Genomic DNA, 57,671 nt, shown 5'->3' with positions numbered 1-57,671 from the left:
GACGTCGGGGCACACGCCCCCGTAAGGATTAGGAGGATATCGGGGCGCTGACGGTTCCCTTCAAGAGCGGGTAAAAAACCGCACGCTACGCATCGCGCCTTTTCAGCAGCACGTATCCGCCGATCACCGCGACGACGACCCACAGCACCATGATGCCCAGCCCTCCCCAGGGCCCGTACGGTACGTCGTCGTCGAGCGGGGTGACCACCTGCATGATCTTGCTGCCGGCCTGGTCGGGGAGGAACTGCCCGATCTTCTTGGTGGCGGAGACGTTGCCGAGGACGGCGGAGATCAGGAAGAAGAACGGCATCAGGATGCCGAGGGAGAGCATCGGGCTGCGGAGCATCGTCGCGACGCCCATCGAGAAGACGGCGATGAGGGTCATGTAGAGGCCGCCGCCGATGACCGCGCGCAGGACACCCGGGTCGCCGATCGCCGCCTTGTGCGAACCGAGCATCGCCTGGCCGAGGAAGAACGCGACGAAACTGGTCACGATGCCCACGAGGAAGGCGAGTACGGTCGCCACCGCCATCTTGCCGAACAGGAACGTGCCGCGCTGCGGGACGGCGGACAGGGAGGTGCGGATCATGCCGGTGCTGTACTCGTTGGACACCACCAGCACACCGAACACGATCATCGCCAGCTGGCCGAGGCTCATCCCGGCGAAACTGATGTAGGTCGGGTCGAAGGAGAGCCGGTCCTTCGCGCTCATGTTGTCGAACTCGTTCTTGGACAGCAGCGAGATCAGCACACCGAGCACGACGGTCACCACGGCGGCGAGGCTCAGCGTCCACAGCGTGGACGCCACCGACCGGATCTTGGTCCACTCGGACCTCAGCACCTGGGTCGCGGCCATGGAGTCAGCCCTTCTTCCAGTCGTCGCCCCACTGGGGGCCCGGCGCCGGCGGTCCCGGCTGCTCGCCGGGGAGGGGCGGTGGCGCGGCGCCCAGCGGGGTGTCGGTGTGCGCGTGGTACTCCACCGACTCCGCCGTGAGCTGCATGAAGGCCTCCTCCAGCGAGGCCTGCTGGGGGCTCAGTTCATGCAGCACGATCCGGTGCTGTGCGGCCAGCTCGCCGATGTCCTCGGGCCGGTGCCCGTCCACCTCCAGCGTCCCGACGCCGTTCTCCACGACGATGATCCCGGCCCGGTGCAGCACGTCGAGCAGCAGCTCGCGCTGGGGCGACCGGATGCGTACGTACGACCGGGAGTTCTCCCGGATGAAGTCGGCCATGGACGTGTCGGCGAGCAGCCTGCCCTGGCCGATCACGACGAGATGGTCGGCGGTCAGCGCCATCTCGCTCATCAGGTGCGAGGAGACGAAGACGGTACGGCCCTGGGCGGCGAGGGACTTCATCAGGTTCCGGATCCAGTGGATGCCCTCGGGGTCGAGCCCGTTGACCGGCTCGTCGAACATCAGGATCCGGGGGTCGCCGAGCAGCGCGCCCGCGATACCGAGCCGCTGGCCCATGCCGAGCGAGAAGCCCTTGGCCTTCTTCTTCGCCACCGCGGTGAGCCCGACGGTGTCGAGGACCTCGTGCACCCGGCTGCGCGGGATGCCGTTGCTCTGCGCGAGGCACAGCAGGTGGTTGAAGGCGCTGCGGCCGCCGTGCATGGCCTTGGCGTCGAGGAGGGCGCCGATGTACGTCAGCGGGTCCTTGAGCCGGTCGTAGTGCTGCCCGTCGATCCGGACGTCCCCCGCGGTCGGCCGGTCGAGCCCGAGCATCATCCGCATCGTCGTGGACTTCCCGGCCCCGTTCGGCCCGAGAAACCCGGTGACGATCCCGGGCCGCACTGCGAACGTCAGCTGATTCACAGCCATCTTCTCGCCGTACCGCTTGGTCAGCCCCGCAACCTCGATCATGCGCCCACGCTAAAACGCGACAAAGCCCCCTGCCACTGGAGGCAGGGGGCTCGGATGGCGCCCCCGAAGAGGCGCGGGGCTGTATGGATGTGCGGCTCCGCCGCGTGGGCGCGACCAGCCACAGCCCTTTTCAGGGGCGCGGGGAACTGCGCGACCAGCCGTGGCCGGCCCGCAGATCCCCACAGCCTCAACCCGACCCGTGCCGGGCCGGCGCCGAGCGGGCCGGCGTCTAGCGGGACTGCTGAGCCGGCACCCCGCGGGTGATCGGCTCGTCCTCGGCGGGCGAACCCGCCGCGGCGACAGCCGCACCCGTGAGCGTCGCGAGCATCTCGCGCACGTTCGTGAGCTGCGCGTTGATCGAGTCACGCCGGTTCGTGAGCGCCGCGAGCTCCCGCTCGGACTCGGACCGGATCCGGTCGGCCTTCGCGTTCGCGTCGGCGACGATGTCCTCGGCCTGCCGCTGAGCCGTCTCGACGGTCTGACGAGCACGACGCTCGGCGTCCGTACGCAGCTTCTCGGCCTCGAGCCGAAGCTGCTCCGCACGGTGCTCGATCTCCGCGAGACGCTTCTCGGCCTTGGCCTGACGCGAGGCCAGGTCACGCTCGGACTGCTCGCGCCGCTTGGCGAGGTTCGTCTCGAAGTCGGCGGCGGCCTGCGCGGCCTTCGCGCGGGTCTCCTCGAAGAGGGCGTCCGCCTCCTCGCGCTTCGACTGCGCGTCCTTCGTCGCCTCCTGACGGAGCTGCGAGGCGTCCGTCTTGGCCTTCTCGACGATCCGGACGCCTTCGTCCTCCGCCTTGGACTTGCGGTCCGCAGCGAACGATTCTGCGTCGTTGCGCACCTGCTGGGCTGCCGACTCGGCCAGCTCACGGTGCTGCTCCGCCGCGCGGCGGGCCTCCTCGCGCAGGTCCTTGGCCTCCTCCTCGGCGAGGCGGAGGATCTTCTCGACGCGGGCACCGAGGCCGGCGTACGACGGCTCGGCGTCGCTTACCTGGGCCTGGGCGTTCTGCGTTTCGAGATGGAGTTCCTCGATGCGCTTCTCGAGAGCAGTGATACGGGCCAGAGCGCTGTCACGGTCGGAGACGAGCTTCGAAATGCGTTCGTCCACCTGAGCGCGGTCGTACCCACGCCGCACAAGCTCGAAGCCGTAGGGGGAAGTGTCGCTCATGGGGTTCCTGTCGAATGAGACCGGTGAGGTGATAGGTGGAATCCTAGGGGCCAAAACGGTGTGTCATCGAGCAGTAGCCCGATTGATATGGAGAATGACACCCTTTTTGGTGGCTAACGGCCGGAACGCTTGCCAGGGAGCTTCACCGAAGCCCCCCGGCATGCACGGAAGTTGCCCATCTGGCTAGCCCTCGGACGGCTTGCCACCCGAACGGGTCGCACCGGCCGCCGCGCCCGCTTTGACGCCCCCGTCCTTGCCACTCGACGGCGCCTCAAAGGACTCCAACGCCTCCAGGACGTCCTGGACACGGGAGATCTCGGCATTGATGTCCTGCCGACGGCGGACCAGCACCTCCAGCTCGCGCTTGCCCTCCTCGACCGCGGCCCGCGCCTCGCGCACCGCCTCGGATCTGATCGCCTCGGCCTCGGCGATGAGCGCGGCCTTCTTCTGCTCGGCCTCCTTGAGGAGCCCCTCGGCCTTCTTCACCGCGGCGATCCGGACCTTGCTCGCCTCCGAACCGGCCTCCGACACGAGGTCCTTGGCCTTCGCCTCGGCCTCCTTGAGCTGGTCCTCGGCGGCCCTGATCAGCGCGTCGCACCGATCGCCCGCCGCCTTCATCGTCTCGGCGGACTCCCGGCGGGCCCGGTCGTGCAGTTCCTCGATCTCGCCGGTGATCCGGTCGCGCAGCTCCTCGGCGCGCTCTCTTATGGCCGTCGCGTCCCGGCGCGCGCCGACCAGCAGCTCGTCGGCGTCCGCCCTGGCCCGCTCCACCCGGGAGTTGCCCTCGACCGTCGCCTCGGACAGCAGCCGCTCCGCCTCGTTGCGCGCGGCGCCCACCATCGTGTCGGCCTGTGCCTCGGCGTCCGCGGTGGTCTTGTGCGCGGCCTGCTGCGACTCCGAGAGGAGCTTGTCGGCCTCGGCGGTCGTCTCCGTGATCAGCTTGTCGACCTGCTCGGCCGCCTCGGAACGCCGCTTGTTGGCTTCCTTGCGCGCCTTGTCCAGGGTGTCGTCGGCCTCGTCGCGTGCGTTCGACATGAGGCGGTCGGCCTCCTGGGCGGCCTCGGCCTTGAAGCGCTGGGCCTCCGACCGGATCCGCTCGGCGTGCTGCTGCGCGGTGCCGACCGTCTCGGCCGCCTCGGCGCGCAGCCGCTCCGCGTCGCCCGTCGCGTCCGAGATCAGCTTCTCGGCCTTCGCGACGGACTCGGCGCGGACGCGCTCCGCCTCCTGGTTCGTCTCGGCGGTGAGCCGCTCGACCTCGGCCGTCGTCTCGGTGATGAGGGTGTCCGCCTGCGTCGCCGCGTCCGAGCGGATGCGGTTGGCGTCCTCCCGTGCCTCGGCCCGGGAGCGCGAGGCGTCCTGCTCGGCCGCCGCGATGGCGTCCGAGGCCTCCGTCCGCGCCCGCTGTACGTACTCCGAGGCGTCCGAACGCAGCCGCTCGGACTCCGCGATGGCCTCCGCGACCGTGCGCTCCGCGAGGGACTTGGCGGCCTCCGCCTCCTCCCGCGCCTCGCGCCGGACCCGGTTGCCGTCCTCGGTCGCCCGCTCCCGCTCCGCGTACGCGTCGGCGCGGACCCGGTCGGACTCCTCCTGCGCCTCCGTGCGCGTGCGCTCCGCCACGTGCTCGGCGGCGCTGCGCAGGCCGTTGATCTCCTCCTGGGCCTGCTCGTGCAGCCCGGCCACGGCGTCGCGCACCTGCTGGGCGGTCTGCTCGGCGGCCGACACCATCTCGGTCGCCCGGCGGTCCGCCTCCTCGACCAGCCGTACGGCCTCGGTCTGGGCCTCCTCCACGCGGTTGCGCGCCGAGGCCAGCAGCTCCTCGCTCTGCTCGCGGGCCCGCTCGCGCTCCTGGTCGGCCTCCTGGCGCGCGGCACCGAGCAGTTCCTCGGCCTCGCGGCGGCGCCTGGCCGCCTCCTCCTGGGCCGCGGACAGCGCCTCGGCGGCCTCCGTGGCCAGCCGCTCGGCGGCGGCCTGCGCCTCCGCCCGTACGCGGTCGGCGGTGTCCTGCGCCTCCGACTTCAGCCGCTCGGCCTCCACCGCGGCGTCCGAACGCAGCCGTACGGCGATGGCCTCGCCCTCGGCACGCGACGCGGACGCGTCCGAGGCGGCCTCCGTGCGCAGCCGCTCGGCCTCCGTCTCGGCCTGCGCCTGGAGCGTACGGATCCGCTCGGCGGCCTCGGCGCGCAGCCGGTCGATCTCCTCGGCGGCCTCGCGGCGGATGGCCTCGCCCTCGGCCCGCGCGTCGGTCAGCGCCTGCTCGGCGGAGGCGAGGCGCTCCTCGGCCTCCGTGTGCAGCCGCGCCAGCCCCTCGGCCGCCTCGGCCTGCCGGGCCGCTATGGCCCGCTCGGTGTCCTCGTGCAGCTCCGCGGCGGCCCGCTCGGCCTCCGCCTTGATCTCCTCGGACTGCTCGACGGCCTCCGTGCGGTGCCGCTCGGCCTCCGCGCGGGTGCGCTCCAGGGTCTCCTCGGCCTGCCGGCGCAGCGTCGTCGCGCGCTCGATGGCCTCGGTGCGGACCCGCTGGCTCTCCGTCGTGGCGTTCGACCGCAGCTCGTCCGCGTCGGCCTTCGCCTTGGACAGCAGCTCCTCGGCGGTCCTGGCCGCCTCCTCGATCTGCTGGACGGCCTCGCGCCGGGCCTCGGAGCGGATCCGCTCGCCCTCTTCGTTGGCGTCCGCGCGCAGCTGCTCGGCGTCGCCGCGCAGCCGGCGCGCCTCCTCCTGCAGCTCGACGGTCTTGGCGCGGTACTCCTTGGTGTCGTCCTTCGCCGTGCCCTTGAGCTGCTCGGCGATGTCGTGCGCCTCGGCGCGCAGCCGGTCCGCCTCCGCCTCGGCCTCGGCGCGGATGCGCTCGGCCTCCTCGGCGGCGGCCCTGGTGGTCGCCTTGGCGTCCTCGGACGCCTTGTTCAGGACGTCCTCGGCGGTACGGGCCGCCTTGGCGAGCTGGGACGCGGTCTCCTCGGCGGTGAGGCTGCGGGCGCTCTCCTCGGCCTCCGCGATGATCTTCTCGGCCTTGGTACGGGCGTCCGCGACGACCTGCTCGGCCTCGGACTTGGTGGACTCGGCCTCCTTGGTGGCCTCGCTGACCAGCCGGGCGACCTGCTCCTTGGCCGTACGCGTGCGCTGTTCGTTCGCCGACTCCGCGCTCGCGAGCGTCTTGGCCGCGGTCTCCTTGGCCTCGGCGAGGACCTTCTCCGCCTCGGCCCGCGCCTCGCGCAGCGCCGCCTCGGCCTCGTTGATGCGCTGTTCGGCGGCGCGGCTCAGCTCGCCGGCCTGACGGCGGGCGGCGTCCGAGTCGGACGCGGTCGAACTGCGCAGCTGCTCGGCGTGCTCGGTGGCCTCCTGGGCCTGCGTCGACGCGGCGTTCAGCAGCCGCTCGGCGTCGGTGCGGGCCCGGCGCAGCAGCGCCTCGGCCTCCGCACGCGCCCGCTCGGCGTCGCTCTGCAGCCGCTGGCGGGCCTCTCCCGTGATCCGCTCGGCCTCCGCGCGGGCGGCGGCGAGGGCCTGCTCGGCCTCGCTGCGCGACTCGTCGGCCAGCCGCCGGGCCTGCTGCTCGCTGCGGGCCCGCAGCTGCTCGGCCCACGCCACGTTCTCGTTGACGTGCGACTCGACGCTCTGCCGGCGCTCGGCCAGCTCCTGGTCGAGCTGCTGGCGACGGGTGACCGCCTCCTGATGCAGCTCCGCCTGGAGACGGGCGGCCTGCTCCGCGTGCTCCTGAAGGATCCGCTGCGTCTGCGCGCGGGCCTGGCTCAGCTCCCGCTCCGCGTCCTGGCGCAGCTGATCTGCCTGAACCTGCGCATTACGGAGCATCTGCTCGGCCTGATAGCCGATGTCGGCGCTGTCGTAGGCAGGCCGGGTCGCCAGACTGCGGCGCGCCTCGTGCAGCTTGGCGCGCAGCACCTCGACCTGATAGCCGAGGTCCTCGGCGTGCTGGACGGCCTTCTCCCGCTCGGTCTTCAGCCGTTCCATCTCGGCCTCGAACCGAGAGAGGTGGTCGACGTCAGCCGCCGGCTCTCGCTCCTGGCGTTCGTAGCCCCGCACTGCGCGGTCCCATCCGTCCCCTGGTCGCAAGTCTCTCCAAACGAGCACCGTCCATCCGCCGGACAGGGCCCCCGGGGAATGGTGTCAGATCAACGGCGGAGCAAGGGCTGCTCCCCCGACGCTCGTCCCCCGAAACCTGGACCCCGGCCCTCGGATCCTGACGATGAGGACCCGGACCGCCCCATGGAGGCGACGGCCGTGCCCAACCCTACCGGCCCAGATATACGGAGGTCAGTGCTCAGGTGACTCAACTGGCGCCGAAGTGACCAGTTCTGTCAGGACGCCATGGCAATCCTTCGGGTGCAGAAAGGTGATCCTGGAGCCCATCGAACCCCTGCGCGGCTCGTCGTACAGCACGCGTACGCCCTTGTCCCGGATGCCGGCCGCGTCGGCGTCCACGTCCGCCGTGCCGAAGGCGATGTGATGTACGCCCTCACCGTTCTTGGCCAGCCACTTTCCGACCGCGGAGTCCTCGCGGGTGGGCTCCAGGAGCTGCAGGTAGGAGGCGCCGCCGTCGGACGTCTCATTGATCTTGAGCATGGCCTCGCGCACGCCCTGCTCCTCGTTGACCTCGGAGTGGTACACCTCGAAGCCGTATGTGGCCCGGTAGAACTCGACGGTCGCGTCGAGGTCGAAACAGGCGATCCCGATGTGGTCGATTCGCGTCAGCATGCTGTCAGTGCAGCGCTCCGACGGCGGTTACGCAACGTGCGCGCGATCACACGACGGGCCGGATGACGGCTGGCCTACCGCTCAGTACCTTCTTTGGTAAACCCTCGTTCACTCCTCGGCTGTGCAAGCTGGAAGGGGATCGCTCCTCATGTCTGGAACGAACAACACCACCTCCGTCATCGTTGCGGGTGCACGCACCCCGATGGGGCGGCTGCTCGGCTCCCTCAAGTCCTTCTCGGGCGCCGACCTCGGTGGATTCGCGATCAAGGCCGCCCTCGACCGTGCGGGCATCGGCGGCGACCAGGTGCAGTACGTGATCATGGGCCAGGTGCTCCAGGCCGGGGCAGGGCAGATCCCGGCACGCCAGGCCGCCGTCAAGGCGGGCATCCCGATGAGCGTCCCGGCGCTCACGATCAACAAGGTGTGCCTGTCCGGTCTCGACGCCATCGCGCTCGCCGACCAGCTGATCCGCGCCGGTGAGTTCGACATCGTGGTCGCGGGCGGCCAGGAGTCCATGACCAACGCCCCCCACCTGCTGCCGAAGTCCCGGGAGGGCTACAAGTACGGCGCGATCGAGATGCTCGACGCGATGGCGCACGACGGGCTGACCGACGCCTTCGAGAACATCGCCATGGGCGAGTCGACCGAGAAGCACAACACGCGGCTCGGCATCCTGCGGCCCGAGCAGGACGAGATCGCGGCCCTCTCGCACCAGCGGGCCGCCGCCGCCCAGAAGAACGGCACCTTCGAGGCGGAGATCACCCCGGTCGAGATCCCGCAGCGCAAGGGCGAGCCCGTCGTCTTCAGCCAGGACGAGGGCATCCGCGGCGAGACCACCTCCGAATCGCTCGGCAGGCTGCGCCCCGCCTTCACCAAGGACGGCACGATCACGGCGGGCTCGGCCTCGCAGATCTCCGACGGCGCCGCCGCCGTCGTCGTCATGAGCAAGGCCAGGGCCGAGGCGCTCGGCCTCGACTGGATCGCGGAGATCGGCGCCCACGGAAACGTCGCGGGACCCGACAACTCTTTGCAGTCGCAGCCGTCGAACGCCGTCCAGCACGCCCTCAAGAAGGAGGGCATCGGCGTCGAGGATCTTGACCTGATCGAGATCAACGAGGCCTTCGCCGCCGTCGCGGTCCAGTCAATGAAGGATCTCGGCGTGTCCACGGAAAAGGTGAACGTCAACGGCGGCGCCATCGCGCTGGGCCACCCGATCGGCATGTCCGGCGCCCGGCTCGTCCTGCACCTCGCCCTCGAACTGAAGCGGCGCGGCGGCGGCGTGGGCGCGGCGGCGCTGTGCGGTGGCGGCGGCCAGGGCGACGCACTGATCGTGCGGGTCCCGAAGGCCTGACGCACACGTAATCGGGAGCCGGCTGGCGTATCCGCCGGCTGATCTAGTGAACGGAGCTGTGATGCAGGACGTCCCCTCGCTGGTGGCCGCGGCCAGGGAAGGCCGGCCGCGGGCCGTGGCCCGGCTGATCTCCCTGGTGGAGGGGGCGTCCCCGCAACTGCGCGAGGTCATGGCCGCGCTGGCCCCGCTCGCGGGCAACGCGTACGTCATCGGCCTCACGGGGTCACCGGGTGTCGGCAAGTCGACCTCGACGTCGGCGCTCGTGTCCGCCTACCGACGGCAGGGCAAGCGGGTCGGCGTCCTCGCCGTCGACCCGTCGTCGCCGTTCTCAGGCGGCGCGCTGCTCGGCGACCGCGTCCGGATGTCGGACCACGCCTCGGACCCCGGCGTCTACATCCGCTCGATGGCCACCCGCGGACACCTCGGCGGGCTCGCCTGGGCCGCGCCCCAGGCCGTACGGGTACTGGACGCGGCCGGCTGCGACGTCGTCATCGTCGAGACCGTCGGCGTCGGCCAGTCCGAGGTCGAGATCGCCTCCCAGGCGGACACGAGCGTGGTGCTCCTCGCCCCCGGCATGGGCGACGGCATCCAGGCCGCCAAGGCCGGAATCCTGGAGATCGGCGACGTGTACGTGGTCAACAAGGCCGACCGGGACGGGGCCGACGCGACGGCCCGTGAGCTGAACCACATGCTCGGGCTCGGCGAGTCCCGTGGGCCGGGGGACTGGCGGCCGCCCATCGTGAAGACGGTGGCCGCGCGCGGGGAGGGTATCGACGAGGTCGTCGAGGCGCTGGAGAAGCACCGGGCGTGGATGGAGGAGCGGGGGGAGCTTGCCGCTCGGCGGCTCGCCCGGGCGGCGCGGGAGGTCGAGACGATCGCCGTCACGGCGCTGCGGGCGCGGATCGGTGACCTGCACGGGGACCGGCGCCTGAGCGCGCTCGCGGACCGGATCGTCGCCGGCGACCTGGACCCCTACGAGGCGGCGGACTCCCTGATCCAGAACCTGACCGGCACCTGAGAGCCCTTTTCCTCGCCCCCGCCGCCCCTACCCGTTCCCGTCACGTACTCGGGGGCGCTGCCCCCGAACCCCCGCTCCTCAAACGCCGGAGGGGCTAGTCCTTCAGCCCGTCCGGCGTTTGAGGACGAGCGCGTCAGCGCGATTGCGGGGGCGAGGGGGCGCAGCCCCCATGCGGGACGGGAACGGGTAGGGGCGGCGGGGGCGAGGAGACGCCGGTGCGGGGCACCCGGTCGCGGGTGCCCCTGCTGCCTGCCGGGGGAGGCGTCAGTCGTTGGTGCGGTCCGCCGTGATCTTGCCGGAGCCGGTGTCGACCCTCCAGTCACTGCCGGTGCCGTTCGCGGCGGTGGTGTCGACCTCCCACGCCTTGTCGGCACTCTCCTCGTCCAGGTCGACGGACGTCACCGTGCCCTTGGCGGCACCGGCCTCCGCGGCCTCGGCGGCGGTGACGGAACTGCCCTTCAGAGCGGCCCGGATCTGCGCGGTCTCGGCGGCGTCGTCACCGTCGTCGTCCCGGTCGACGTGGGAGCCGACGACCTTGCCGGTGGCCGGGTCGACCTGGACACTGTGCCAGGCGCCGCCGTTCGTGAGGATGTCCACGTCCCACACGTGCTTCGTGCCCTCGTCGTCGAGGTCGGCCGAGACCGCCGTGCCGGCCGTCTTCTGCAGCGCCGCCTCGATCGCGTCGGCGGCGTCGACCTTCGCGACCTTGGCGTCGGCGGCGTTCTCGGCCTTGTCCTCGGCGTCCTCGCCGGAGTCCCGCGCGGCCTGGTCCTCGGCCTGATCCTCGGCCCGGTCGTCGGCGTCGTTGTCGTCCGCGTCGTTGGCGTCCGTGTCGTCGTCACGGCCCGTGTCGTCGTTCGACGCCCGTACGTCGGACTTCGTCGTCGGCGCCTCGTCGTCACCCGAGACCGCGATGGCGGTCGCGGTGCCGCCGCCGATCAGGACAGCGGCCGTGACGGTGGCGATGACGATGTTGCGCTTCATGAGATTCCTCCTGAATGCGACTGGCTGCAACCAGTAACGGATGGTGTCGCCGGTTGCAGGTGGCTTGTGTGCCTCGTCTGCTGCTCGACAGGAACCAAGGTGGCCGACCGACGCTGAAGCGGACCTGAAGCACCCTGAAGGCTTCTTCAGGTTCGGTTTGCGACTCTTTACGCATGCGCCTGTTGATCGTGGAGGATGAGAAGCGGCTCGCCCTGTCGCTCGCCAAGGGCCTGACGGCCGAGGGGTACGCCGTCGACGTGGTCCACGACGGCCTGGAGGGGCTGCACATGGCCGGCGAGGGCTCGTACGACCTCGTCATCCTCGACATCATGCTGCCCGGCATGAACGGCTACCGGGTGTGCGGCGCCCTGCGCTCCGCGGGAAACGACGTGCCGATCCTGATGCTCACGGCCAAGGACGGCGAGTACGACGAGGCCGAGGGCCTCGACACGGGCGCCGACGACTATCTGACCAAGCCGTTCTCGTACGTCGTCCTCGTGGCCCGGGTGAAGGCGCTGCTGCGGCGGCGCGGCCCGGCGGGCGGAGCCTCACCCGTGTACGAGGTCGGGAACCTGAAGGTCGACACCGCCTCCCGGCGGGTGTTCCTCGCGGACGACGAGATCACCCTGACCACCAAGGAGTTCTCCGTGCTCGAACAGCTCGCCGTGCGGGCCGGGGAGGTCGTTTCGAAGGCCGACATCCTGGAGCACGTCTGGGACTTCGCGTACGACGGGGACCCGAACATCGTCGAGGTGTACATCAGCACCCTGCGCCGCAAGCTCGGCCCGGAGCTCATCAGGACCGTGCGCGGGGCCGGGTACCGGCTGGAGGTGCGGGCATGAGGCGGCGCATGAGATCGGTACGGGCCCGCGCCACGCTCGCCGCGACCCTCGTCGTCGCCGTGGCCCTGGTCGCGGCCGGTGCCGCCGTGCTGTTCGCGCTGCGGGCCAGCCTCATCGGCCAGGCGGACACCGAGGCCGACTCGGTGGCCCGCAACGCCGCCTCGGCGCTGTCGAACGGGTTCGCGTACAACGACCTCGACCTGCCGGACGGCGACGAGAACCCTGTCGAGGTCCTGGACCGGAAGGGGAAGGCAGTCGCCTCCGGCGAGGACGTCGAGGGCATGAGCGTGGTCGCCAAAGAATCGCAGCGGCTGAACTCCGTCGCCAACGACGACGCCGGCGACACGGACGAGGGAGTGGCGGACGAGGAGGACGCGCTGGAGGCCGGCGACATCGCCGACGAGACCTGGTACGGCGAGGGCACCGCGACCGTCGAGGGGGAGACGGACGACTACCGGTTCGCCGGGGTCGACGTGGTCACGAAGGGAGGTGTCCCGCTCACCGTCTACGCGGGCGCGCCGCTCTCCGCCGAACAGGGCGCCGTCGGCACGGCGCTGACGGCCATGCTGATCGGCCTGCCCCTGCTGCTGGTGACGGTCAGCGGGGTGACGTACGTCGTCACGAGGCGGGCGCTGCGCCCGGTGGAGGGAATCCGTGCCGAGATGGCCGCCATCACGGCCTCCGAGGACCTCTCGCGGCGCGTACCCGAGCCCGGCACCCACGACGAGATAGCCCGACTCGCCCGGACGACGAACCAGACGCTCGCCGCCCTGGAGGCCTCGGTGGAGCGGCAGCGCGCGTTCGTCGCCGACGCCTCGCACGAACTGCGCAGCCCCATCGCCTCCCTGCGCACCCAGCTCGAAGTGGGCGCCGCACACCCGGAGCTGCTCGACGTGGAAGGGGCCGTCGAGGACACCGTACGACTCCAGCGGCTCGCCGCCGACCTGTTGCTGCTCGCCCGGCTGGACGCGGGGGAGCGGTCGGCCGACGCGCGGTTCGATCTGGCCGCACTCGTCCGTACCGAGGCCGGAAAGCGGGCCGGGGACAGGGTCGACGTGTCCGTGGACGCGGAGGCCGTCGAGGTGAGCGGGTCCCGCGGGCAGCTGGCGCGGGTCCTCGGCAATCTGCTGGACAACGCGCAGCGGCACACGCGGTCGTCCGTCGCCGTGCGGGTGCGGCGGGTGGGGGACTGGGCGGTTCTTGAGGTCGCCGACGACGGGGAGGGGGTGCCCGCCGGGGAACGCGAGCGGGTTTTCGAGCGGTTCGTACGGCTCGACGAGGCCCGTGCGCGGGATGACGGCGGGGCCGGGCTGGGGCTGGCCATCGCCCGGGATGTGGCCGTGCGGCACGGGGGGACGCTGGGCGTCCGGGAGGCGGCGGGGGGCGGAGCTCTGTTCGAACTCCGCCTTCCCGCTCCGCTGGGGGAACGGTGATGGTCCTGCGGGCCGGTGGGGCTGGTCGCGCCGTTCCCCGCGCCCCTGACGGCGAAAGATTGCGCCGTTCCCCGCGCCCCTAAAGACCAAGAGACTGCGCCGTTCCCCGCGCCCCTTTGGGGGCGCCGCCGCGCGCGTTACGGGCGGCCCCGTTGGCCCCGGAGGTGTTCTGCGATCGGGGTCAGGGATTTGTGGAGTTCCTCCAGGGCCTCCGGCGAGAGGAGGTCGATGAAGTGGCGGCGCACGGAGCCCACGTGATGGGGTGCGACCTTCTGCATCGTCTCCATGCCGTGGTCCGTGAGCACCGCGTACAGACCGCGGCGGTCGGACTCGCAGTTCTCACGCCGGACCAGGTCCGCGTTCTCCATGCGGGTGATCTGGTGCGAGAGGCGGCTCTTGGACTGGAGCGTGGCGGACGCGAGGTCGCTCATCCGCATCCGTACGCCCTCCGACTCGGAGAGGTTCACCAGGATCTCGTAGTCGTTCATCGTCAGGCCGAACGGCTGGAGGTCTCTTTCGAGCTGATACGTCAACAGCCTGTTGACCTCCAGGTGGGTGCGCCATGCGCACTGCTCCGCATCGGTCAGCCAGCGGGTGGCCGTCTCGGTCTCCATGAATCAAGTCTACCTAAAAGGTTGAAAGGCGAACTAGTGAGGGTGGTGTGACGACGTGCACACGTTCGACGTCACACTCTGCAGACTACCGCTCACAGCCCGAAGCGACGCTGGAGGTCCCCCAGCTGTCCGGGAAGACGCGGTGCGCCGCCTTGCTGTCCCTGGTGACCTGGCACCCCGCCGCCACCGGGTACTCCCGGCTCGTTCGGCACCGCCCCCGCCGCCTGCTCCGCCATCAGTGCCTCGCTGGACTGCAGCAGCACCGTGCCGGCCCCCACGAACTCGAACTGGTGCTCCTCGCCGGAGGCCCCGCCGATCCCCGTCATCGCACGTAGACCGCCCATCAGGCCCGTCATGTACCCGTGGTCGTAGTGGTGGCAGGGCGAGGGGCAGTCGGCCCACCCGACCAGGGCCTGCGGGTCGACCCGGATCGGGGGTTCCATGAACACCACGGGGCCGTTCGAGGCGGCGACGAACTTGCCCGTTCCGATGAGCGTCAGGAAGCCCGGCACGATCGACTGCTTGAGCGCGAGACTTGGCTGAAAAGCGAGGAGATTGCCCGAGCGAATGGTCAGGTTGCCCTCCTCCAGGTCGAAGGAATTCACATCGAACGCCCGGTCGGCGAGCAGCATCTTGCCCGAGCCGGACGCCACCACCCAGTCGCTCGCGTGCAACGGCGAATGGAACGACGTTCGCACGAGCCGGTCCAGACGGCCGTGCCCGATGCCGTTGAACTCCATCGAGCCGTAGTAGGCGATCATCTTGCCCTTCTGCAGGAACCACTCGCTCCCCTTGAGCTCCACACAGAAGGTGTACGCGTTCACGTTGTCGTCGACCGGCAGGGTCGCCGGGTCGTGGATCACGGGGCCCGTGCCCGGGTAGGTGGTCACAGCTTCTCCTCCGACGCCTGCACGTACACCGCTCCGCTGCCGCTCAGCTCCAGCTGGAAGGCCTCGCCCGAACCGCGGCCGACCAGATCGCGCAGACCGAGCGCGCTGGACAGCTTGTTGCGGACGTCCCCGTGATGGGCGACGTACGCCTGCGGGTCCACGTGCACCGGGCGCTGCGGGGTGATCGGGACCTCGATGACCCCTCCGTGCGCCATGACGGCGACGGAGCCGTGGCCCTTGAGGGTCGTGGTGAACAGGCCCTGACCCGTCACCTGGCCGCGCACCATGCCCATGACCCCGCCCTGCGAACCCATGAACATCGTGCCCTGCGTCAGGGTGCCGTCGAAGGCCAGGAGCCGGTCCGCCTCCACGTACAGGGTGTCGCCGGTCAGCCCGATCACCTGGATGTGGTGGCCGCCGTGCCCGAACAGGACCGTGCCGGAGCCCTCCACGGTCATCAGGGGGGCCGCCTCGCCTGCGGCGCGACGGCCGATCATCGACATGACCCCGCCCTGGCCGCTCTGCAGGTTGGGGGTGAAGGAGACCTCGCCCTTGTAGGCGAGCATCGCGCCGCGCTGGCTGAACAGCTTCTGGCCCGGTGCGACGGTGGCCTCGATCATCTTCGAGTTGATCTCACGGAAGGGCATGTCACACGTCTCCCGCGATCGAGTTGCGCTCACTGGGCTGTACGTAGACGACTCCGTCGCCCTCGAAGCGGATCTGGAAGGCCTCGCCGCCGCCCTCGCCCATGAACGTGCGGAACGTCACGCCGGACTGGAAGGACTGCCGCAGATCGCCCTGGTGCGCGATGTACGCGCCCGGGTCGACGGTGAGCGGGTACTGCGAGCTGACCCGCAGCACGACCGCCGGGCCGTCCGACATGATCGCGGCCTGGCCGTGGCCCTCGATCGTCGTCGTGAAGAGCCCGTTGCCCTGCGAGGCGCCCCGGAGCCCCGTGAAGGACGTGCCCGTACGCAGACCCGCGGCGGTCGCGAGGAGATTGCTCGACTCGACGAAGAGTCTGTCGCCCTGAAGGCTCACGAGGTTGATCTCGCTGGCCCGGTCGGCGAACCAGCACGTGCCCTGCCCCTTCACCTCCATGAGGGTCATCTGCTCGCCGGTGATCCGGCGCGTCACCATGCCGCGGATGCCCTCGCCGCCGCCGCTGAGTTTCTTGAAGGCCATCTGACCGTCGTACGCGACCATGGAGCCGTTCTTCGCCTTCACGGCGTCGCCGGTCATGTCGACGGCCAGCACCTTGCTGCCTTGTAGTCGGAACATCGCCACGAGGTGACGGTAGCGGGCGGGAAGTCTCCGCCGACAGGTCCCACGGGTGGAGAACGACCCGGAGCGTTCCCCTAGGGGGCCGGTCCCGGAACGCCGGGACCCCTGGGGCGGCCCGCCGGCACTCCAATGCCACAATGGGCGAACGCTTGTGCTTCCATTCACAAACCGGGCGTCTCTCCGACCTCCCCTCTCCCACCGAAGGTGACCCGTGGACATCAAGACCGCCTCCGCCCTCCGCCGCCTCCGTCTGGTCTCCGCCCCGGAGGCCGTCTCGTTCCTGCTGCTGCTCGTCTGCTCGGTGCTGAAGCGGACCACGGACTTCAACGCGGTGCCGGTGATGGGCATGGTCCACGGAATCCTCTTCGTGCTGTACGTGATCTTCTGGGCCGACGCGTGGAACCGGGCGAAGTGGGGGCTGAAGACCGCGGCCCTGTACTTCGTCCTGTCCGTGCTGCCGACGGGTGGCTTCTTCGCCGAGCGCAAGCTCAAGGGTGAGGCCGAGCGTGCGGTCATCGCGTCCCGCGCGCGCAACGAGGGGATCGTGGGCGCATGATCGTCGCCTTTTCCGTGACGCCGCTGGGGGTCGGGGAGGACGTGGGGGAGTACGTGGCGGACGCGGTGCGGGTGGTTCGTGAATCAGGGCTGCCGAACCGTACGGACGCGATGTTCACGTCGCTCGAAGGTGAGTGGGACGAGGTGATGGACGTGGTTCGGCGGGCCGTGGCGGCGGTCGAGGCGCGGGCGCCGCGGGTGTCCCTGGTCCTGAAGGCCGACATCCGACCGGGCGTCACGGACGGATTGACGTCCAAGGTGTCGACGGTGGAACACCACTTGTCACGCTGACGCGGGCCGCTCGCGCGGTGGGACGGGTCCTCTGCGGGCCGGTTGCGCAGTTCCCCGCGCCCCTGGGGGTGCGTGACGCGGCGGGTACGTCTCGCCCGCGCCCCGGGGAGAGCTGGCCGCGCAGTTCCCCGCGCCCCTGAAAGCAGCCGCCCACCGCCGCTTCGAGGGGTGCGGTGAACGGCGCACCCAGCCACAAACGACCGCCGCCTTAAGGGGCGCGGGGAACTGTGCACCTAGCCGCAGTCGGGCCCGCACCCGACCGCCGTCTTCAGGGGCGCGGGGAACTGCGCACCTAGCCGCGGTCGGCCCGCACCTGTCGGCCGCTTTATAGGGGCGCGGGGAACTGCGCACCCAGCCTCCGCCGACCCGCACCCGCCAGCGTGCCCCCCCCGTTTAACCGCCGGAGGCAACACCCACCTGGACCCCCTCCGTTCGACACGCCGACGTAATGCCACTTTTGTGTGGGTATCGGCTTGTTCGATCACGGGCACTGGAGGGCGCTGTGCGGCCGGAGGGCTACGACTACGACACCCACAGCAGGTTGGCCGGACCGCTCACGGAGCCGTCCGGCTCGGCCTACCGGGTGCAGTACACCAAGCTCCTGTCGAGCGAGCCCCACCGAATACGAGCCGTCCTGCTCATGACGCTCGCCCCGGTGCTCACAGGACTTCTCCTGGTCTACCTCGTGTGGCCCACCCACTGGGTGGAACGCGAGGGCGGCGCCCGCTGGCTGGTCGGCCTCGACATCACGATGCTCGTGGCGATCGGCCTCATCGAGCTCTTCATGGTCGTCAACGTCGTGTCGATCGCCCACGCGACGATGGTCGCCAGGGATCCGGTCCCCGTCACCCCCGCCAAGGGCACCCGGGTCGCCTTCCTGACCACCTTCGTCCCCGGCAAGGAACCGCTCTCCATGGTCCGCGCCACCCTCGAAGGGGCCGTCAAGGTCACCCACACGGGGCCGGTGGACGTCTGGCTCCTCGACGAGGGCGACGACGAACAGGCGAAGGCCCTGTGCGCGGAGCTCGGCGTACGGCACTTCACCCGGCACGGTGTGCCCGAGTGGAACAGGCCCAAGGGCGTCCACAAGACCCGTACCAAGCACGGCAACTACAACGCGTGGATCGCGATGCACGGCGGCGAATACGACTTCTTCGCCTCCGTCGACACGGACCACGTCCCGCTCCCGGAGTTCCTGGAACGGATGATGGGCTACTTCCGCGACCCGGACGTCGCCTTCGTCGTCGGCCCGCAGGTGTACGGCAACTACACCACTCCCGTCACCAAGGCGGCCGAGTCCCAGCAGTTCCTCTTCCACGCCCTGATCCAGCGCGCCGGCAACCGCTACCGCGCGCCCATGTTCGTCGGCACCAACAACGTCGTACGGATCGCGGCCGTCAAACAGATCGGCGGCCTGTACGACTCCATCACCGAGGACATGGCGTCCGGCTTCGAGATGCACCGGCACCGTAACCCGAGGACCGGTCACCACTGGGAGTCCGTCTACACCCCTGACGTACTCGCGGTCGGTGAGGGCCCCGCCTCCTGGACCGACTTCTTCACCCAGCAGCTGCGCTGGTCGCGCGGCACCTACGAGACGCTGTTCAAGCAGTACTGGAAGGCACCCTTCACGATGCCGCCCGGGCGGCTCTTCTCGTACACGCTGATGCTCGTCTACTACCCGATGACGGCCGTCAACTGGCTGCTGGGAATCCTGAGCTGCGTGCTGTTCCTGTGCTTCGGGGCGTCCGGCACCCAGGTCTCCGCCTCCATGTGGCTGATGCTCTACAGCGACGCCGCGGCGCTCCAGGTCGGCCTGTACCTGTGGAACCGGCGGCACAACGTCTCCCCGCACGAACCGGAGGGCTCGGGAGGGCTTGCGGGCATGGCGATGTCGGCTCTTTCCGCGCCCATCTATCTGAAGTCCCTCGGGGCGGCCCTGGTCCGCCGTCCCAGCCGTTTCGTCATCACCCCCAAGGGCGACGACACCAGCCCCGACCGCGTCGCGACCTTCCGTATCCATCTCTTCTGGGCAGCCGTCCTGACGTCGGCCCTGGTCGCGTCGTTCGTGCTCGACCACACCCACGCGGCCATGCGCACCTGGGCGGTCCTCGCGCTGGCCATCTCGCTGGCCCCGGTGGCGGTGTGGACCGCGACCCGGGCCAGGGCCCGCAGGGCGGACCGGCACCTCGTGCCCTCCGTGCGGATCGGCGAGACGGCGGAACCCGCCCCGGCCCTCGCGGGCAGCGCCGCCGCGGGATCGGTCTCCAGCAGTACGACAGGAGGTAGTTAGGCCATGGCCCACCGGCCCTTGCAGAAGGCGTCACTGAAGATGACGCTGTCGAAGAAGACCCAGAAGCGGCTGCTCGGCGTCGGGGGTGTGGCACTGCTCGCCGGACTCAACGCGCCGGCCGCCATCGGCTTCGCCTCGGAGCAGTACCACGAGTACAAGATCGCCCAGCCCGGCTACCAGGCGAAGTACGGCTCGTGGAAGCAGCTGGCCATCCCGAAGGAGTTCCGCACCAACGCCATCCACGCGGCGCTCCTGCACACCGGCAAGGTGCTGATCGTCGCGGGCTCCGGCAACGAGCAGAAGAAGTTCGACAAGGGGTCCTTCGACACCGTCCTGTGGGACCCGAAGGCCGACACCTACAAGAAGATCGCCACCCCGGTGGACTTCTTCTGCGCCGGACACGCCCAACTGCCCAGCGGCCGCATGCTGGTGGCCGGTGGCACGGCCCGCTACGAACTGCTCGACGGCGAGGTCGAGCGGGCCGGCGGCGGTATGCGTGTGAAGAACGAGAACCCGGACAAGCCCATCGTCCTCAAGAAGGGCACCCGTTTCCGCTCGCCCTCCGGCGTCGAGTACGTCAGCCGCTTCGACGTCACCGTGCCCAAGGCCGAGCGCACCCAGAAGATCACCTACAACAGGGCGGGCGTCATGCAGCCCTGGAAGACGAAGGTCAAGGCGAGCGAGGCCCGGGTCTTCGTCGAGGCCACCGAGGACGGCCCCGCGCCGGTCACGGACAAGCGCGCCCAGTACGAGATCCTCGGTCTCAAGGGCAAGGACGCCGACAACACGTACGGCCTCTCCGAGAAGATCACCATGGAGAAGCAGGACTTCCAGGGGATCAGGGCCGCCTACGAGTTCGACCCGACGGCGGAGAAGTACGTGCCCGTCGAGCCGATGGACAAGGCCCGCTGGTACCCGACGCTCGTCGGCCTCCAGGACGGGAAGGTGCTCGCGGTCTCCGGGCTCGACGACGTCGGCGTGATCGACCCCGGCGACAACGAGATCTACGACCCGAAGAGCAAGAAGTGGACCCCTGGGCCCAAGCGCTACTTCCCCACCTATCCGGCGCTCTTCCTCACCAAGGGCGGCAAGCTCTTCTACCCGGCCTCCAACGCCGGTTACGGGCCCGCCGAACTCGGCCGGGACGCGGGCCTGTGGGACCTGAAGACCAACAAGTTCCAGAAGGTGCCCGGGCTGAGCGACCCGGACGTGACGGAGACCTCGACCTCGCTGCTGCTGCCGCCCGCCCAGGACCAGAAGGTGATGATCCTCGGCGGCGGCGGGGTCGGCGAGTCCAAGAAGTCGACCTCGCGCACGGCCGTCGTCGACCTCAAGAAGGCGAACCCCGCCTTCGAGGACGGCCCCGACCTGCCGCAGGGCACCCGCTATCTGAACAGCGTGATCATGCCGGACGACTCGGTGTTCACGTCCAACGGCGCCCGGGACTACCGCGGGCGCGGCGCCAGCAACATCCACAAGGCGCAGTTCTACGACCCGAAGACCAACTCGTTCCGCCAGGCCGCCTCACCGAAGGTCGGCCGCAACTACCACTCCGAGGCGCTTCTGCTGCCCGACGGCCGGATCGCCACCTTCGGCTCCGACCCGCTCTTCGACGACCAGCAGAACACCAAGCTCGGTCACTTCGAGCAGCGCATGGAGGTCTTCACCCCGCCCGCCCTGCACAAGAACGGCAAGAACAGGCCGGTCCTCGGCGACGGACCGCAGGAGGTGGACGGCGAGGGCCGCGCCACCTTCGCCACCCGGCACCCGGAGAAGGTCGTGAACGCCCGGCTGATGCGGCCCAGCGCGGTCACCCACACGACCGACGTCGAACAGCGGTCCATCGCGCTGGAGGTCACGAAGTCCAAGGACTCGGTGACCGTGACCGTGCCGAAGGACCGGACGCTGGTGCCGCCCGGCTGGTACATGCTGTTCGTGTCGGACGCGGACGGAACCCCGTCCGAGGCGAAGTGGGTCCAGGTCACGTGACGTACGCGCCCTACTGGGACCTGGAGTTGCGGGCGAGCCCCAGCGCGTAGTCCGCCCACCACTGGCCGGCCGCGGGGCCGCCGCGGCACTGTCCGTCCGACTCGCCGGGCCGCTTGATCCACAGGTACGCGTCCACGACCGGGTCGCCCGTGTCGGTGGTGGGCGGGGTGCCGAGCGCCCGGCCCGGCGGGTTGCACCAGGCCTGCGACGGGTCGCCCCGCAACGGGCCGTTGCCGTTGCGGCTGGTGTCCACGACGAAGTGCTTGCCGCCGAGAGCCGCCGAGAGGCGGTGGCCGTACTCCTTGGTGATCCCGTCCGTCTGGAAGTTGGAGACGTTCAGGGCGAAGCCGTCGGCGTTCGCCACCCCGGCCCGCCCGAGAGGCTCCACGAGCTTCTGCGGCTCCTGGATCCAGTCCGGGTTGCCCGCGTCCAGGTACACCTTCGTGTGCGGCTGCTCCTTCAGCCGCACGATCGCCTCGGAGAGCAACTGCTCGCGCTGCGCGTGGTACTCGCCCGGTGTGCAGCCGTCCACGATGTGGGCGACCGCGTCGGGCTCCAGGACGACCAGCGCGGGACTGTCGCCGAGGGCCCGTGCGAACCGGTCGATCCAGTCCCGGTAGGCGGCCGCGTCACGCGCCCCGCCCGCCGAGTGCTGACCGCAGTCGCGGTGCGGGATGTCGTACGCGACGAACACGGGCGTCCGCCCTTCCCCGGCCGCCGCCCCGGTCGCCTTCCTGATCATCGCCTCGGGGTGGTCGCCCGCCGGCCACAGCGCCGCGGGCCGGTCCGCGATGCGCTTGAGCAGCCGGGCGTCGTTCCCCCTGCCCTGCCGCTCCCACGCGCGGGCCTGCCGGGCGGCGGGGCTCTGCGGATCGATCCAGAACGGGGAACCGGCGGCGGGGCTCGCCTGCGCGCGGGTCTCACCGGCCGGCGCGACCGGACCGTCCCCGGACGGCGACGAGCAGCCCGTCACGGGTCCCAGCGCGGCGAACGCGGCGAGCGCCGCGAAGGTACGGGTACGGACACGGGTACGGGTCGGCCGGAACATCCTGCCCCCTCGGGTGAAGGTGACCGTCAGTGACGGTTTTCCGGCCATCGTGACATAAGGGATCTATCGGTCATGGGTGCGACACCGCGAGCCGCCCGTCCCTTGTCGTGCCGTCAGGCCCCGCCCGAGGCCAGCGCGATGCCGAGCGGCGTCCTCTCGTACAGCACCTGGTGCCCGTACCGGTGCGGGACGAGCAGGCCCGCGTCGCGCAGCGTCGCCAGGTGCGCGGAGACGGACGAGGGCGCGAGGCCGAGGCGGTGCGCGAGGGCCGTGGTGGCGGCGGGTTCCGCCAGCGCGGCCAGCACGGCCGCCCGGCCCCGGCCCAGCAGCCGTACGAGGGCTTCGGGAGTACGGTCGGACGGTTCCGCCCACAGACCCCCGATGCCCCGGGCCGGGTAGACCAGCGCCGGCTGCCAGGGCGGGTCGAAGCCGCTCACCACGTCCGGCCAGGTGAAGACACTGGGCATCAGGACCAGCCCCCGGCCGCCCAGTTCGCGTACGTGCTCTCCCCGCGAGTCGACCGTGAGCCTGCCCGCGTCCCAGGCGACCCGCCGGTCCAGCTCGGGCAGCAGTCCGGCGAGGCCCACCTCGGCGAGACGGCGGGAGTGGAAGGCGATGTCGGCCTCCAGAAGGGCCCGGAGCCTTGGCCAGACGGGTTCCACGAGGGTGTGCCAGGCCGCCTCCATCGTGTCCGCCAGCTCGCGCACCGCACGGGCGGGATCGGCGAGCATCGCCCGCCCGGCCGGGGACTCCGTGGCGCCCGGGGTGTCCGCGAGGGAGAGCGCCAGCTCGGCCCGCGCGACCCCGGGGGCCGTGGCGCGCACGGCGGCGATCTCCTCCTCGAACGTGGCCGCGGGCCCGATCGGCGGCGGCATCAGACAGTCCGGGCTGTTCCCGCGCTGCGGCATCAGCAGCCACAGGGGTTCCAGGTCCAGCTCGGCCGCCGCCGAACGGATGCGGCGCAGCCAGGCGGAGTGGTAGCCCTGCCGCTCCGGGCGCCGCAGGGTGCGTACCGCCTCGTGCGTCTCCCACAGGGGTGACAGCGCGAAACGGCAGTTGAGAAAGTCGTCCTCCCCGAAGTGGAGGTGGTACGGCATCGCGCCTCCCGGGTGCGGGGCGGAAAGATTCGGCCTGGGCCGAAACTCTATGGCGTCCGGTACGGCCACGCGACGCTGCTGCCATGCCAGAAGAGACACAGACCGCGACGCCGGCACCCGAGCCACCTTCCGTCGGCACCCCCTCCGTCGACGCGCCCCCGGTCGACGCGCGGGGGAGCGGGTACCGCAGGGTTTTCGCCGTCGGGGAGTTCCGGGTCGTCTTCGCCGCGCACGCCCTGTCCCTGCTGGGCGTCGTCGTCAGCGAGATCGCCCTGACCGTCCTCGTGTACGAGCTGACGGGATCGCCGCTGCTCAGCGCACTCGCCTTCGCGCTGGGCTTCCTGCCGTACCTCGTGGGCGGCACGCTGCTGTCCGGAGTGGCCGACCGGTTCCCGGCCCGCCGCGTACTCGTCGTGTGCGACCTCGTGTGCGCCGGATGCGCGGCGCTGATGGCCCTGCCCGCAACCCCCGTCGCCGCACTGCTCGCCCTGCGGTGCGCCATCGCCGCCGTCTCGCCGGTGTTCAGCGGCACCCGGATGGCCACACTCACGGAGATCCTCGGGGACGGCGACCTGTTCGTGCTCGGCCGCTCCCTGCTGCGGATCGTGTCGCAGAGCGCCGTGCTCGTGGGCTTCGGCCTGGGCGGCGTCCTGCTCACCTTCGTACCGCCGCGCGGGGCGCTGGTCATCACCTTCGGCACCTTCCTCGCCTCCGCGCTGCTGCTGCGCGTCGGCACCCGGCGCAGGCCCGCCCGGGCCGGTGGCGGAGCGCTGATGCGGTACTCGCTCGCCGGCACCCGGCAGGTCCTGGCCGACCGCCGGATCCGGGCGCTGCTCCTCCTGCTCTGGGTGCCGCCGATGTTCGTCGTCGCGCCGGAGGCACTGGCCGCCGCGTACGCGGACGAGATCGGGGTGGGCACGGCCTGGGTCGGGCTGCTGATGTGCGCGATGCCCGTCGGGACGATCGCGGGGGAGCTGTACGCGGGCGCCGCCCTGTCGCCCGCGGCCCGCTCCCGGATCGTGCTGCCCCTCGCGGGCTGCGGGCTGCTGCCGCTGCTGGCCTACCCGTTCCACCCGGACCTCGGCTGGATCCTGCTCGCCCTGCTGGTCGCCGGGGTGACGGGCGCGTACACCCTGGGACTCGACCGCTGGTTCGTGGACGCCGTGCCCGAGGAACTGCGCGGGCGGGCCATGACCGTGCACACGGCCGGGCTGATGACCATCCAGGGCGTGGGCATGGCGCTGGCGGGGGCGGCCGCCGAGTTCTGGCCGGTCAGCACGGTGGTGGGCGGGGTCGGCGTGCTCGGGACGGTGTGCTGTCTGCTCCTGGCGCTGGAGGTGCGGCGTACGGCGGACGCCGCGGTCGGGGCGCGGAAAGAAGGGTGAGGAAGCGGGGCGAATACCGAAAGGCGAGACGGGGCTGACCACGATATGACCGGCCGGTAGGGTCTTTGCCGTGCCGAAGCCGCTCAGCCTTGCCTTCGATCCCATCGCCCGAGCCGACGAACTCTGGAAACAGCGCTGGGGGTCCGTGCCGTCCATGGGCGCGATCACCTCGATCATGCGCGCGCACCAGATCCTGCTCGCCGAGGTCGACGCGGTGGTCAAGCCGTACGGGCTGACGTTCGCCCGCTACGAGGCGCTGGTGCTGCTCACCTTCTCCAAGGCCGGCGAGCTGCCGATGTCCAAGATCGGCGAACGGCTGATGGTCCACCCGACGTCCGTCACGAACACGGTGGACCGGCTCGTACGGTCCGGGCTCGTCGACAAGCGGCCCAACCCCAACGACGGACGCGGCACCCTCGCCTCGATCACCGACAAGGGCCGCGAGGTCTGCGACGCGGCCACCCGCGACCTGATGGCGATGGACTTCGGGCTCGGGGCGTACGACGCCGAGGAGTGCCGGGAGATCTTCGCCATGCTCAGACCGCTGCGGGTGGCGGCGCACGACTTCGACGAGGAGTAGCGCCCGCTCGGCGCGGCGGGACGCGGGGGCGCGCGAAGATCGTGGCAAACCGGTGGTTACGCTCGTAGCCATGAAAAAGAGCGTGCTGACCCGCTACCGCGTCATGGCCTACGTCACCGGTGTCCTGCTGGTCCTGCTGGTCCTCGGGATGATCGGCAAGTACGTGCTCGACCTGGACGGCGCCGCGGACTTCACGCGTGTCGTCAGCGTCGCGCACGGCTGGCTGTACGTCGTCTACCTGGTCTTCGCCTTCGACCTGGGCTCCAAGGCGAAGTGGCCGGTACCCAAGCTCCTGTGGGTCCTGCTCGCGGGCACGGTCCCGACCGCCGCCTTCTTCGTGGAGCGCAAGGTCAGCCGCGAGCTGGAGTCCAAGGTCACCGAGGACCCGGGCGCGGTCGCGAAGGCCTAGCGCCGGGCGCACGGGCCGCTCCCCGGCTGCTCGGGACGCTCGGGACGCGTCGGCTTCAGGGGACTCACCACCGCCACGGACGTATCCGTGGCGGTCTGCCATCGACATTTACTAGGACGTCCTAGTAAATTCGAGGGTATGGACGCTGACGCCATCGAGGAGGGCCGCCGACGCTGGCAGGCCCGTTACGACGCTGCACGCAAGCGTGACGCCGACTTCACGACACTCTCCGGGGACTCCGTGGAACCGGTCTACGGACCGCGGCCCGGGGACGCCTACGAGGGGTTCGAGCGGATCGGCTGGCCCGGGGAGTACCCCTATACGCGGGGTCTCCACGCGACGGGCTACCGGGGGCGGACGTGGACCATCCGGCAGTTCGCCGGTTTCGGGAACGCCGAGCAGACCAACGAGCGCTACAAGATGATCCTCGCCAACGGCGGGGGCGGGCTCTCCGTGGCCTTCGACATGCCCACGCTCATGGGGCGCGACTCCGACGACCCGCGCTCGCTCGGCGAGGTCGGCCACTGCGGAGTCGCGATCGACTCGGCGGCCGACATGGAGGTCCTGTTCAAGGACATCCCGCTGGGTGACGTGACGACGTCGATGACGATCAGCGGGCCGGCCGTACCGGTCTTCTGCATGTACCTGGTGGCCGCCGAACGGCAGGGCGTGGACCCGGCCCTGCTCAACGGCACGCTCCAGACCGACATCTTCAAGGAGTACATCGCGCAGAAGGAGTGGCTCTTCGAGCCCGAACCCCATCTGCGGCTCATCGGCGACCTGATGGAGCACTGCGCGCAGAAGATCCCCGCGTACAAGCCGCTGTCGGTGTCCGGCTACCACATCCGCGAGGCCGGTTCGACGGCCGCGCAGGAGCTGGCGTACACCCTCGCCGACGGCTTCGGCTACGTGGAGCTGGGGCTCAGCCGCGGCATGGACGTGGACGTGTTCGCGCCCGGCCTCTCCTTCTTCTTCGACGCGCACCTCGACTTCTTCGAGGAGATCGCCAAGTTCCGGGCGGCGCGGCGGATCTGGGCGCGGTGGATGCGGGACGTGTACGGGGCGCGCTCCGACAAGGCGCAGTGGCTGCGGTTCCACACGCAGACCGCAGGTGTCTCGCTGACGGCCCAGCAGCCGTACAACAACGTCGTCCGGACGGCGGTCGAGGCGCTGGCCGCGGTGCTGGGCGGCACCAACTCGCTCCACACGAACGCGCTGGACGAGACGCTCGCGCTGCCGTCCGAGCAGGCGGCGGAGATCGCGCTGCGCACCCAGCAGGTCCTGATGGAGGAGACCGGCGTCGCCAACGTCGCGGATCCGCTGGGCGGTTCCTGGTACGTCGAGCAGCTGACCGACCGCATCGAGGCGGACGCGGAGAAGATCTTCGAGCAGATCCGCGAGCGGGGGCTGCGGGCCCACCCCGACGGGCGGCACCCGATCGGGCCGATCACGTCCGGGATCCTGCGCGGGATCGAGGACGGCTGGTTCACCGGGGAGATCGCGGAGTCGGCGTTCCAGTACCAGCGGTCGCTGGAGAAGGACGACAAGCGGGTCGTGGGGGTGAACGTCCACCACGGGTCGGTCACGGGTGACCTGGAGATCCTGCGGGTCAGCCACGAGGTGGAGCGGGACCAGGTGCGTCAGCTGGCCGGCCGCAGGGCCGCGCGGGACGAGGCGGCCGTGCGGTCGTCCCTGGACACCATGCTGGCCGCCGCGCGGGACGGTTCGAACATGATCGGCCCGATGCTGGACGCGGTGCGCGCGGAGGCGACGCTGGGTGAGATCTGCGATGTACTCCGGGAGGAGTGGGGGGTGTACACGGAGCCGCCGGGCTTCTGACCGGCCTGTTCTCGGAGCGGCTCACGGGTGGGAGGCCGCTCCGGCCAGGCCCAGGAGTAGGACTCGGGTGAAGGACTGGGCCCAGGGGGTGTCCACCGGCTCCGCGCTGACCAGCGTCCGGTGCACCACCGCCCCCGCCACCATGTCGAAGATGAGATTCACCGTCCGATCCGCGGAAGAGGGGTCCGACTCCGGCGGAAGCTCACCACGGACCTGCGCCCGAGCCCGCCCCTCCAGCACCAGCCGCTTCTGACGGTCGACGACCGACGTCCGGATGCGTTCCCGCAGCGCGTCGTCCCGGGTCGACTCCGCGAGCACGGCCAGCAGCCCGCTCTTCGCCTCCGGGCGGGCCAGGATCGCCGCGAACTGGAGCACCACCCCTTCGATGTCCGCCGCGAGAGTCCCCCGGTCGGGCAGCTCCAGTTCGTCGAACAGGGCCGCCACCGCGTCGACCACCAGCTCGTTCTTGCCCGCCCAGCGTCGGTAGAGCGTCGTCTTCGCGACGCCCGCGCGGGTCGCCACGTCGCCCAGTGTCAGGCCGGACCAGCCCAGGTCCACGAGAGCCGCACGCGTCGCCGCCAGGATCGCCTCGTCGGCCTCGACGCTGCGTGGACGTCCCGTTCGGTGGGCGGAACCGCGACTCTGCATGTCGGCGACCATATCCGGACGTTCCGCTGAGGGGGATCCTGTGGACGGGTGAGGGAGATCACCGGGACGGGCTTCCCCCGGCCGTCCCGGCACAGTTACGCTACGAGCCGTAGCGAAAGCGCGACGACCACGCGGCGCCAGGTGGGGACCCGGCGTCAGAAACACGTATCAGGACTGGCTTTCACAGCGCTTTTCACACAGGCGCGCGGAGGGGGGAGGATAGACGCATGCAGCCACGGAACATGTCCATGAGCGGAGTCGTCGACCTCGCCGCGGTGAAAGCGGCCCAGGAGGCCAAGGCGAAGGCGGAGCAGGCGCGCGCCGAAGCGGTACGACAGGGGGGCGGGGCCGTTCCCGCCGTGTCCGCGTCGAGTCTCGTCATCGACGTCGACGAGGCGGGTTTTGAGCGGGACGTCCTGCAGCGCTCCACCGAGGTGCCGGTCGTCATCGACTTCTGGGCCGAGTGGTGCGAGCCGTGCAAGCAGCTCAGCCCGCTCCTGGAACGGCTCACCGCCGAGTACAACGGCAAGTTCGTTCTCGCCAAGATCGACGTCGACGCCAATCAGATGCTGATGCAGCAGTTCGGGATCCAGGGGATTCCGGCGGTCTTCGCGGTGGTGGCCGGCCAGGCCCTGCCGCTCTTCCAGGGCGCCGCTCCCGAGGCACAGATCCGGGGCACCCTGGACCAGCTCGTCCAGGTCGCCGAGGAGCGGTTCGGGCTCACGGGCCTGATCGTGGACCAGGACGGCGACGGGGGTCGGCCGGGTGAGTCCGCGGGGGCTGCCGAGGTGCCGGCCGGACCGTACGACGCGCTCCTCGAAGCCGCCGTGCAGGCGCTGGACGCGGGTGACCTGGGCGGCGCGGTCCAGGCGTACAGGAACGTGCTGGCCGACGACCCGGCGAACACCGAGGCCAAGCTGGGCCTCGCCCAGGCCGAACTGCTCCAGCGCGTGCAGGGCGTGGACCCCCAGCAGGTGCGCAAGGAGGCCGCGGACCGGCCCGGTGACGTACCGGCGCAGATCGCCGCCGCGGACCTGGATCTGGTGGGCGGCCATGTGGAGGACGCCCTGGGACGGCTCGTCGACACCGTGGCGCGTACGGCGGGCGACGACCGTGAGGCTGCGCGCGTACGGCTGCTGGAGCTCTTCGAGGTCGTCGGCGGCGACGATCCGCGTGTGACGGCCGCGCGCAGGGCCCTCGCCCGCGCTCTGTTCTGACCAGTCGCTAAACGCCGACACCCGTGATGCCCGGGTGAAAGATTTGCCGACACAGCTACATAGTGGCCGCGCTTTACCAAAACTTGGTAAACGCGGCCACTGTTACTGGGAGTAAGTCCGGGGCGTTGATCTGTCGGATTCCGTCCAATATTCGATCACTTTGTCGCCTCCGTAGGGGCCACCCTCGGTGGTCGCTCGACACCGACGGGTCGTTGTTCGGTTATCCGCCCGTTACTAGCCAGTAACGAACCCCCTTGTGCGGGCGGCGAGAATGCACCACGATCGGCGACGCTCGGTCCATTACCCTCCCCCGACAACCACTCGGGTCAGCGGGTTTTCTTGGGTCCCCACCGAGTAGGGGCGGCGGCAGTGGCGCCGGTCCTTGGACAGGGGGGTCTTCGCCGCTCGGCGGAGCCTGTCCGGCAGGTTGTGCGTGAAGTGTTCAGGCGCGACCAGTGGTTGTCGCTCGGGGGTGATCGCCGGTGATTCGGGTGCGTTGCGCGCCTCCGGGTTCGGGCGCTCTCCTTCCCGAGGACGTAGCACTTCTCCCATCCCTGCCCGGCTGAGTCGCTGTCTGGCGGCGGCCAGGGCCGGAGATGTACGTCCGAGAAGGAGGAAATATGGAGTCCCAGGTGCGTGGCGGGACCAGATGGAAGCGGTTCGCCGTTGTCATGGTGCCCAGCGTGGCCGCCACGGCGTGCATAGGCATCGCCCTTGCACAAGGCGCTCTCGCCGCGTCGTTCAGCGTGTCGGGTCAGTCGTTCAAGGTGACGGCGGACCAGTTGGTCGGCACCGGCTTCTCGCAGTACGGAGCCATCGACCAGGGGTACACGCTCAAGGGCGACAAGACGGCGCACCCGGTCGCGGTGTCGGCGTTCAAGTCCGCCTCGATCACGAACATGTGCCAGTCCGTGGTCACCCCGGACGTTCCGTTCTTGGGGTCCGTCAGCCTGACCCTGAAGGCCGGCGGCGGCAGCAAGCCGGTAGAGGCCGAGAACCTCTACATCGACGTCGAGGACCTCTCGGCGAACGCGACCTTCACCAACATCGACATCGGTGTTGCGGCCAAGGACGCCAGCAAGGGGCCGGGAATCGCCAAGGGTGACCAGGCGAACCCCTACGGCTTCGCGCAGCAGGCCGAGAAGGCCGTGCTGACCGACGTGAAGCAGACGGCGTGGGCGACCACCGCCGGCACCTTCAAGCTCAGCGGTCTGAAGATGTCGCTGTCCAAGGGTGTCAAGGAGTGCTACTAAGCACTCCCTGGGCGGGTGAGGGAGCCTGTGCTGCCTCGCCCGCCCGTCCCCCCTGCTCAGTCCCACTGAGCAGTACGTTGCTCAGTCCTGCTGAGTAGTACGTGAACCTCTCACAGCAACGCCGTTCCAGGGAGCTGTTTTCCATGAGCGCCGAGACTCCTGCAGGGAATCCTGCCGCGCGCGGTCAATTCACCTACTGGCGGCTGCGGTTCCGTGCCTGGCGTGGTGGCCGTCCGTTCTGGGCCGGCCTGTTCATCCTGCTCGCGGGATTCCCGATCGCGTACTTCCCGTACGCGAACCTTCAGATCGGGCATCTCACGCTGGCCATGGCGACGACCGCGGGTGCCGGTTCGCTCATCATCGGAGTGCTCCTGGGTGTGCTCGGCATCAGCCTCTGGTACCAGAAGCACGTGCGGGTCTTCGCCGGTGTCGCGGCGATCCTGCTGGGGCTGGTCTCCATCCCCGTGTCGAACCTCGGTGGCTTCCTGATCGGATTCCTGCTGGCCCTGATCGGCGGTGGGATGGCGGTCGCGTGGGTGCCCGGCGACGAGTCGGCCGCACACCGGACCGGGACGGACCGTACGGACAAGGGAGGCGTTCCGCAGGCCGCGCCGGCCGACGGGGCGAGTGAGCCGAACGATCTGTCAGGAACGAGCCCCACCAACGGGGCGAACGGGAGGCACAGTGCCGGCTGACGAGGTCCAATACGCGGACTCCGCGGGCGAGTCTCGTGCGAGAACCGGGCCGCGGCACGCAGCCCCCAGGAAACCGCTGTTCACCAGGCTGCACGTGCCCGCGGGCAAGGCGATAGCCATAGCGTCGATGCCGACCGCGATCCTCATGGGCATGGGGTTCACGCCGACCCTCGCCCAGGCCGACGACAAGCCGTCGGCGAAGAACCTCACGATCGACGAGTACAAGGACTGCGTCGAGGCGCTGGACGAGAGCGGCAAGGACGACAAGGCCGACGAGGAGCAGGACCCGACGGCGACCCCGTCGCCCTCCGCCTCGGCCTCGACGAGCGCTCCCGCCTCGGACGACGACTCCGCCGACGACTCCGAAGGCAACGGTTCGACGGGTGGTGGCTCTTCCTCGGATTCAGGTTCCGAGGACAAGCCCGACCCCGAGCCGTCCGCCTCGACGAGCAAGCCGGCCGAGTCCGGGAGCGGCGCGTCCACCCCGACGCCCACCCCCTCGCAGAGCACCGGCAACGTCCTGGACGAGATCGGCGACGCGCTCGAGGACATCCTCACGCCCGGCGGGAAGGAGACCGCGACCCCCACCGCGGAGCCGTCCGCCACGCCGAGCCCGTCCGCCACGAAGAGCGCGTCCGACCCGGTCGACGACGCCGAGGACACCGTCAAGGACACGGCCGGCAAGGCCGAGGACACGGACAAGGACGTGACCGACAAGGCGTCCGAGGCCGCGAAGGACGCCACGGAGAAGGCGGAGGACGCGGCCGACGAGGCCACCGCCTCCCCGACGCCCAGCCCGTCCGCGAGTTCCACCACGGACCCGGACGACTGCCCGGCCGCCACGGACGACGAGAGCGGTGTCGAGCAGGGCATCCCCGCCCTGGCCGACGACCCGTGGATGCTGGAGGCCAGCTCCCTGACCCTCAAGGGCGCCGACTACCAGGGCATCGTCAAGGTGAAGACCGCCAACGGCTCGGTCAAGAAGGTCCTCAAGTACGTGATCTCCAACGGTACCGACATCGGCGACCTGCACCAGATAGTCGACGACAAGGACGCCGGCGTGCGCTACCACGTCCAGGGGGGCAGCGGCACGACGTCCACCATCAAGGGCGGCAAGACGGTCATGTACACGGAGAGCATCTCCGGGAACCTGCTCGGTCTGATCCCGATCACGTTCGACCCGGAGAACCCTCCGCCGCTGAACATCCCGCTGATCTACTTCACGAAGGTGAAGGTCGTCCAGGCCGCCCAGTTCGGCGGAGACCTGACGATCCCCGGGATGCGGCAGTACAACACCCCCCTCGGCTAGACCCCGCCAGAACCCCGCTGGACCCCTCGGTCCGGTTCGGGAGCCGCACAGGGCAGCGCCCCGGTTCTTCCGCTCACGCGGAAGCCGGGGCGCCGCCGCGTTCCGGCCCGGGGCGGGTACGCGCTTGGAGGTTTCTGATGAACGGTCTCTTCGACGACCTGGACCGGCTCGACCTCGACGGGCATGTGCGTCGGTGGTCGGCGCGGGAGGTCGCGCGAGCCGGCGGGGAGGTGAACCAGTGGATCGCGGCGGCCGGCGCCTTCACCTTCCGGCTCCAGGCGGACCCGGTGCCGCTCTCCGACGAGCGGTGGCGCGCGGTCGGAGCGGCGTGAGCGGCTCTGTTGGCCGCCGCCGAGCGGTCGGCCGGGCCGCAGGGTGGCGAATGGCTGATGCGTGACCTGTGGCTCAGGGCGTGGCTGCTGGAGAACGTGGGGCCGCGCCCGGACGTGCCCCTGCTCGATCCGCGGACGCCCTTCGACCGAGCCCTGGACGCACTGCCCATGAGCCATCCGGAGACGGCCGAACTGGCCCCACGGTGGCGGGAGTTGACGCGGCCGCAGATGCTCTCCCTCCGGAGAGCGAAGCAACTGCTGGCGGTCATGCGTTCCGTGGCGCCCCACGTCGAGGACCATCCCCGGTGGCCCGAGCACGAGGCCTGGCAACGACTGGCAGGCGACCTGCCGTAGCGGTACCGGACGGCACCGCGAACGGCCGAGGGCGCCCCCCCGTGTGGCAAGGGGCGCCCTCAGCTGCGTACGGGAGCGGTCAGCCGCCCAGGTGGTGGACGCGGACCATGTTCGTGGTGCCGGTGACGCCGGGGGGCGAGCCGGCGGTCATCACGACGATGTCGCCGTCGCTGAAGCTCTTGAGCTTGCGCAGCTCGCTGTCGACCAGCTCGACCATCTCGTCGGTGCTGTGCACGAACGGCACGACGTGCGACTCGACGCCCCAGCTCAGCGAGAGCTGGTTGCGGGTGCCCTCGTCCGTGGTGAACGCCTGGATCGGCTGGGCGGCGCGGTAGCGGGAGAGGCGGCGCGCGGTGTCACCGGACTTGGTGAACGCCACTAGGCCCTTGCCGCCGAGGAAGTCCGCGATCTCGCACGCGGCACGGGCGACGGAACCACCCTGCGTACGCGGCTTCTTGCCGGGCACCAGCGGCTGCAGCCCCTTGGAGAGCAGCTCCTCCTCGGCCGCGACGACGATCTTCGACATCGTCTTCACGGTCTCGATCGGGTACGCGCCGACGCTGGACTCGGCGGACAGCATGACCGCGTCGGCCCCGTCCAGGATCGCGTTGGCCACGTCGGACGCCTCGGCGCGCGTCGGGCGGGAGTTGGTGATCATCGACTCCATCATCTGGGTCGCGACGATCACCGGCTTGGCGTTGCGGCGGCAGAGCTCCACCAGGCGCTTCTGCACCATCGGGACCCGCTCCAGGGGGTACTCGACGGCGAGGTCGCCACGGGCCACCATGACACCGTCGAAGGCCGCCACGACGGCCTCCATGTTCTCCACCGCCTGGGGCTTCTCCACCTTGGCGATGACGGGGACCCGGCGGCCCTCCTCGTCCATGATCTTGTGGACGTCGTTCACGTCGTGGGCGTCGCGCACGAAGGACAGCGCGACCAGGTCGCAGCCCATCTGCAGGGCGAAGCGCAGGTCGTCGACGTCCTTCTCGGACAGCGCCGGGACGTTCACGGCCGTACCGGGCAGGTTGATGCCCTTGTGGTCCGAGATGACGCCGCCCTCGATGACGATCGTCTTCACGTTCGGGCCGTCGACCTCGACGACCCGCAGCTCGACGTTGCCGTCGTTGATCAGGACCTGGTCGCCCTTGGAGACATCGCCCGGCAGACCCTTGTAGGTGGTGCCGCAGATCGACTTGTCGCCCGGGACGTCCTCGGTCGTGATGGTGAACTCGTCACCGCGCTCCAGCTCCACGGGGCCCTCGGCGAAGGTCTCCAGCCGGATCTTCGGGCCCTGGAGGTCGGCCAGGACGCCGATGGCGCGGCCGGTCTCCCGGGCGGCGGAGCGGACCCGCTCGTAGCGGCCCTGGTGCTCGGCGTGGGAGCCGTGGCTGAAGTTGAAACGGGCCACGTTCATGCCGGCCTCGATCAGCGAGACGAGCTGTTCGTGGGAGTCGACGGCGGGACCGAGTGTGCAGACGATTTTGGAACGGCGCATGAGGGCGATCCTATCGGTTTGTTTCGCTTCGGAATATTCCGTCTGGCGGAAGATACAAATGGGCGGGCGTGCGCTCAGGCGTGGACCTGTGCGGTTGTTTTCCCGTCGTTCTCCCGGCTGACTTTCTAATGTTTTCGAGGCTTTCTCAGGCGGCCCCGGCGTTCCCGTCCCGCACGAGCGCGTACGTCTGGTTCGCGATCTCCAGTTCCTCGTCGGTCGGCACGACGGCCACCGCGACCCGCGCGCCCTCGGGTGAGATCAGCCGCGGTTCGCCGGACCGTACGGCGTTCAGCGTGCCGTCGACCTCCAGGCCCAGCGACTCCAGGCCCGCGATCGCGGCCTCGCGCACCGCGGCCGCGTTCTCCCCCACGCCGGCCGTGAAGACGACCGCGTCGACCCGGCCCAGTACCGCGTAATACGCGCCGATGTACTTCTTCAGTCGGTGTATGTAGATGTCGAAGGCGAGCTGTGCCGGGGCGGCGTCCTCGCCGCCCTCGTCGATTCGGCGGCGGATCTCCCGCATGTCGTTGTCACCGCACAGTCCGAGCAGCCCGCTCTTCTTGTTGAGCAGAGTGTCGATCTCGTCCGTGGACATTTCGCCAACGCGCGTCAAATGGAAGATGACCGCCGGATCCACGTCTCCGGAGCGCGTACCCATCACGAGCCCCTCCAAGGGCGTCAGGCCCATGGAGGTGTCCACGCACCGGCCCTTCTCGACCGCGGAGGCCGACGCGCCGTTGCCCAGGTGCAGCACGATGACGTTCACGTCCTCGGGCGCCCGGCCCAGCAGCCGCGCCGTCTCGCGGGACACGTACGCGTGCGAGGTGCCGTGGAAGCCGTACCGGCGGATGCGGTGCTCGTCGGCGGTCTTCACGTCGATGGCGTAACGGGCCGCGGACTCCGGCATCGTCGTGTGGAACGCCGTGTCGAAGACCGCGACCTGGGGGAGGTCGGGGCGCAGCGCCTGGGCGGTCCGGATGCCGGTGAGGTTGGCCGGGTTGTGCAGCGGCGCCACCGGGATGAGGCGCTCGATCTCGGCGAGGACCGCGTCGTCGACGACGGTCGGCCGGGTGAACCGCTTGCCGCCGTGCACGACCCGGTGGCCGATCGCGGCCAGTTCGGGGGAGTCCAGGCCGAGCCCGTCCCGGGACAGCTCCTGGGCGACGGCCTTGAGCGCGGCCTCGTGATCGGCGACCGGCCCGTCGCTCTCGCGGGCCTCACCGCCCGACGCCAGCGGGGAGTGCTTGAGCCGGGAGGTCTCCTCGCCGATGCGCTCGACGAGGCCTGCGGCCAGCCGGCTGCCGTCGCCCATGTCGAGCAGCTGGTACTTCACCGAGGAGGACCCGGAGTTGAGGACGAGGACGCGGGTGGCACTCACAGGACGGAAACCTTCGTGGTGGGGGTGGCGTCGGGGGAGGGGGCCTGCTCCGCGGGGCCGGTCGCGGGACGGGCCTGCGCCTGGATCGCGGTGATGGCGACCGTGTTCACGATGTCCCCGACGAGCGCGCCACGGGACAGGTCGTTGACCGGCTTGCGCAGACCCTGCAGGACCGGTCCGACGGCGATCGCGCCGGCCGACCGCTGCACGGCCTTGTACGTGTTGTTGCCGGTGTTGAGGTCCGGGAAGATCAGCACGGACGCCTGCCCGGCGACCTTCGACCCCGGCAGCTTGGTCGCCGCCACGGACGGCTCGACGGCCGCGTCGTACTGGATCGGCCCCTCGACGCTCAGATCGGGGCGCCGTGAGCGCACCAGCTCGGTGGCCGTGCGCACCTTGTCGACGTCCGCGCCCGAGCCGGACGTGCCGGTCGAGTACGAGAGCATCGCGATCCGCGGCTCGACCCCGAACTGCTCGGCGGTGGCGGCGGCCTGGATGGCGATGTCGGCCAGTTGCTCGGCGTTCGGGTCGGGGTTGACCGCGCAGTCGCCGTACACGAGGACCTGGTCGGCGAGGCACATGAAGAAGACCGAGGAGACGATGGACGCCTCCGGCTTGGTCTTGATGATCTCGAAGGCCGGGCGGATGGTGGCCGCCGTGGAGTGCACGGACCCCGAGACCATGCCGTCGGCGAGACCTTCCTGCACCATCAGCGTGCCGAAGTAGTTCACGTCCGAGACGACGTCGTGGGCCAGCTCGACGGATACGCCCTTGTGGGCCCGCAGCTGGGCGTACCTCTCGGCGAACCGGTCGCGCAGCTCGGAGGTCTGCGGGTCGATCAGCTGGGCGGCGCCGAGGTCGATGCCCAGGTCGGCGGCCTTCTTGCGGATCTGGTCGACGGGCCCCAGCAGGGTGAGGTCGCAGACACCGCGGCGCAGCAGCACCTCGGCGGCGTGCAGGACGCGTGCCTCGGTGCCCTCGGGCAGCACGACGCGCCGCTTGTCGGAGCGGGCCTGCTCCAGGAGCTTGTGCTCGAACATCATCGGCGTGACGCGGCTGCTGCTGGGCGCCGAGACGCGCCTGAGGAGGTCGCCGGTGTCCACGTACCGCTCGAAGAGGCCGAGGGCCGTCTCCGCCTTGCGGGGTGTGGCCGCGTTCAGTTTGCCTTCCATGGCGAAGAGTTCGGACGCCGTGAGGAAGGAGCCCGTCTCGACCGCGATCACCGGGGTGCCGGGGGCCAGCCGGGCGGCCAGGGTGAGGACGAGGTCGCTCGGGCGTTCGTTCAGGGTGAGCACCACGCCGGCTATGGGCGGGGTGCCCGCGCTGTGCGCGGCGAGGGCGCCCACCACGAGGTCGGCGCGGTCGCCGGGGGTGACGACCATGCAGCCCGGGGTCAGCGCGCCCAGGAAGTTCGGCAGCATGGCGCCGCCGAACACGAAGTTCAGCGCGTCGCGGGCGAGTCCGGCGTCGTCGCCGAGCAGCACCTTGCCGCCGAGGGCGTGGGTGATCTGGGCGACCGTCGGCGCGGAGAGCGCGGGCTCGTCGGGGAGGACGTGGCACGGCACGGGGAGGCGGTCGGCGAGTTGTTCGTGGAGGTCGCCGCGGTCGGCGGGGGCGACGCGGTTCACCACCATCGCGAGGACGTCGCAGCCCAGCCCGTCGTAGGCGCGGAACGCGTTGCGGGTCTCGGCGAGCACCGACTCCACGGTCTGCTTGCGGCCACCCACCACGGGGATCACGGACGCGCCGAACTCGTTCGCCAGGCGCGCGTTGAGCGCCAGCTCGTCCGGGAACTGGGTGTCCGCGTAGTCCGTACCCAGGACGAGGACGACGTCGTACTCGCGGGCCACCCGGTGGAAGCGGTCGACGAGCTGCGAGACCAGTTCGTCGGTGCCCTGGTCGGCCTGGAGCGCGGACGCCTCGTGGTAGTCCATGCCGTAGACCGTCGCCGGGTCCTGCGCGAGGCGGTAGCGGGCGCGCAGCAGCTCGAAGAGCCGGTCGGGGCCGTCGTGGACCAGGGGCCGGAACACCCCCACCCGGTCCACCTGGCGGGTCAGGAGCTCCATGACTCCCAGCTCGATGACCTGGCGGCCGTCACCTCGGTCGATCCCGGTCACGTACACGCTGCGCGTCACGCGTGCTCTCCGTTTCCTCCGATGTCGGTAAAAACGCAGCCGACGTCGTCGGCTGAGCCCTCTTGACAGTACCTCCGGGCATGGTTAAGGCGCCCGTCAGGCCGAGGGCGGGCGGGGGTTCCGGCGGGGCGGGGAAGGGGGGTCGGGGGCTTCAGGAGGGCTCGGCGGGGGCCTGAGGGGAGCGGCGGGGGCGCGTCGGTGGTCGAGGGGGCGCGAAGGGTGCGGACAGCGGCCCCCGGTGGCCCATGAAACAATCGGACTGGCTCTCAGGCACCACAGGAGACACGGCCCCACAGCGAGCAGGAGACACAGCACGATGCGTATCGGAGTTCTTACCGCAGGCGGCGACTGTCCGGGACTGAACGCCGTCATCCGGTCGGTCGTGCACCGGGCCGTCACCAATTACGACGCCGAGGTCGTCGGTTTCGAGGACGGGTACGCGGGACTGCTCGAAGGCCGTTACCGCAGCCTCGACCTGGACGCCGTCAGCGGCATCCTCGCCCGCGGCGGCACCATCCTCGGCTCCTCCCGCCTCCAGCGCGACCGTCTCCGTGAGGCCTGCGAGAACGCCCAGGACATGGCGCGCGAGTTCGGGATCGACGTGCTGATCCCGATCGGCGGCGAGGGCACACTGACGGCGGCGCGGATGCTGTCGGACGCGGGCCTGCCCGTGGTCGGCGTCCCCAAGACGATCGACAACGACATCTCGTCCACGGACCGCACCTTCGGATTCGACACCGCCGTCGGCGTCGCCACGGAGGCGATGGACCGCCTCAAGACGACCGCCGAGTCCCACCAGCGGGTGATGGTCGTCGAGGTCATGGGCCGCCACGCCGGCTGGATCGCCCTGGAGTCCGGCATGGCCGCCGGTGCCCACGGCATCTGCCTGCCCGAGCGGCCCTTCGACCCGGCCGACCTGATCAAGATGGTCGAGGAGCGCTTCGCCCGCGGCAAGAAGTTCGCGGTCATCTGCGTCGCCGAGGGCGCGCACCCCGCCGCGGGCAGCATGGACTACGGCCACGGCGAGATCGACCAGTTCGGCCACGAGCGCTTCCAGGGCATCGGGACGGCGCTGGCGTACGAGCTGGAGCGCCGCCTGGGCAAGGAGGCCAAGCCGGTCATCCTCGGCCACATCCAGCGGGGCGGCACGCCGACCGCGTACGACCGGGTGCTCGCGACGCGCTTCGGCTGGCACGCGGTGGAGGCGGCGCACCGGGGTGAGTTCGGCCGGATGACGGCGCTGCGCGGCACGGACGTCGTGATGGTGCCGCTGGCCGAGGCGGTCACCGAGCTGAAGACCGTCCCGAAGGACCGGATGGACGAGGCGGAGTCGGTCTTCTAGGCGGCACCGGGACGTCGCGGCGCCGTACCGGCGCCCTTGAAGGGGCGAGGTGCGGCTCCGCCACGGGGGCGCGACCGGCCTCACCGGGCCCGCGGTCTTGTCATCGCGCTACCGGCGGGGCGCTCGGCCCTCACCTCTCGCCGTCGCGCCGGATCGTCGTCCAGAAGCGGTCGACGATCCGGTCCAGGAAGTCCCGGCCCGCGTCGTCGGCCTCGGCCGCCGCCGCGCCGCCGCCCCAGCTCAGGGTCGGCACCATCCGCCCCTGGTACTCGGTGTGCAGGGCCCGCAGCGCGTGCCCCACGATCCGCCGCTCCAGCGTCAGCAGTTTGCCCACCGGGCGGACGTACGCCTGCCAGCGGGTCGTCACCGCGCCGCGCAGCATCATCGCCAGCTTCGGCTCACGGCCGGTGACCGTGACGAGGTCGGCCGGCGAGAGGTCGAGCACCCGGGCGAGCGCTGCCGACTGCCGTTCGCTGCCGCGCCATTCGTCGGCCTCCTCCATCCGTACGTACGCGAGGAGTTCGAGCCCCACGGCGCGTGCGACGTCCTCGGCCGGCAGACCGCGGGCGATCCGGTGCTCGCGCAACGTCCGCGGCGCGCCGATGAGTTCGCTCGGCGAGCACCACAACACGCCCGCGAGGGCTATCAGTTCACTGTTGCCCGGTGCGATCAGGCCCCGCTCCCAGGCGTCGACCAGGTCGGGCGTCACGTGCGGCAGTCCGAACGAGGTCCGTATCCCGTAGGCGACATGCTCGGGACCCATGCCGAGGGCGATACGCAGGGTCCGGGCGGTAGGGGCGTCGAAGGGCGGGGTGGGCTGCGGGGCCGACTGTTGGTGCACGGGCACAACGTATGGGCCCGGGGCTGCGGTGACTACGGTCTGTTCGGCCAGGCTCACGGATTGTGGGAACCTACTATTTCGGACAGTTGTCCAGGGAACTCACGCGTAGACCGGCGGGCCCGGACCGCGGCGCACGCGCGGGCGGGCGGTCGCGGCGCGTGAGCGCCCGGCGGCTGGGGCATGCGCCATGAGCAGCATCGAAGGGCATATGCGGCAAGAGCGCCGCGATGGCGGAGTGCGGGCTTCCGGCGGAGGTGCCGACGGGCGGGCGATCGCGGGTGCGCCCCCTGTCGCGCCCCCTGGTGGGCGCGTCGGCGGCCCAGTGCTTCGGGAACGCGCGGCGCGAACCATTCGGTGAGAGAAACGTCTACGGACGGTGACGGCCGCCGCCCGCACAGCCTCGACACAGGAGTCACACAGAGTTGCCGGGGGCATAGAGGGGTGACCCGCGGGGCGGTCAGCCCTTGACCGCCCCGCCCAGCGCGAACCCCCCGCCCAGCTTCCGCGCCACCAGCACGTACAGCAGGATCACCGGGGTGGAGTAGATGATCGAGAACGCGGCCAGCTGTCCGTAGACCACCGTCCCGCGGTTGCCGAAGAAGTCGTTGATGCTCACCGACGCCGGCATCTGCTCCGGTGAGAGCAGCAGCATGAACGGGACGAAGAAGTTCCCCCACATCGCCACGAACGAGAAGACGGTCACCACCGCGATCCCCGGGCCCATCAGCGGCAGCACGACCCGCAGCAGCGACTGGAACGACGACGCCCCGTCCGTCCAGGCCGCCTCCTCCAGCTCCTTCGGCACGCCGTCCATGAAGTTCTTCATCAGCCAGATGGCGAACGGCAGTTGGGAGGCGGTGAAGAAGAAGATCGTGCCCTGCATGGTGTCGATGAGGTTCACCTGGACGAACAGCGCGTACACCGGAACCATGATCGCTGTGATCGGCAGGCTCGTCGCGAAGATGATCGTGAGGAGGAACGGGCGGTTCAGCCGGGACCGGAAACGTGAGAGCGGATACGCGGCCAGCGCCGCGCAGACCACCGTCAGCAGGGTCGCGCCGCCGCACAGGATCAGGCTGTTGAGCAGGGGCGTGAAGGTGATGTCCGGCTTCAGGACCGCGTCGAAGTTGTCGAGCGTGACCCCGTCGGGCAGCTTCACCTTCAGCCCGGCGCGCGGGTCGAGGGAGGACAGGATCACCCAGGCCAGCGGCAGGACGAAAGCGGCCGCGACGAACAGCAGGCTCGCGTCGGCGGCGTAACGGCGTTTGGCGCGGCGGGTGTTGAGGGTCGTACGCGCGGCCATCTCAGACCTCCGTCCGCAGCAGGCGCAGATAGACCAGGGAGAAGAGGGAGCCGACCACCAGCAGGAGAAGGGCGACGGCGGTCCCGTAGCCGATCATGCTCTTCTGGAAGGCCTGCTCGTACATGAAGAGCGGGAGGGTCTGGCTGCGGTTTCCCGGGCCGCCCCGCGTCATCACCCAGATCAGACCGAAGACCGAAAGGGTCTGGAGGGTGTTGAGCATCAGGTTCGTGCCGATGGAGCGGCGGATCATCGGCAGCGTGATGTGCCACATCCGGCGCCAGCCGCCCGCGCCGTCCACCTCGGCCGCCTCGGTGATCTCCTTGGGGATCTCGTTCAGGGCGGCCGAGTAGACCAGCATCGAGAAGGCCGTCCCGCGCCACACGTTCGCGAACGACACCGCCAGGATCGGCAGGGTGAACAGCCAGTTCTGGGACGGCAGATGCAGCCAGTCGAGGATCGCGTTCAGTGTGCCCTCGCGGCGGAAGAAGGCGTACAGCAGGAAGCCGGCCACGACCTCGGGGAGCACCCAGGCCGTGACGACGATCCCGCCCGTGAGCGTACGGATCGGCTTCGACGCGCGCTGCATCAGCGCGGCCAGGGCCAGGCCCAGCGTGTTCTGGCCGACGATCGAGCTGAGGAACGTGAAGACGAGCGTCAGCCATACGGCGTTGAGGAACGCGTCGTCCTCGAACGCCGTACGGAAGTTGTCGAAACCGGTGAAGGACGACTCGGCCTGGCCGGTGAGCTGCAGATCGGTGAAGGCGATGTAGGCGCAGTACGCGATCGGCCCGGCCAGGAAGAGGACGAGGATGACGAGGGCGGGGGTGACGGGGAGGGCCCGGGTGAGGGTGCGCAGCCGAGGGGCGCGGTTGCTGCCGCTCTCCTTGCCGACCACCGTGCGCTCACCGGGACCCGCTCCCCGCTGACTTACGACCACACTGTGCTCACTTCTTGATGACCTGGTTGTCCGTGACCGACTTCAGTTCCTCGTCGTAGCCCTTGGCCGCCTCGGTGACCGAGCTGTCGCCCGTCGTCACCCCTTCCATCGCCTCCTGGATGGCCGTGGAGACCTTCGGGTACGCGGGGTAGGCCGGGCGGTAGTGCGTGTTGGCCACCAGATCCGTGAAGAACTCGATGCCGGGCTGCGCCTTCGCGTACGCCGGGTCCTCGGCCACGTCCGTGCGCACCGCGATACCGGAGTTGGCGATGTACCACTTCTGGGCGTTCGCCTTCGTCTGCATCAGCTTGACGAACTCGAAGGCCATGTCGGGGTTGGCGGCCTTGCTCGGGACGGCCCAGGTCCAGCCGCCCGACATGCTCACCTTGCCGGGGGACTGGCCGTTCTGCGTCGGCATGTACGCGAGCCCCAGCTTCTCCGACCACTCGGGCCACTCGTGGCCGCTGCCCTTCAGCCAGTCCTGCGGGAGCCAGGAGCCGTCGAGGTTGATGCCGAGCTTGCCCTCGGGGAGCAGTTCACCGCGGACGCGGGTCGCGAAGTTCGGGTCGAGGGCGTCCGAGACGTCCGGGCCGAGCTTCTCCTTGAAGACCGTCTCGACGAACTGCAGCGAGTCCTTGAACCCCTGGCTGCCGGTGATCCACTTCTTGGACCCCGTGTCGTACAGCGGGCTCTCGGTGGCGCCGGTGGCCGTCCCGTACAGGAGCATCTCGAAGCCCTGCATGGTGGCCGCCTCACCCGCGGGCTTGCCCGTGTACACGTTCATGGGGGTGACGTCCGGGACCTTCTCCTTGATCGTGCGGGCCGCGTCGAGGATGTCGTCCCAGTTCCTCGGCTGCCAGTCGGCCGGCAGTCCGGCCTCCTTGAAGATGCCCTTGTCGAACCAGAGACCGCGGGTGTCCGTGCCGTCCGGGACGCCGTACGTCTTGCCGTCCTCCGCCTGCGCCGCCGACTTCGCCGTGTCGATGAACTGGCCCCAGTCGTCCCACTTGTCGAGGTACGGGTCCAGGGGCTTGAGGTAGCCGCTCGTGATGTCGGAGTTGATGAGGAACGTGTCCTCGTAGACCAGGTCCGGTGCGGTCTTGGGGGAGCGGAGCATCTGCTGGAGCTTCGTGTAGTACTCCGAGTCCGGGGCCTTGATCGGGACCAGCTTGACCTTCTTGCCCGGGTTGGCCTTCTCGAACTGCGTCTTGATGTCCGCGAGGTACTTGTCCATGACACGGACGGAGTTGTCCGTCGACTGTTTGTAGGAGATCTCCACGGTGTCCGGATCGCTGCCGGAACCGCTGCCGCAGGCGGTGAGCGCGGTGGCGGTGAGCAGGGTCGCGACAAGGAGCGGAGTGGGGGTGGGACGCACGGGTACGACCTCCTGCCGGCCGACGTCTTTGTGGCCGTTGTTCGATGGCCCGAACGTAAGAGCAGTGGTCATGTCAGGTCAATGACCTTGCGCGACTGCTCCGTTACGGTCGTGTCTCATCGTGCCCTGTCGCGGCCCGTCGTGGTCCCGTAGCGCCGTGTAGTCCCGCATATGGCCTGAATGTTCGGCCGCGCGTACGTGTCCGGGTACGCCGCCGGTCACCCCTTGACCCATCGGTACTGCAGCTCCGGGCGGCCCACCTGCCCGTACTGAGGGCTGCGCCCCGCTCTCCCCGCGTCCACCAGATGCTCCAGATACCGCCGGGCCGTGATCCGCGAGATGCCCACGGCCGCGGCGACGCCCGTCGCGGTCAGCCCCTCCGCGTGGTCGCGCAGCGCCCGGGTGACCTTCTCCAGCGTGGGCGCGCTCAGCCCTTTCGGCAGGGCCGCCGGGCCGGGCGCCCGGAGCGTGGCGAGGGCCCGGTCGACCTCGTCCTGACCGCTGGCCTCGCCGGCCGCGGCGTGGAACTCGGCGTACCGGACGAGCCGGTCCCGCAGGGTGGCGAAGGTGAACGGCTTCAGTACGTACTGCACGACTCCCAGCGACACGCCCTCCCGTACGACGGTCAGGTCGCGCGCGGACGTCACCGCGATCACGTCCGCGTGGTAGCCGGCGGCCCGCAGCGAGCGGGCCAGCTGCAGACCGTGCACGTCCGGGAGGTGGAGGTCGAGGAGGAGCAGGTCCACGGGTGTGCGGTCCAGCGCGCGTCTGGCCTCCGCACCCGTGTGCGCCTTGCCGACCGCGGTGAATCCGGGCACCCGCCCCACGTACAGGACATGCGCGTCCGCCGCGACGGGGTCGTCCTCGACGACCAGGACGCGGATGTCCTGACCGGGGGAAGGCGTGCTCATACGGTGCCTCCGTGCGGCGGCGGGGGCGAGGCTTTTGGCTCTGCCCCCGCCCCGGGGCCGGGTTCGGTTGCGGGGTGCGGGTCGGCGGGGGCCGGCCGCGCCGTTCCCCGCGCCCCTGACGGGCGAAGGACCGCGCCGTTCCCCGCGTCCCTCGAAGACGGCTCGGAGTCGGTTCCGGCCCCGGCGTGGACCCTAGCCCCTTCCCGGGACCTTTCCACCGCCGGAGGCAACGGCAGGCGCGCCTCGAAGGACGCTCCGCCGCCGGGGGCCGTGGTCACGGTGAGCGTGCCGTCGTGCCGTGCCACCGCCTGCCGTACGAGGGCCAGGCCGAGCCCGCGCCCACCGGGCCCCGCCGGCTTCGTGGACCAGCCGCGCTGGAAGACCTCCTCCGTGTGGGCCGGGTCCACCCCCGCCCCGGTGTCGGTGACCCGCAGGACAAGACCCTCCGCGTCCGCGAGCGCGGTGACGGTGACCCGGGCGCCCACCGAGCCCTGCGCCGCGTCCACGGCGTTGTCGATCAGATTGCCCAGGACCGTCACCAGGTCACGGGCGGTCAGGGAGACCGGGAGCAGACCGTCGTCGATGCTGCTGTCCTCGGAGACCACCAGCTCGACACCGCGCTCGTTCGCCTGGGCCGTCTTGCCCAGCAGCAGCGCGGCGAGGACCGGCTCGCTGACCGCCGCCACCACCTGGTCGGTCAGGGCCTGCGCCAGCTCCAGCTCGGCCGTGGCGAAGTCGACGGCCTCCTCGGCCCGCCCCAGCTCGATCAGCGAGACGACCGTGTGGAGCCGGTTCGCCGCCTCGTGGGCCTGCGAGCGCAACGCCGTCGTGAAGCCCCGCTCGGAGTCCAGCTCGCCCATCAGGGACTGCAGCTCGGTGACATCGCGCAGGGTCACGACCGTGCCCCGGCGCTCGCCGCCCGACACCGGCGAGGTGTTCACGACGAGCACCCGCGACTCGGTGAGATACACCTCGTCCACCCGCGGCTCACCCGACAGCAGCGCCCCCGTCAGCGGAGCCGGCAGTTCCAGCTCCGCCACCGAGTGGCCCACCACGTCACCGCGCGCCCCGAGCAGCTCACGCCCGCCGTCGTTGATCAGCGCCACCCGGTACTGCCCGTCCAGCATCAGCAGCCCCTCGCGCACCGCGTGCAGGGCCGCCTCGTGGTAGTCGTGCATCCGGCTCAGCTCGGCCGCGTTCATCCCGTGGGTGGAGCGGCGCAGGCGGGCGTTGATGACGTACGTACCGACCGCGCCCAGCGCCAGCGCCGCGGCGGCGACCCCGATCAGGGCCTTGACCTGCCCCTCGACCCGCTGGCTGATCTCGTCGACCTTGATCCCGGCACTGACCAGGCCGACGATCCTGCCGCTGTCGTATATGGGGGTGACGGCCCGCACGGACTCGCCGAGCGTCCCCGTGTACGTCTCGGTGAAGGACTGGCCGAGAAGGGCACGGTCCGTGTGCCCCAGGAAGTGCTTGCCGATCAGCTCCTCGTTGGGGTGGGTCCAGCGGATGCCCTCAGGGTTCATGATCGTGACGAAGTCGACCTGTGCGCCCCGCGTCACCGCCTGCGCGTACGGCTGGAGCGTCCTCGTCGGGTCCTCGGTGCGGATGGCCCCCCGTACGGAAGGGGAGTCCGCGACCGAACGCGCCACCCCCATCGCCTGCCGGCCCGCCGCGTCCTCGGCCTGGCTGCGGTCGCTGACGTACGTGAAGAGCGCGCAGCCCGCGACCACCACGGCGACGAGCACGGCCTGCATGGCGAAGAGCTGGCCCGCCAGGCTGCGCGGTCGGGGGGCACGGGGAAGGCGCATGCGCACAGTCTGCCTGGCTGGAAATGTGTGAACGAAATGAACGGAAGGGTGACCGCCCTCACACGCTGGGAGATAGTCACCGACAACCCCCGGACGTGAGCCGCACGCCGGATGATGCCGACGACGTCGTCAAGGAGGGCAGCCGTGACCAGCACACCCGATACGGCACCTGCCGCTCCCGCTGCAAAGCGGGACCGCACGCACTATCTGTACATCGCGGTGATCATCGCCGTGGCCGCCGGTATCGCGGTGGGGCTGATCGCCCCCGATTTCGCGGTGAAGCTGAAGCCGATCGGAACCGGCTTCGTGAACCTGATCAAGATGATGATCTCGCCGATCATCTTCTGCACGATCGTCCTGGGCATCGGCTCGGTACGCAAGGCCGCCAAGGTCGGCGCGGTGGGCGGCATCGCGCTCGGCTACTTCGTGGTCATGTCGTTCGTCGCGCTCGCCATCGGCCTGGTCGTCGGCAACATCCTGGAGCCCGGGACGGGCCTCGCGGTGACCGACGCGATCAAGGACGCCGGCCAGGGACAGGTCGTCGAGGCCAAGAACACCGAGGAGTTCCTGCTCGGGATCATCCCCACGACGATGGTCTCCGCCTTCACCGGCGGCGAGGTCCTGCAGACCCTGCTCATCGCGCTGCTCACCGGATTCGCGCTGCAGGCCATGGGCTCGTCCGGTGCGCCGATCCTGCGCGGCATCGAACACATCCAGCGCCTCGTCTTCCGCATCCTCGCCATGGTGATGTGGGCGGCGCCCATCGGCGCGTTCGGCGCGATCGCGGCGGTGACCGGCTCGGCCGGTGTGGACGCACTCAAGAGCCTCGCCGTCCTGATGCTCGGCTTCTACGTGACCTGTTTCCTCTTCGTCTTCATCGTGCTCGGCGCGCTGCTGCGGATCGTCGCGGGCCTGAACATCTTCCTGCTCCTCAAGTACCTGGGCCGGGAGTTCCTGCTCATCCTCTCCACCTCCTCCTCCGAGTCCGCGCTGCCGCGGCTCATCGCGAAGATGGAGCACCTGGGCATCAGCAAGCCGGTGGTCGGTATCACCGTCCCGACCGGCTACTCCTTCAACCTCGACGGCACCATGATCTACATGACCATGGCGTCGCTGTTCATCGCCGACGCCATGGGTACGCCGATGGCCATCAGCGAGCAGATCCCGCTGCTCCTCTTCCTGCTCGTCGCCTCCAAGGGCGCGGCGGGGGTCACCGGCGCGGGTCTGGCCACCCTGGCGGGCGGTCTCTCGTCCCACAAGCCGGCGCTGGTGGACGGCATCGGCCTGATCGTCGGCATCGACCGCTTCATGAGCGAGGCGCGCGCCCTGACGAACTTCGCGGGCAACGCGGTGGCGACGGTCCTGATCGGTACGTGGACCAAGGAGATCGACCGGCCTCGGGTGGACGAGGTGCTGGCGGGGCGGATCCCGTTCGACGAGACGACGCTGCTGGACGACGGACACGGGGGTCGTGCCGACGGCGACGGTTCGTCCGAGGCCGCTGATGTGCCGGAGCAGTCCGGGCCTGGCGACAAGGAACTCGCCAAGGCGTAGCAAGCCATCTCCCTCCCCCGGCCGCCGGCGGCCGACCAGGTCCCCCCACCTGGCGGCCGCCGGTGGTTTCGACTGTGTCGAGAGCCCAGTGGACGGATGCGGGTCGAGGATGCGGGTGAGTGAGTGCTGGCCGCGCAGTTCCCCGCGCCCCTCAAGGGGCGCGGGGAACTGCGCAGTCTTTGGGTCTTTAGGGGCGCGGGGAACGGCGCAATCTTTGGTCTTTGGGGGCGCGGGGAACCGCGCATGCTTGCCTTGACGTCGGCGTCAAGGATTACCGTCACCGCATGCGAATCGGCGAGCTGGCGGAGCGGGCCGGCACCACCACGCGCACGCTCAGGTACTACGAGTCGCGGGGCCTGCTGCCCGCGCGCCGCGGCAGCAACGGGTACCGGACGTACGACGAGGACGATCTGAAGCTGCTGCGGCAGATCAGGACGCTGCAGGACTTCGGGTTCGACCTGGAGGAGACGCGGCCCTTCGTGGAGTGTCTGCGGGCCGGCCACCCGGAGGGCGACGCCTGTCCGGCCTCGCTCGCCGTGTACCGGCGCAAGCTGGGCGAGCTCGACGCGCTGATCGACGAGCTGCGGTCGGTACGCGACCAGGTCGGCGGGCAGTTGGCGCGCGCCGAGCGGGCGATGGACGAGCTGGCGTCCGAGGCGGCGGTTCCGGGCGGTCCGGAACCGGTATGCGAACTGGGAGGGCGGACGGGGTGATCAAGGCAGTGGGTGTGGCCGAGGTGACGGACGACAGCTTCGAGGCGGAGGTGATCGGGGCGGAGCTGCCCGTGCTGGTGGAGTTCACCGCGGACTGGTGCCCGCCGTGCCGGCAGATCGCGCCGGTGCTGAGCGCCGTCGCCGCCGAGGAGGGCGACCGACTCAAGGTGGTGCAGCTGGACGTGGACACGAACCCGGAGACCACGAACGCGTACGGGGTGCTGTCGATGCCCACGCTCATCGTGTTCCGCGACGGGCGGCCGGTGAAGTCGATGGTGGGCGCCCGCCCCAAGCGGCGGCTCCTGGAGGAGCTGGCGGACGTGCTCTGAGGCACGGCGGCGGACTCTGCCGGGCGGAATAAAGAAATCCCCCGCAAGCAATTGCTTGCGGGGGATTTCTTTGCGTATATTGAATGGTTCGCGACTTGCGTAAAACAAGTCACGGAGAAGTTCACTGTGCACAGTATATCCGGCCGGGAGCGGAATTGTCAAACAGGCCCTCGAACACAGACCGAGACACAAACTCGACCAATGGATTGCCGGACGATGAATTGCGTCATGAGCAGGAATTCATCGACGGCCTGTACGCGCGCGTCGACGCGTTGCGCGGCGGTACCGAGGCCTCGGTGACGGACGCCCTCGCCCAGGGCAGCACCCCCATGCAGGCCCGCCTCGAACGCGACGTCCTGGTCGCCGAACGCTCCGGCCTGCTCGCCGCGCTGAACGCGGTGGACGGCTCGCTCTGCTTCGGCCGGATCGACCTCACGGACGCCTCCTCCGACGGCACCACAGGCAGCACCACCGGCGGCACCTCCGGCCGCACCCACCACATCGGCCGTATCGGCATCCGCGCCGACGACGCCGAACACACGCCGATCCTGATCGACTGGCGGGCCCCGGTCGCCCGCCCCTTCTACCTCGCCACCGGCCACACCCCCATGGGCCTGCGCCGCCGTCGGCACATCACCACCGAAGGCCGTACCGTCACCGCCCTGCACGACGAGATCCTCGACCTGGGCGACCGGCTGCGTACGGGCCACGAGGACCCGACCGGCGACGCCGTGCTGCTCTCCGCGCTCAACTCCGCGCGCACCGGCCGCATGAGCGACATCGTGCAGACCATCCAGGCCGAGCAGGACCGCATCATCCGCGCCCCGCACCGCGGCATCCTCGTGGTGGAGGGCGGCCCCGGCACCGGCAAGACGGCGGTCGCGCTGCACCGGGCGGCGTACCTCCTCTACGAGCACCGGGAACTGCTCGCCAAGCGGGCCGTCCTGATCGTCGGCCCGAACCCCGCCTTCCTCGGCTACATCGGAGAGGTACTGCCCTCACTCGGCGAGACGGGCGTCCTGCTCGCCACCGTCGGCGAGCTGTTCCCCGGCGTACGGGCGACCGCCTCCGACACCCCCGAGGCCGCCGCAGTGAAGGGCCGCGCCGACATGGCCGACGTCCTCGCCGCCGTCGTACGCGACCGTCAGGCACTGCCCGACCCGGTCATCGCCATCGAGCACGACCGGGACATCCTGATGCTCGACGCCGGTCTCGTGGGCGTCGCCCGCGACCGCACCCGTGAGGCGCGGCTGCCGCACAACGTGGCCCGCGAACACTTCGAGGGCCATATCTTCAACACCCTCACCGACATGCTCGCCGAGCGGATCGGCACGGACCCCTTCGACGGTACGAACCTGCTCGACCCCAGCGACATCACCCAGATCCGCGACGATCTCGCCGAGAACCCCGAGGTCTGGGCCGCCATCGACCAGTTGTGGCCGCGCGTCACCCCGCGGCGCCTCGTCGCGGACTTCCTCGCCGAACCCGACGCGTACCTCACCGTGGCCGACGCGGAAGCCGTCCGCCGGCCCGTGACCCGGGCCTGGACCACCTCCGACGTCCCCCTCCTCGACGAGGCCGCCGAACTCCTCGGCGAGGACGACCGGATGACACGCGCCGCCGCCGAACAGGAGCGGGACCGCCAGATCGCCTACGCGCAGGGCGTCCTGGACGTCTCCTACGCGTCCAGGACGTACGAGTTCGAGGACATGGACGTCGAGGACGCGGAGGTCCTGTCGGCACACGACATCATCGACGCCGAACGGATGGCCGAGCGCCACGAGGAGGACGACCACCGCAGCGCCGCCGAGCGGGCCGCCGCCGACCGGACCTGGGCGTTCGGGCACATCATCGTCGACGAGGCGCAGGAGTTGTCGCCGATGGCCTGGCGGCTGCTGATGCGGCGCAGTCCGACGCGGTCGATGACGCTGGTGGGGGACCCGGCCCAGACGGCCGAGGCGGCGGGTGTGGGCTCCTGGTCGGAGATCCTGTCCCCGTACGTCGAGGACCGCTGGGAACACACCCGTCTCGCGGTCAACTACCGGACGCCGTCCGAGATCATGGAGGTGGCGGCGGCGGTGCTGCGCGCCGAGCGGCCCGGCTTCGAGCCGCCGAGCTCGGTGCGGTCGACGGGGGTACGGCCCTGGGTGCGCGAGAGCTCCGACCTGGCCGGTGCGGTGGAGAAGGCCGTCGCCGATCTGACCCCCGCCGAAGGGCGGCTCGCGGTGATCGCGCCGCGGGAACTGCACGGGGTGCTGGCCGCGGGGCTCGACGGGGTGGCGGCGGGGGAGGCGCCCGATCTCACCCGTGGGGTCGTGCTGCTCGATCCGCGGCAGGCGAAGGGGCTGGAGTTCGATGCGGTGCTGGTGGTGGAGCCGGGGCGGTTCGGAACGAGCGACCTGTATGTGGCCCTGACCCGGGCCACGCAGTCCCTCGGCATCGTCCACGCCACCCCCCTCCCGGCCCCCTTGGCAAAAGCGCTCTGACCTTTCCCTCGCCCCCGCCGCCCCTACCCGTTCCGTTCTCGGGGGCCAGCCCCCGAACCCCCGCTCCTCAAACGCCGGAGGGGCTGAGATGTCGCCGGACGGGCGTATGTCTTTCAGCCCGTCCGGCGTTTGAGGACAACGGGGGCGAGGGGGCGCAGCCCCCATGCAGTGACGGGAAGGGTAGGGGCGGCGGGGGCGAAGGAAAAAGGGCTAGGCCGGGCGGAGCCATACCGTTGACAGGGGGGGCAGGGTCAGGCGGAGGGAGGCCGGGCGGCCGTGCCACGCCTGGTCGTCCGGCTTCAGGGGGTCGGCGTTCCCCACCCCACCCCCGCCGTACCGCCCCGCATCCGTGTTCAGCACCTCATGCCACGCGGGTACGTCATCGGGCACCCCGAGCCGGTACTCCTGCCGCACCACCGGCGAGAAGTTGGACACGGCGAGCAGCGGCACCCCGTCCACCCCGAAGCGCAGGAACGCGAACACGTTGTCCTCGGCGGCATCCCCGGCGACCCACCCGAACCCGGCGGGATCGGTGTCCAGCTCCCAGAGCGCCGGCACCCGCCGGTACACGGCGTTGAGGTCGCGCACGAGATCGCGTACACCCCGGTGGTCGGCCTCCGCCCCGTACGACGGGTCGAGGAGCCACCAGTCGGGCCCGTGCGCCTCGGACCACTCGGCGCCCTGCGCGAACTCCTGCCCCATGAACAGGAGCTGCTTGCCGGGGTGCGCCCACATGAAGCCCAGATAGGCACGGTGGGTGGCACGCTGCTGCCACCAGTCACCCGGCAGCTTCGACACCAGCGACCGCTTGCCGTGCACGACCTCGTCGTGGGAGATCGGCAGGACGTAGTTCTCGCTGTACGCGTACACCATCGAGAACGTCATCTCGTGGTGGTGGTACTTGCGGTGGACCGGCTCGTGGGTGACGTAGTCCAGCGAGTCGTGCATCCAGCCCATGTTCCACTTCAGGCCGAAGCCGAGTCCGCCGAAGCCGCCGGGCCCGATGTGGTGGGTGGCCCGGGTGACACCGTCCCACGCGGTCGACTCCTCGGCGATCGTGACGACCCCGGGCTCGCGCCGGTAGACGGTGGCGTTCATCTCCTGGAGGAAGGCGACGGCGTCGAGGTTCTCCCGGCCGCCGTGGACGTTGGGCGTCCACTGGCCGGCCTCGCGCGAGTAGTCGAGGTACAGCATGGAGGCAACCGCGTCGACGCGCAGCCCGTCGATGTGGAACTCCTCGCACCAGTACACGGCGTTGGCGACCAGGAAATTGCGCACCTCGCGGCGCCCGTAGTCGAATTCGAGGGTTCCCCAGTCGGGGTGCGCGGCCCGCAGCGGGTCCTCGTGCTCGTACAGCGGACGCCCGTCGAACTCGGCGAGCGCCCACTCGTCCCGCGGGAAGTGCGCGGGCACCCAGTCCATGATCACGCCGATACCGGCCCGGTGCAGCGCGTCGACCAGGTACTTGAAGTCGTCGGGGGTACCGAGCCGGGCGGTGGGCGCGTAGAAGCCGGTGACCTGGTAGCCCCAGGAGCCGCCGAAGGGGTGCTCGGCGACCGGCATCAGCTCGACGTGCGTGAAGCCGAGGTCGGAGATGTAGACGGGCAGCTGCTCGGCCAGCTGACGGTATGTCAACCCCGGTCGCCAGGAGGCCAGGTGGAGTTCGTAGACCGAGAAGGGGGCCTGGTGCGCGGGGCGGTCCGCCCGCCGCTCCATCCACTCCTGGTCCTGCCACTCGTGTCGCGAGGAGTGGATCACGGACGACGTGGCCGGCGGCAGCTCCGTACGCCGGGCCATCGGGTCGGCGCGCATCGTCTTCGTACCGTCGGGCCGGGTGATCTCGAACTTGTACAGCTCTCCCTCGCCGACGCCGGGGGCGAACAGCTCCCACACCCCGGAGGAGCCCAGCGAGCGCATCGGGAACGCGGTCCCGTCCCAGAAGTTGAAGGAGCCGGAGATCCGCACACCGCGGGCGTTCGGGGCCCAGACCGAGAAGCGGGTGCCGGGCACGCCCTGGTGTTCCATCGGCTCCGCGCCGAGGATCGTCCACAGCTGCTCGTGCCGCCCCTCGCCGAACAGATGCAGGTCGAAGTCGCCGAGGGTGGGCAGGAAGCGGTACGCGTCCTCGACGTCCTGGACCGCCCCCTCGTACTCCACCGTCAGCCGGTAATCCGGCACCTCGCGCAGGGGCAGTACGGCGGAGAAGAAGCCGTCCCCGTCGTCGTGCAGTTCGGCTCGCAGCCCTTCCGCGACGACGGTCACGGCGAGCGCGTACGGCCGCAGCACCCGGAAGACCACACCGTCCGGCACGGGGTGGGCCCCGAGCACGGCGTGCGGATCGTGGTGCGCGCCCCCGAGCAGCCGTTCCCGGTCGGCCCGGTCCAGCACGGCCAGCGACCGTACCTCCTGGACGGGCTCCGCAACCGGTACGACGGCAGCGGCAGGAGTGACAGGAGCGGCCGGAGCTGGAGTGTCGGTGGGCGTGACGGGGGCGGGCTCCGGGGCCTCGGCCCGCACGTCCTCCACCGCCGGCCCGGCCTGCGCCTGGTCGGCGGCCTTGCCGGTGACCTTGGCCTTGTCGGCGGCCTTGTCTGCGGCCTTGGCCTTGGCCTTCGAGCTCTTCGGCTTCTTGGCGGGCGGGTTCGGGCGGGGCGTCACGGGCGGAGCCTCCTCGGCACAGTGATGAGGTGGAGCGGGTCAGGACGGTCAGGACGGTTCGGGAAGGGCCAGCCGGCGGACCGCCGCCATCGGCACGGGCAGCCAGTCGGGCCGGTGCCGTGCCTCGTACACGACTTCGTAGATCGCCTTGTCGGTCTCGTAGGCGCGCAGCAGCACCGGATCCGTACGCGGGTCACGCCCGCCGGCCTCGGCGTAACCGGAGCAGTACGCGGCCCGGCACGCGTCCGCCCAGCCGGGCACGGCGGACGGGGCGGTGGCCCCCGCGCGCAGCGAGTGCGCGGCGTAGTCGAAGGAGCGGAGCATGCCGGCCACGTCCCGCGCGGTCGGCTGGGGCAGGCGGCGCTCGGCGAGCGGCTTGGAGGGTTCGCCCTCGAAGTCGATCAGCGACCAGCTGCCGGACGGCGACCGAAGGCACTGGCCCAGATGCAGGTCCCCGTGGATCCGCTGGGCCGTCCAGGTCTGGCCCTCGCTCGCCAGATCGGCGAGCGCGTCGAACGCGGACCGCAGACCGGGCGCGTACGGCAGCAGCGAGGGGACGGTCTGGACGGCGGCCGTCAGCCGTTCGGTCATCCCCTCCACCAGCAGTTCCATCTGCGCGCGTCCCATGGTCACCTCGGGCAGCGCGCGGGCCAGCGCGGTGTGCACCTCGGCCGTGGCCCGGCCGAGCGCCCGCGCGGCACCGCTGAAGTCCTCACCCTTGGCGAGTTCGCGCAGTGCCAGGTCCCAGCCGTCCGAGGCGCCCTGGAGGAAGGGCTGCAGAACACCCAGGACGTACGGGTCGCCGGGGTCGTCGGCCAGATCGGCGAGCACCCAGCCGGCGGGCGCCGGAACCCGTGCGCAGCCCTCGCGGGCCAGCGCCAAAGGCAGCTCCAGATCGGGGTTGATCCCGGGCACGATCCGGCGCAGGAGCTTCAGGATGAACGTATCTCCGTAGACGAGAGAAGAGTTGGACTGCTCGGCGGTGACCAGGCGCGGCACCAGATCGCCCCGGATCTCCTGTGCCATGTCCCGCTCGAAGCGCAGCTCACCGATGTGCGCGCGTTCCCGCAGGGCCTCCAGGAGGACATCGGCGGGGCGCGGGTCGTGCAGGGCCTCGTACACGGTCAGTCCGGCCAGCGGCCCCTGTGTCGGATGGCCGATCAGCGCGGGCGCCAGGTGCGGCGGCAGTGTCTCGCGCACGCCGAGCAGCAGCTGGTAGCAGTCGGCCGGATGCGCGGGGGCGCTCTGCGTGGGCACGAGCGGCTGGTGGGCCCGGACGAGCAGATGGAGCAGGCCCAGCCGGGAGTTCAGTGGCAGCACTTCGGTCACCGAGACCAGGGAGAACCCGGTGACGGGACGGCCTTTTCCCGCGAACCACCGCTGCCGTGGAAGCCACTCGCGAAGCAGTGGATCGAGGGACGCGAGAAGACCGGGGCTCGTCGAAGCGGAGTGCGTGGAGCGGGTGACGGCTTCGGACATGGCGTCGCGTCCTTTCCCCGGAGTCGGGGTGTTACTACTGCGTGCCCAGGGCGGGGCGGGGGAAACCGCCCCGCCGCCCGTTGTACGTGCCTGTCCGGGCCGGGGCCTAGACGGCGTCCTTGCGGAGGCGGAACCAGTAGAAGCCGTGGCCGGCGAGGGTGAGGAGGTAGGGGAGTTCGCCGATGGCGGGGAAGCGGACGCCGCCGATGAGTTCGACGGGGTGGCGTCCGTTGAAGGTCTGGAGGTCGAGTTCGGTGGGTTGGGCGAAGCGGGAGAAGTTGTGGACGCACAGGACGAGGTCGTCCTTGTATTCGCGCAGGAAGGCGATGACGGCGGGGTTGGAGGAGGGGAGTTCGGTGTAGGAGCCGAGGCCGAAGGCGGGGTTCTGTTTGCGGATCTCGATCATGCGGCGGGTCCAGTGCAGCAGTGATGAGGGGTTGCTCATGGAGGCTTCGACGTTGGTGACCTGGTAGCCGTGGACGGGGTCCATGATGGTGGGCAGGTAGAGGCGGCCGGGGTCGCAGGAGGAGAAGCCGGCGTTGCGGTCGGGGGTCCACTGCATGGGGGTGCGTACGGCGTCGCGGTCGCCGAGCCAGATGTTGTCGCCCATGCCGATCTCGTCGCCGTAGTAGAGGATCGGGCTGCCGGGGAGGGACAGCAGGAGGGCGGTGAACAGTTCGATCTGGTTGCGGTCGTTGTCCAGGAGGGTGGCCAGGCGCCTTCGGATGCCGATGTTGGCGCGCATGCGGGGGTCTTTGGCGTATTCGGCGTACATGTAGTCGCGTTCTTCGTCGGTGACCATTTCGAGGGTGAGCTCGTCGTGGTTGCGCAGGAAGATGCCCCATTGGCAGCCGGAGGGGATGGCGGGGGTTTTCGCGAGGATTTCGGAGACGGGGTAGCGGGATTCGCGGCGGACGGCCATGAAGATGCGGGGCATGACGGGGAAGTGGAAGGCCATGTGGCATTCGTCGCCGCCGGCGGTGTAGTCGCCGAAGTAGTCGACGACGTCTTCGGGCCATTGGTTGGCTTCGGCGAGCAGGACGGTGTCGGGGTAGTGGGCGTCGATCTCGGCGCGGACCTGTTTGAGGACCTGGTGGGTGGCGGGGAGGTTTTCGCAGTCGGTGCCTTCTTCGGCGAAGAGGTAGGGGACGGCGTCGAGGCGGAAGCCGTCGATGCCGAGGTCGAGCCAGAAGCGCAGGGCGGAGATGATTTCTTCGACGACGGCGGGGTTTTCGAAGTTGAGGTCGGGTTGGTGGGAGAAGAAGCGGTGGAAGTAGTACTGCTTGCGGATGGGGTCGAAGGTCCAGTTGGAGGCTTCGGTGTCGACGAAGATGATGCGGGCGTCGGCGTATTGCTGGTCGTTGTCGGCCCACATGTAGTAGTCGCCGTAAGGCCCGGTGGGGTCGTTGCGGGAAGCCTGGAACCAGGGGTGCTGGTCGCTGGTGTGGTTCATGACGAAGTCGATGATGACGCGCAT

At 70.3% G+C, this 57,671-nt stretch carries 48 protein-coding genes; 23 read left to right on the top strand and 25 right to left on the bottom strand.

The genetic code is table 11. The annotated features are described in order from the left end of the window. Positions 1–85: 85 nt before the first annotated feature. From IE278_RS17795 to mce, 5 genes are all read right to left on the bottom strand, one after another. Entirely contained in the window at positions 86–856 is a 771-nt protein-coding gene (locus tag IE278_RS17795) for an ABC transporter permease (protein ID WP_189773440.1), read from the bottom strand. A 4-nt stretch (positions 857–860) separates the two neighbouring features. Next, positions 861–1,862 (bottom strand): ABC transporter ATP-binding protein, encoded by a 1,002-nt coding sequence (locus tag IE278_RS17790; RefSeq protein ID WP_189773438.1) that lies wholly within the window; start codon positions 1,860–1,862, stop codon positions 861–863. Positions 1,863–2,091: 229 nt separating this feature from the next. Then, positions 2,092–3,027, bottom strand: coding sequence for a coiled-coil domain-containing protein (locus IE278_RS17785; RefSeq protein WP_107021278.1), 936 nt, complete (start codon positions 3,025–3,027; stop codon positions 2,092–2,094). 183 nt (positions 3,028–3,210) lie between these two features. Then, positions 3,211–7,059: a polarized growth protein Scy gene (gene scy, locus IE278_RS17780; protein ID WP_189773437.1), complete on the bottom strand. Its 3,849-nt coding sequence runs from the start codon at positions 7,057–7,059 to the stop codon at positions 3,211–3,213. Between the two features lie 231 nt (positions 7,060–7,290). Further along, on the bottom strand, positions 7,291–7,731 hold the full coding sequence (gene mce / locus IE278_RS17775; protein ID WP_107021276.1) for a methylmalonyl-CoA epimerase: 441 nt from the start codon (positions 7,729–7,731) through the stop codon (positions 7,291–7,293). Between the two features lie 148 nt (positions 7,732–7,879). Between mce and IE278_RS17770 the strand changes: the two genes are divergently transcribed. Beyond that, positions 7,880–9,082: an acetyl-CoA C-acetyltransferase gene (locus IE278_RS17770; protein ID WP_189773435.1), complete on the top strand. Its 1,203-nt coding sequence runs from the start codon at positions 7,880–7,882 to the stop codon at positions 9,080–9,082. A gap of 61 nt (positions 9,083–9,143) precedes the next feature. Next, on the top strand, positions 9,144–10,100 hold the full coding sequence (gene meaB, locus IE278_RS17765) for a methylmalonyl Co-A mutase-associated GTPase MeaB (protein WP_189773432.1): 957 nt from the start codon (positions 9,144–9,146) through the stop codon (positions 10,098–10,100). Positions 10,101–10,364: 264 nt separating this feature from the next. Here the strand turns inward: meaB and IE278_RS17760 are convergent, their stop codons facing one another. After that, positions 10,365–11,084 carry a PepSY domain-containing protein gene (locus IE278_RS17760; protein ID WP_189773430.1) on the bottom strand — a complete coding sequence of 240 codons (720 nt, stop codon included), beginning with the start codon at positions 11,082–11,084 and terminating at the stop codon, positions 10,365–10,367. A 173-nt stretch (positions 11,085–11,257) separates the two neighbouring features. Between IE278_RS17760 and IE278_RS17755 the strand changes: the two genes are divergently transcribed. Beyond that, complete coding sequence (locus IE278_RS17755; protein ID WP_189773428.1) at positions 11,258–11,926, top strand: response regulator transcription factor; 669 nt, start codon at positions 11,258–11,260, stop codon at positions 11,924–11,926. Continuing rightward, positions 11,923–13,359, top strand: coding sequence for a sensor histidine kinase (locus IE278_RS17750; RefSeq protein ID WP_189773426.1), 1,437 nt, complete (start codon positions 11,923–11,925; stop codon positions 13,357–13,359). Before IE278_RS17755 ends, IE278_RS17750 begins: the two co-directional genes overlap by 4 nt. Before the next feature lie 137 nt (positions 13,360–13,496). On the opposite strand, the gene IE278_RS17745 is transcribed toward IE278_RS17750, so the two are convergent. The 4 genes from IE278_RS17745 to IE278_RS17730 all read right to left on the bottom strand — a co-directional run bounded on the left by IE278_RS17745 (position 13,497) and on the right by IE278_RS17730 (position 16,144). Further along, the gene (locus IE278_RS17745) at positions 13,497–13,973 is read right to left on the bottom strand and encodes a MarR family winged helix-turn-helix transcriptional regulator (protein WP_189773424.1); all 477 of its coding nucleotides are present in this window, start codon (positions 13,971–13,973) and stop codon (positions 13,497–13,499) included. 92 nt (positions 13,974–14,065) lie between these two features. Next, complete coding sequence (locus IE278_RS17740) at positions 14,066–14,863, bottom strand: AIM24 family protein (RefSeq protein WP_107021268.1); 798 nt, start codon at positions 14,861–14,863, stop codon at positions 14,066–14,068. Further along, complete coding sequence (locus IE278_RS17735) at positions 14,860–15,510, bottom strand: AIM24 family protein (protein ID WP_189773422.1); 651 nt, start codon at positions 15,508–15,510, stop codon at positions 14,860–14,862. The genes IE278_RS17740 and IE278_RS17735 overlap by 4 nt, the downstream gene beginning before the upstream one ends. 1 nt (position 15,511) lies before the next feature. Then, the gene (locus IE278_RS17730) at positions 15,512–16,144 is read right to left on the bottom strand and encodes an AIM24 family protein (protein ID WP_189773728.1); all 633 of its coding nucleotides are present in this window, start codon (positions 16,142–16,144) and stop codon (positions 15,512–15,514) included. 214 nt (positions 16,145–16,358) lie between these two features. Here IE278_RS17730 and IE278_RS17725 point away from each other — a divergent pair, with 214 nt between their 5' ends. The 4 genes from IE278_RS17725 to glxA all read left to right on the top strand — a co-directional run bounded on the left by IE278_RS17725 (position 16,359) and on the right by glxA (position 21,275). Beyond that, complete coding sequence (locus IE278_RS17725) at positions 16,359–16,703, top strand: DUF3817 domain-containing protein (protein ID WP_189773420.1); 345 nt, start codon at positions 16,359–16,361, stop codon at positions 16,701–16,703. Next, entirely contained in the window at positions 16,700–16,993 is a 294-nt protein-coding gene (locus IE278_RS17720) for an MTH1187 family thiamine-binding protein (RefSeq protein ID WP_189773418.1), read from the top strand. The genes IE278_RS17725 and IE278_RS17720 overlap by 4 nt, the downstream gene beginning before the upstream one ends. 502 nt (positions 16,994–17,495) lie before the next feature. After that, the gene (locus IE278_RS17715) at positions 17,496–19,286 is read left to right on the top strand and encodes a glycosyltransferase family 2 protein (protein ID WP_189773416.1); all 1,791 of its coding nucleotides are present in this window, start codon (positions 17,496–17,498) and stop codon (positions 19,284–19,286) included. A 3-nt stretch (positions 19,287–19,289) separates the two neighbouring features. Beyond that, entirely contained in the window at positions 19,290–21,275 is a 1,986-nt protein-coding gene (glxA, locus tag IE278_RS17710; protein ID WP_373312017.1) for a radical copper oxidase GlxA, read from the top strand. A 10-nt stretch (positions 21,276–21,285) separates the two neighbouring features. Here the strand turns inward: glxA and IE278_RS17705 are convergent, their stop codons facing one another. Both IE278_RS17705 and IE278_RS17700 read right to left on the bottom strand, forming a co-directional pair. Beyond that, positions 21,286–22,323 carry a glycoside hydrolase family 6 protein gene (locus IE278_RS17705; protein ID WP_189773414.1) on the bottom strand — a complete coding sequence of 346 codons (1,038 nt, stop codon included), beginning with the start codon at positions 22,321–22,323 and terminating at the stop codon, positions 21,286–21,288. A 113-nt stretch (positions 22,324–22,436) separates the two neighbouring features. Beyond that, entirely contained in the window at positions 22,437–23,420 is a 984-nt protein-coding gene (locus tag IE278_RS17700; protein WP_189773412.1) for an ArsR/SmtB family transcription factor, read from the bottom strand. An 83-nt stretch (positions 23,421–23,503) separates the two neighbouring features. Here IE278_RS17700 and IE278_RS17695 point away from each other — a divergent pair, with 83 nt between their 5' ends. The 4 genes from IE278_RS17695 to icmA all read left to right on the top strand — a co-directional run bounded on the left by IE278_RS17695 (position 23,504) and on the right by icmA (position 27,633). Next, positions 23,504–24,805: an MFS transporter gene (locus tag IE278_RS17695; protein WP_189773410.1), complete on the top strand. Its 1,302-nt coding sequence runs from the start codon at positions 23,504–23,506 to the stop codon at positions 24,803–24,805. 70 nt (positions 24,806–24,875) lie between these two features. Beyond that, entirely contained in the window at positions 24,876–25,385 is a 510-nt protein-coding gene (locus IE278_RS17690) for a MarR family winged helix-turn-helix transcriptional regulator (RefSeq protein ID WP_189773407.1), read from the top strand. Between the two features lie 70 nt (positions 25,386–25,455). Beyond that, positions 25,456–25,794, top strand: a complete 339-nt coding sequence (locus IE278_RS17685; protein ID WP_189773405.1) for a DUF3817 domain-containing protein — start codon at positions 25,456–25,458, stop codon at positions 25,792–25,794. Between the two features lie 138 nt (positions 25,795–25,932). Continuing rightward, positions 25,933–27,633, top strand: a complete 1,701-nt coding sequence (gene icmA, locus IE278_RS17680) for a coenzyme B12-dependent isobutyryl-CoA mutase large subunit (RefSeq protein WP_189773403.1) — start codon at positions 25,933–25,935, stop codon at positions 27,631–27,633. Between the two features lie 21 nt (positions 27,634–27,654). On the opposite strand, the gene IE278_RS17675 is transcribed toward icmA, so the two are convergent. Further along, positions 27,655–28,281: a TetR/AcrR family transcriptional regulator gene (locus IE278_RS17675; protein WP_189773402.1), complete on the bottom strand. Its 627-nt coding sequence runs from the start codon at positions 28,279–28,281 to the stop codon at positions 27,655–27,657. Positions 28,282–28,508: 227 nt separating this feature from the next. Between IE278_RS17675 and IE278_RS17670 the strand changes: the two genes are divergently transcribed. The 6 genes from IE278_RS17670 (at position 28,509) to IE278_RS17645 (ending at position 33,441) form a co-directional block, all read left to right on the top strand. Continuing rightward, positions 28,509–29,498, top strand: a complete 990-nt coding sequence (locus IE278_RS17670) for a tetratricopeptide repeat protein (RefSeq protein ID WP_189773400.1) — start codon at positions 28,509–28,511, stop codon at positions 29,496–29,498. A gap of 620 nt (positions 29,499–30,118) precedes the next feature. Continuing rightward, positions 30,119–30,751 (top strand): DUF6230 family protein, encoded by a 633-nt coding sequence (locus tag IE278_RS17665; protein ID WP_189773398.1) that lies wholly within the window; start codon positions 30,119–30,121, stop codon positions 30,749–30,751. A 143-nt stretch (positions 30,752–30,894) separates the two neighbouring features. Further along, positions 30,895–31,446: a DUF6114 domain-containing protein gene (locus tag IE278_RS17660; protein WP_189773396.1), complete on the top strand. Its 552-nt coding sequence runs from the start codon at positions 30,895–30,897 to the stop codon at positions 31,444–31,446. After that, positions 31,436–32,755 (top strand): hypothetical protein, encoded by a 1,320-nt coding sequence (locus tag IE278_RS17655; protein WP_189773394.1) that lies wholly within the window; start codon positions 31,436–31,438, stop codon positions 32,753–32,755. Before IE278_RS17660 ends, IE278_RS17655 begins: the two co-directional genes overlap by 11 nt. Before the next feature lie 137 nt (positions 32,756–32,892). Continuing rightward, positions 32,893–33,087, top strand: a complete 195-nt coding sequence (locus IE278_RS17650) for a hypothetical protein (protein WP_189773392.1) — start codon at positions 32,893–32,895, stop codon at positions 33,085–33,087. 57 nt (positions 33,088–33,144) lie between these two features. Beyond that, positions 33,145–33,441 carry a hypothetical protein gene (locus IE278_RS17645; protein WP_189773390.1) on the top strand — a complete coding sequence of 99 codons (297 nt, stop codon included), beginning with the start codon at positions 33,145–33,147 and terminating at the stop codon, positions 33,439–33,441. Between the two features lie 79 nt (positions 33,442–33,520). On the opposite strand, the gene pyk is transcribed toward IE278_RS17645, so the two are convergent. The 3 genes from pyk to pta all read right to left on the bottom strand — a co-directional run bounded on the left by pyk (position 33,521) and on the right by pta (position 38,452). Further along, a complete protein-coding gene (pyk, locus tag IE278_RS17640; protein WP_189773389.1) occupies positions 33,521–34,939 on the bottom strand; it encodes a pyruvate kinase in 1,419 nt (472 codons plus the stop codon). 145 nt (positions 34,940–35,084) lie between these two features. Then, complete coding sequence (locus tag IE278_RS17635; RefSeq protein ID WP_189773388.1) at positions 35,085–36,317, bottom strand: acetate kinase; 1,233 nt, start codon at positions 36,315–36,317, stop codon at positions 35,085–35,087. Further along, positions 36,314–38,452, bottom strand: coding sequence for a phosphate acetyltransferase (gene pta / locus IE278_RS17630; protein ID WP_189773387.1), 2,139 nt, complete (start codon positions 38,450–38,452; stop codon positions 36,314–36,316). Before pta ends, IE278_RS17635 begins: the two co-directional genes overlap by 4 nt. Before the next feature lie 316 nt (positions 38,453–38,768). On the opposite strand from pta, the gene IE278_RS17625 reads away from it, so the two are divergent. Continuing rightward, complete coding sequence (locus IE278_RS17625) at positions 38,769–39,794, top strand: ATP-dependent 6-phosphofructokinase (RefSeq protein ID WP_189773386.1); 1,026 nt, start codon at positions 38,769–38,771, stop codon at positions 39,792–39,794. Between the two features lie 130 nt (positions 39,795–39,924). On the opposite strand, the gene IE278_RS17620 is transcribed toward IE278_RS17625, so the two are convergent. The 6 genes from IE278_RS17620 to IE278_RS17595 all read right to left on the bottom strand — a co-directional run bounded on the left by IE278_RS17620 (position 39,925) and on the right by IE278_RS17595 (position 46,975). Continuing rightward, the gene (locus IE278_RS17620; RefSeq protein WP_373312016.1) at positions 39,925–40,635 is read right to left on the bottom strand and encodes a helix-turn-helix domain-containing protein; all 711 of its coding nucleotides are present in this window, start codon (positions 40,633–40,635) and stop codon (positions 39,925–39,927) included. 457 nt (positions 40,636–41,092) lie between these two features. Then, on the bottom strand, positions 41,093–41,938 hold the full coding sequence (locus tag IE278_RS17615; protein ID WP_189773383.1) for a carbohydrate ABC transporter permease: 846 nt from the start codon (positions 41,936–41,938) through the stop codon (positions 41,093–41,095). Between the two features lies 1 nt (position 41,939). Then, entirely contained in the window at positions 41,940–42,833 is an 894-nt protein-coding gene (locus IE278_RS17610) for a carbohydrate ABC transporter permease (protein WP_373312025.1), read from the bottom strand. Between the two features lie 49 nt (positions 42,834–42,882). Continuing rightward, on the bottom strand, positions 42,883–44,250 hold the full coding sequence (locus tag IE278_RS17605; RefSeq protein ID WP_373312024.1) for an extracellular solute-binding protein: 1,368 nt from the start codon (positions 44,248–44,250) through the stop codon (positions 42,883–42,885). A 218-nt stretch (positions 44,251–44,468) separates the two neighbouring features. Further along, complete coding sequence (locus tag IE278_RS17600; RefSeq protein ID WP_189773379.1) at positions 44,469–45,161, bottom strand: response regulator; 693 nt, start codon at positions 45,159–45,161, stop codon at positions 44,469–44,471. Beyond that, positions 45,158–46,975, bottom strand: a complete 1,818-nt coding sequence (locus IE278_RS17595; RefSeq protein ID WP_189773377.1) for a sensor histidine kinase — start codon at positions 46,973–46,975, stop codon at positions 45,158–45,160. The genes IE278_RS17600 and IE278_RS17595 overlap by 4 nt, the downstream gene beginning before the upstream one ends. Positions 46,976–47,119: 144 nt before the next feature. On the opposite strand from IE278_RS17595, the gene IE278_RS17590 reads away from it, so the two are divergent. From IE278_RS17590 to IE278_RS17575, 4 genes are all read left to right on the top strand, one after another. Beyond that, on the top strand, positions 47,120–48,529 hold the full coding sequence (locus IE278_RS17590) for a cation:dicarboxylate symporter family transporter (RefSeq protein WP_189773375.1): 1,410 nt from the start codon (positions 47,120–47,122) through the stop codon (positions 48,527–48,529). A 284-nt stretch (positions 48,530–48,813) separates the two neighbouring features. Beyond that, positions 48,814–49,242 (top strand): MerR family transcriptional regulator, encoded by a 429-nt coding sequence (locus IE278_RS17585; protein WP_189773373.1) that lies wholly within the window; start codon positions 48,814–48,816, stop codon positions 49,240–49,242. Beyond that, entirely contained in the window at positions 49,239–49,571 is a 333-nt protein-coding gene (gene trxA / locus IE278_RS17580) for a thioredoxin (RefSeq protein ID WP_281403182.1), read from the top strand. The genes IE278_RS17585 and trxA overlap by 4 nt, the downstream gene beginning before the upstream one ends. A gap of 221 nt (positions 49,572–49,792) precedes the next feature. Then, the gene (locus IE278_RS17575) at positions 49,793–52,057 is read left to right on the top strand and encodes a HelD family protein (RefSeq protein WP_246570370.1); all 2,265 of its coding nucleotides are present in this window, start codon (positions 49,793–49,795) and stop codon (positions 52,055–52,057) included. Positions 52,058–52,267: 210 nt separating this feature from the next. On the opposite strand, the gene glgB is transcribed toward IE278_RS17575, so the two are convergent. The 3 genes from glgB to treS all read right to left on the bottom strand — a co-directional run. After that, positions 52,268–54,715 (bottom strand): 1,4-alpha-glucan branching enzyme, encoded by a 2,448-nt coding sequence (gene glgB / locus IE278_RS17570; protein ID WP_189773370.1) that lies wholly within the window; start codon positions 54,713–54,715, stop codon positions 52,268–52,270. 48 nt (positions 54,716–54,763) lie between these two features. After that, positions 54,764–56,194: a maltokinase N-terminal cap-like domain-containing protein gene (locus tag IE278_RS17565; RefSeq protein ID WP_189773368.1), complete on the bottom strand. Its 1,431-nt coding sequence runs from the start codon at positions 56,192–56,194 to the stop codon at positions 54,764–54,766. Positions 56,195–56,300: 106 nt separating this feature from the next. Next, positions 56,301–57,671 (bottom strand): maltose alpha-D-glucosyltransferase (treS, locus tag IE278_RS17560; protein ID WP_189773366.1); only part of this gene is annotated, 1,371 nt, incomplete at its 5' end.

It is taken from the genome of Streptomyces tauricus (genome assembly GCF_014650955.1).
GTDB classification, from domain to species: domain Bacteria; phylum Actinomycetota; class Actinomycetes; order Streptomycetales; family Streptomycetaceae; genus Streptomyces; species Streptomyces tauricus.
This window is presented reverse-complemented; position numbering and strand designations above follow the sequence as displayed.

What these genes read in the sequence shown, in the direction of transcription:
- IE278_RS17565 (WP_189773368.1), bottom strand. Translation starts at nt 56,194, where the DNA reads ATGTCCGAAGCCGTCACCCGCTCCACGCACTCCGCTTCGACGAGCCCC.
- IE278_RS17695 (WP_189773410.1), top strand. Translation starts at nt 23,504, where the DNA reads ATGCCAGAAGAGACACAGACCGCGACGCCGGCACCCGAGCCACCTTCC.
- IE278_RS17760 (WP_189773430.1), bottom strand. Translation starts at nt 11,084, where the DNA reads ATGAAGCGCAACATCGTCATCGCCACCGTCACGGCCGCTGTCCTGATC.
- IE278_RS17785 (WP_107021278.1), bottom strand. Translation starts at nt 3,027, where the DNA reads ATGAGCGACACTTCCCCCTACGGCTTCGAGCTTGTGCGGCGTGGGTAC.
- IE278_RS17615 (WP_189773383.1), bottom strand. Translation starts at nt 41,938, where the DNA reads ATGGCCGCGCGTACGACCCTCAACACCCGCCGCGCCAAACGCCGTTAC.
- IE278_RS17645 (WP_189773390.1), top strand. Translation starts at nt 33,145, where the DNA reads ATGCGTGACCTGTGGCTCAGGGCGTGGCTGCTGGAGAACGTGGGGCCG.
- pyk (WP_189773389.1), bottom strand. Translation starts at nt 34,939, where the DNA reads ATGCGCCGTTCCAAAATCGTCTGCACACTCGGTCCCGCCGTCGACTCC.
- glxA (WP_373312017.1), top strand. Translation starts at nt 19,290, where the DNA reads ATGGCCCACCGGCCCTTGCAGAAGGCGTCACTGAAGATGACGCTGTCG.
- IE278_RS17675 (WP_189773402.1), bottom strand. Translation starts at nt 28,281, where the DNA reads ATGCAGAGTCGCGGTTCCGCCCACCGAACGGGACGTCCACGCAGCGTC.
- IE278_RS17595 (WP_189773377.1), bottom strand. Translation starts at nt 46,975, where the DNA reads ATGCGCCTTCCCCGTGCCCCCCGACCGCGCAGCCTGGCGGGCCAGCTC.
- IE278_RS17700 (WP_189773412.1), bottom strand. Translation starts at nt 23,420, where the DNA reads ATGCCGTACCACCTCCACTTCGGGGAGGACGACTTTCTCAACTGCCGT.
- IE278_RS17585 (WP_189773373.1), top strand. Translation starts at nt 48,814, where the DNA reads ATGCGAATCGGCGAGCTGGCGGAGCGGGCCGGCACCACCACGCGCACG.
- IE278_RS17685 (WP_189773405.1), top strand. Translation starts at nt 25,456, where the DNA reads ATGAAAAAGAGCGTGCTGACCCGCTACCGCGTCATGGCCTACGTCACC.
- IE278_RS17730 (WP_189773728.1), bottom strand. Translation starts at nt 16,144, where the DNA reads ATGTTCCGACTACAAGGCAGCAAGGTGCTGGCCGTCGACATGACCGGC.
- IE278_RS17600 (WP_189773379.1), bottom strand. Translation starts at nt 45,161, where the DNA reads ATGAGCACGCCTTCCCCCGGTCAGGACATCCGCGTCCTGGTCGTCGAG.
- IE278_RS17745 (WP_189773424.1), bottom strand. Translation starts at nt 13,973, where the DNA reads ATGGAGACCGAGACGGCCACCCGCTGGCTGACCGATGCGGAGCAGTGC.
- meaB (WP_189773432.1), top strand. Translation starts at nt 9,144, where the DNA reads ATGCAGGACGTCCCCTCGCTGGTGGCCGCGGCCAGGGAAGGCCGGCCG.
- IE278_RS17735 (WP_189773422.1), bottom strand. Translation starts at nt 15,510, where the DNA reads ATGCCCTTCCGTGAGATCAACTCGAAGATGATCGAGGCCACCGTCGCA.
- IE278_RS17670 (WP_189773400.1), top strand. Translation starts at nt 28,509, where the DNA reads ATGCAGCCACGGAACATGTCCATGAGCGGAGTCGTCGACCTCGCCGCG.
- IE278_RS17790 (WP_189773438.1), bottom strand. Translation starts at nt 1,862, where the DNA reads ATGATCGAGGTTGCGGGGCTGACCAAGCGGTACGGCGAGAAGATGGCT.
- IE278_RS17650 (WP_189773392.1), top strand. Translation starts at nt 32,893, where the DNA reads ATGAACGGTCTCTTCGACGACCTGGACCGGCTCGACCTCGACGGGCAT.
- mce (WP_107021276.1), bottom strand. Translation starts at nt 7,731, where the DNA reads ATGCTGACGCGAATCGACCACATCGGGATCGCCTGTTTCGACCTCGAC.
- IE278_RS17665 (WP_189773398.1), top strand. Translation starts at nt 30,119, where the DNA reads ATGGAGTCCCAGGTGCGTGGCGGGACCAGATGGAAGCGGTTCGCCGTT.
- IE278_RS17750 (WP_189773426.1), top strand. Translation starts at nt 11,923, where the DNA reads ATGAGGCGGCGCATGAGATCGGTACGGGCCCGCGCCACGCTCGCCGCG.
- icmA (WP_189773403.1), top strand. Translation starts at nt 25,933, where the DNA reads ATGGACGCTGACGCCATCGAGGAGGGCCGCCGACGCTGGCAGGCCCGT.
- IE278_RS17755 (WP_189773428.1), top strand. Translation starts at nt 11,258, where the DNA reads ATGCGCCTGTTGATCGTGGAGGATGAGAAGCGGCTCGCCCTGTCGCTC.
- IE278_RS17705 (WP_189773414.1), bottom strand. Translation starts at nt 22,323, where the DNA reads ATGTTCCGGCCGACCCGTACCCGTGTCCGTACCCGTACCTTCGCGGCG.
- IE278_RS17770 (WP_189773435.1), top strand. Translation starts at nt 7,880, where the DNA reads ATGTCTGGAACGAACAACACCACCTCCGTCATCGTTGCGGGTGCACGC.
- IE278_RS17795 (WP_189773440.1), bottom strand. Translation starts at nt 856, where the DNA reads ATGGCCGCGACCCAGGTGCTGAGGTCCGAGTGGACCAAGATCCGGTCG.
- IE278_RS17720 (WP_189773418.1), top strand. Translation starts at nt 16,700, where the DNA reads ATGATCGTCGCCTTTTCCGTGACGCCGCTGGGGGTCGGGGAGGACGTG.
- IE278_RS17625 (WP_189773386.1), top strand. Translation starts at nt 38,769, where the DNA reads ATGCGTATCGGAGTTCTTACCGCAGGCGGCGACTGTCCGGGACTGAAC.
- IE278_RS17660 (WP_189773396.1), top strand. Translation starts at nt 30,895, where the DNA reads ATGAGCGCCGAGACTCCTGCAGGGAATCCTGCCGCGCGCGGTCAATTC.